Raw genomic sequence first — 57671 nt, 5'->3', positions numbered from 1 at the left:
CTTGGTCCGGGACCGCGGCGCCACCAGATGGGGAAAGCCAGTGACCATGAAACTTGTTTCGCCCGGCGAAGCCGCGGCCAATACCAATGACATGTCTGACAAAGCCGGTGAGGATCTTGTCCGCATCGGCGAGATGGCCAAGAAATACGGAGTAACGCTGCGCACGCTGCGTTTCTACGAGGACAAGGGCCTTCTCAATCCGCAGCGTGACGGCTCGACCCGTCTCTACACGCGCCGCGACAAGGCGCGGCTGAAGCTGATCCTGCTCGGCCGCAAGGTCGGGTTCTCACTGCGCGACGTCAAGCAGATGATGGACCTCTACGACCCGACCGGCTCCAACACCAAGCAGTTGCGGCTGGCGCTCGACAAGTCGGAGAAGCAGCTTGCCCGTCTGCAGAAGCAGCGGGCGCTGATCGATGATGCCATCAACGAGTTGAGCAACTCGATGGCGGCGGTGCGCCGGATGCTGAGCGAACGTTCGGCGCCGCAGGCCAGCGTCGCCGGGTAATTCGGCCTCACCGGCTTCCGGTGAGCCGCCCTTCTGAGAATGAAAGCCGCGTGGCCTTGGCCGCGCGGCTCTTTCCGTTGTCTTCCGGCTGCGGCGGGAAGAAGACATTTCAATCTGTTCCGCACTGGCTTCAACGGCATAGCGCCCCTAACCTCACCGGAGGGAAAATTTGTCGCATCAAAAAATTGACGTTTACGCAAACGTCAACTTTTGCTATCTCGATCTGAACATTGGTCCGCATCTGTCCCTGACTTCATTTTGGGGCTTGATTTCGGGACCAAGCCCGCATGGTGGAGGAAGAGCATGCCGATCTACAGGGCTCCGGTCCAGGACACGCTGTTTGTGCTGAACGAGGTACTGGGCTACCAACGCTATTCCAATCTTCCCGGATTTTCCGACGCGACGCCGGACGTGATCGAGGCCATCCTTGCCGAAGGCGCCAAGCTCGCCGAAAACGTCATGCAGCCGCTGAACCGCGTCGGCGACGTGGAAGGTTGCGTGCGCCATGACGATGGCTCGGTGACGACGCCGAAAGGCTTCAAGGAGGCCTTCGACCAGTATCGCGAAGGCGGCTGGATGGGGTTGGCGGCACCCGTCGAATTTGGCGGCCAGGGCCTGCCTTACGCGGTGCATACCGCTGTTTCCGAATACATGGTTTCGGCCAACATGTCGCTGATGATGTATCCCGGCCTGACGCAGGGCGCGATCGCGGCCATCATCACCCATGGCACCGACGAGCAGAAGGCGACATGGCTGCCGAAGCTGGTCGAGGGCACCTGGACCGGCACCATGAACCTGACCGAGCCGCATTGCGGCACCGATCTCGGCCTGCTGCGCACCAAGGCGGTTCCCAACAGCGACGGCACCTACAGGATTTCAGGCCAGAAGATATTCATCTCGGCCGGCGAGCACGACATGTCGGACAACATCGTCCACCTCGTGCTGGCCCGCATCGAGGGTGCGCCGGAAGGCGTGAAAGGCATTTCGCTGTTCATCGTGCCGAAGCTCAAGCTCGATGCATCAGGCAATCCGGGTGAGAAGAACACCGTCTCCTGCGGCTCAATCGAGGAGAAGATGGGCATTCATGGCAATTCGACCTGCGTCATGAACTATGACGAGGCGCAAGGCATGCTGCTCGGCGAGGCCAATGGCGGGCTGAAGGCTATGTTCACGATGATGAACGAGGCCCGGCTCGGCGTCGGCCTGCAAGGGCTTTCTCTGTCGGAGGTCGCCTACCAGAACGCTGTGTCCTATGCCAAGGATCGCCTGCAGGGCCGCTCGCTGTCCGGGCCGAAGGCGCCGGACAAGAAGGCCGACCCGATCATCGTCCATCCTGACATCCGCCGCAGCCTGATGACCATGAAAGCCTTCAACGAAGCCGGTCGCGCGCTGGCGCTGTGGACGGCGATCAAGTCGGACATCGCCCACCGCTCCGACGACGACAAGGACCGCCAGGCTGCCGACGACTATACCGGCCTGATGACGCCGGTGGTCAAGGGCGTGCTCACCGACAAGGGCTTCGACCACGCGGTGATGGCGCAGCAAGTGTTCGGCGGCCATGGCTATATCGAAGAGCACGGCATGAGCCAGTTCGTGCGCGATGCCCGCATCGCCATGATTTACGAGGGCGCCAACGGCATCCAGGCGCTCGATCTCGTCGGCCGCAAGCTGGCCTTGAATGGCGGCCGCGCGGTACAGGCCTTCTTCAAAGAGGTCGGCGAGTTCTGCGAGGAGAACCGCGCTGACGAGAAGATGGCGCCTTTCACCAAGGCGCTGAAGAAGGGCCACAACGATCTGCAGGCGGCGACGATGTGGCTGATGCAGAACGGCATGGCCAGGCCCGACGACGCCGGTGCCGCCTCGACCGACTACATGCATCTCTTCGGCCTCGTGGCGCTGGGCTACATGTGGGCGCAGATGGCGAAGGCCGCCGGCGCGAAGCTGGCGAACGGCGCCAACGGTGCTTTGTCTTTCTACGAGAGCAAGCTGGTGACGGCGCGCTTCTTCATGGAGCGGATCATGCCGGCGACGTCGGCGCACCTCGCTCGCATCTCCAGCGGCGCCGAGACATTGATGGCACTGCCGGCGGAAGCGTTCTAAGCTCGACAGCGTCGGCACAGCCGACCTTCAACCTGTCGATACGCGGAGGAAATCGTGGCGACAAATCCTGCCGAAATCCTCGGCCTCCCCAAACCCGCCTGGGCGGCGGATGAGGTCGGCATGCTCTACGACATGGCGCACCGTTTCATGTCGGAAGAGATCGCGCCGCGCTATGACGAGTTCGAGAAGAACGAGATGGTCGACCGCGAGTGCTGGCTGAAGGCAGGCGCGGCCGGTCTGCTCTGTGCCTCGATGCCGGAGGAATATGGCGGTTCAGGCGGGACATTCGCGCATGAGAGCGCCATCATCGAGGCGATCGGCCATGTCGGCGTCGACGGTTTCGGCATCGGCCTGCACAATTCGATCGTCGCCCCTTACATCCTCCACTACGGCTCGGAGGAGCAGAAGAAGAAGTGGCTGCCGAAACTGGCGACCGGCGAGTTGATCGGCGCCATCGCCATGACCGAGCCCGGCGCTGGCTCCGACCTGCAAGGCGTCAAGACGCGTGCCGAGAAGGATGGCAACCACTACAAGGTCAACGGCTCGAAGACCTTCATCACCAATGGCCAGCTCGCCAACTTTATCATCGTCGTCACCAAGACCGATCCGGAGAAGGGCGCTAAGGGCACTTCGCTGATCGTTGTCGAGACCGACGAGGTGGAAGGGTTCGAGCGCGGCCGCAACCTCGACAAGATCGGTTTGAAGGCCAACGACACGTCGGAACTGTTCTTCAACGATATGCGCGTGCCGACCTCCAATCTGCTCGGCCACGAGGAAGGCCAAGGCTTCGTCCAACTGATGCAGCAATTGCCGCAGGAGCGGCTGCAGATCGGCACCGGCGCCATCGCCATGGTCGAGCGGGCGCTGGCGCTGACAATCGACTACGTCAAGGAGCGCAAGGCCTTCGGCAAGGCGATCATCGATTTCCAGAACACCCAGTTCAAGCTGGCCGAACTGAAGACCGAGGCGACCATCGGCCGCGTCTTCTACAATGACTGCGTCGCTCGCCACATCAATGGCGGCCTCGACCCGGTGACGGCCTCAATGGCCAAATACTGGCTGTCCGACTTGCAAGGAAAAGTCGTCGACGAATGCCTTCAATTGCATGGCGGCTATGGCTACATGAACGAATACCCGATCGCCCGCATGTTCCGCGACGCCCGCGTTCAGCGCATCTACGGCGGCACCAACGAGATCATGAAATTGCTGATCGGGCGCTCTCTCTGAGCGACTTTTCAGCAAACCCAAGGAGCAGGAAAATGGCCGAAGCTTATGTCTATGACACCGTGCGCACGCCGCGCGGCAGGGGCAAGAAGGATGGCTCGCTGCACGAAGTGCCGGCGGTGCGGCTCGGCGCCAAGGTGCTCGAGGCGATCCGTGACCGCAATGGACTGGACACCGGCACCGTCGACGACATCATCTTCGGCTGCGTCGATCCGGTCGGCGAGGCGGGTTCTGTCATTCCGCGTGCCGCAGCCTTCGAAGCCGGCTATGCGACCACGGCGCCCGGCATGCAGATCTCGCGCTTCTGCGCCTCGGGCCTGGACGCCATCAACTTCGGCGCCGCCAAGATCGCACAAGGCGCCGATGAGATCGTCATCGCCGGCGGCGTCGAATCGATGTCGCGCGTCGGCATGGGCGCATCCGGCGGCGCCTGGTTCATGGACCCTTCGGTTGGCCTGCCGGGCTGGTTCGTTCCGCAAGGCATCTCGGCCGATCTGATCGCCACCAAATACGGCTTTTCGCGTGATGACGTCGACGCCTATGCGGTCGAGAGCCAGAAGCGTGCCGCCAAAGCCTGGGGCGAAGGCCGCTTCAAGAATTCGGTGATCTCGATCAAAGACCAGAACGGGCTGACCATCCTCGACCATGACGAGCATATGCGGCCTTCGACCGACATGCAGTCGCTGGCGGCACTCAACCCGTCCTTCGTCATGCCCGGCGAAATGGGCGGCTTCGATGCCGTCGCGGTGCAGAAGCATCCCGAGGTGGAAGAGGTCAACCACGTCCACCACGCCGGCAATTCGTCCGGCATCGTCGACGGCGCGGCGGCCGTTCTGCTCGGCTCGAAGAAGGCCGGAAAGACGCTCGGCCTGAAGCCGCGCGCACGCATTCGTGCATTCGCCAATATCGGCTCGGAACCGGTGCTGATGCTGACCGGTCCGGTCGACGTGACCGAAAAACTGCTGAAGCGCGCCAAAATGAAGCTGTCGGACATCGATCTGTTCGAGCTTAACGAGGCTTTCGCCTCAGTGGTGCTGCGCTACATGCAGGCGTTCGACATTTCGCACGACAGGATCAACGTCAATGGCGGCGCCATCGCCATGGGCCATCCGCTCGGCGCCACAGGCGCGATGATCTTCGGCACCGTACTGGACGAACTGGAGCGCCGGAACCTGAACACCGCGCTGGTGACGCTTTGCATCGGCGCAGGCATGGGCACCGCAACGATCATCGAACGCGTCTGACGGGAGAGACCGATGAGCTACACCAATTTCACCCTCGACATCGACGCAGACGGCATCGCGCTGATCACCTGGGATATGCCCGACCGCTCAATGAACGTCTTCACCGAAGAGGCGATGCTGGAACTGAACGCCATCGTCGACAAGGTGGCGAGCGATGCGGCGATAAAGGGGGCGGTCATCACCTCCGGCAAAGACACGTTTTCCGGCGGCGCCGATATCACCATGCTGCAGAAGATGCTGACGACCTTCGCCGCCGAAAAGGGCAAGGACGTCGAAAAGGCGACCAAGGCGCTGTTCGACAATGCCGGCTACATGACCGGCCTGTTCCGCAAGCTGGAGACTTCGGGCAAGCCGTGGGTTTCGGCGATCAACGGCACCTGCATGGGCGGCGCATTCGAATTGTCTCTCGCTTGCCATGGCCGTGTCGCGGCCGATTCCGACAAGGTGAGGATGGCGCTCCCCGAAGTGAAGATCGGCATCTTCCCGGGTGCCGGCGGCACCCAGCGCGTGCCGCGGCTGACCGACCAGCAGCAGGCGCTGCAGATGCTCACTTCCGGCCAGACGCTGTCGCCCCAGAAGGCCAAGTCGATGGGCCTGATCCACGAGATCGCCGAGCCGCAAAAGCTGGTTGAGACCGCCAAGGCCATGATCAAAAATGGCTTGAAGCCGGTGGCGCCGTGGGACGAGAAGGGCTTCAAGCTGCCTGGCGGCCCGATCTATTCGGTGGCTGGAGCCAATCTGTGGCCGCCGGCAATCGCCATCCTGCGTCGCGAGACCTATGGCAATTATCCTGCCGCCGCGGCCATTCTGAAATGTGTCTATGAAGGCCTGCTGGTGCCGTTCGACACCGCCTTGCGCATCGAGCAGCGCTATTTCACCGAGATCATGCAGACTAAGGAAGCTGCGGCGATGATCCGCTCGCTGTTCGTCTCGCTGCAGGAGCTGAACAAGGGTGCCCGCCGCCCGGCCGATGTGCCGGAAACCAAATTCAAGAAGATCGGCGTGCTCGGCGCTGGTTTCATGGGCGCCGGCATCGCCTATGTCACCGCCAAGGCCGGCATTCCGGTGGTGCTGCTCGACCGCGACATGGAAGCGGCCGCCAAGGGCAAGGCGCATTCAGACAGCCTGATCTCGGATCAGGTCAGGAAGGGCCGCGCCAAGCCAGAGGACAAGGACAGACTGCTGTCGCTGATCACGCCGACGGCGGATTATGCCGACCTCGCCGGCTGCGATCTGATCGTGGAAGCGGTGTTCGAGGATTCGGGCGTCAAGAAGGACGCCACCGAAAAGGCGGAGGCCGTGCTGAAGCCGTCGGCGGTCTTCGCGTCGAATACGTCCACCATCCCGATCACCTCGCTGGCGAAGAATTCGGCGCGGCCGAAGAATTTCATCGGCATCCATTTCTTCTCGCCGGTCGACAAGATGATGCTGGTCGAGATCATTTTGGGCAAGAGGACGGGCGACAAGGCACTGGCCACCGCGATCGACTTCGTCCGCGCCATCAAGAAGACGCCGATCGTCGTCAATGACACGCGCGGCTTCTACGTCAACCGCTGCGTGCTGCGCTATATGTCGGAAGCCTACAAGATGCTGATCGAAGGCGTCCCGGCGCCGATGATCGAGAATGCGGCGAAGGCCGCCGGCATGCCGGTCGGCCCTTTGGCGCTCACGGACGAAACGGCGATCGATCTCGCGCAGAAGATCATGAAGCAGACCATGCGCGATCTCGGCGAAAAGGCGGTCGATCCGAAGCAGATGGCGCTGATCAACACGCTGGTCGATACGCATGGCCGCTTCGGCCGCAAGAACGGCAAGGGTTTTTACGACTATCCGCAAAAGCCAGCCAAGAAGAAGCTGTGGCCTGGTCTCAGGGATCTCTACCCGCAGCTTGCGCCGGAAAAGGTCGACTATGAGGAGCTGAAGCAGCGGCTGCTGGTCACCATCGCGCTGGAAGCGGCACGGGTGATGGAGGAGGGCATCGTCACCGATCCGCGCGAAGCAGATGTCGGCTCGATCCTCGCCTTCGGCTTCGCGCCTTTCACCGGCGGCGTGCTGTCCTACATCGACGGCATCGGTGCCAAGAAATTCGTCAAGATCGCCAAGGGTCTGCAGAAGAAATACGGAGCCGAGTTCAAAGCGCCCAAGCTCCTGCTCGACATGGCGGAGAAGGGCGAGACCTTCTACCAGCGCTTCGATCCCTACGCGAAAGGCGAGGTGAAGAAGGCAGCCTGACGCCGCCTTCGGTGGTGGACAAAATCACGGCCACCGGTTAGAACGAGGAAGGTATTTTTTCCTGTTCTGAAGGAGAGCAAAACGTGCTCTCGCATGATCGCGTATGGGCCGCCATCGACGCTCTCGCCGAGCGCTATTCGCTTTCGGCCTCGGGGCTGGCGAAGCGCGCGGGCCTCGATTCGACCGCCTTCAACAAGTCGAAGCGGCTGTCCTCAGACGGGCGGCCGCGCTGGCCGTCGACCGAATCGCTGGCCAAGATCATCGAGGCGACGGGCGCCTCGCTCGACGAATTTACGGGACTGGTCGAAGGGCGGGACAAGCTCGGTCCCGGATCCCTGCCCGCGCAGAGGTCTTCCGTGCCGCTGCTCGGCTTCGCCCAGGCCGGCGCCGGCGGCTTCTTCGACGATGCCGGCTTTCCGGCGGGGCAGGGCTGGGACTTGATCGAGCTTCCGGCACAGGCGACCGAAACCTCCTATGCGCTGCAGGTTCAGGGCGATTCCATGCTGCCGCTCTACCGCAATGGCGACGTGCTGATCGTCGAGCCGGGCGCTGCCACCCGCAAGGGCGACCGGGTCGTCGTCAAGACCAATGCCGGCGAGGTGATGGCCAAGGTGCTGGACCGTCAGACGGCGAAGTCGATCATGCTGGTCTCGCTCAATCCCGATCACCCGGACCGCGACATCCCCATGCGCGATGTCGAATGGGTGGCGCGGATTGTCTGGGCAAGCCAGTAGGGGCCGCCGGTGCGTCCGCTTCATGCAGCCGCCGCGGTGTTGACGATTTTGGTGATGGGGGCCGCGATCGTCGCCGGCGGCCGCGCCGTGCTGCATGACGAAAGCGTCCGTGTCGCAGCTCGGGCGCAGGCCGGCATGGCGGCGCAATCCGAAGCGCCTGCTACATCAGCGATTCCGCGACCCAAGGTGGCAAGGCCGGAGGCGCATTCCAGGGCCATCGATCCCGAGGTCATCGCGCCGCCGCAGCTTCAGTCCGAAGAGCTTGAACGGGTCGAGCCGCGCGCGCCGTTGAGCGAGCTGGCGCTGGCCGGACCGCCCAAGCCGCCCAAAACGAAAATGCCCGACGACTGGAACGGGACAAAACTGTTCCAGCCGGTTGCGCCAGCCGCAGGGGTGATCGAGGCCAAGGGCTACTCGGTCGCGATTTCCGGTATCGACATCGTCAGGCAGGACGAAACTTGCACCGACGGCGGCAAGCCCTGGACGTGCGGCACCCGGGCGCGAACGGCGTTCCGTGCTTTCCTGCGCGGCCGGGCGGTGGTCTGCACGGTGCCGCCCGAGGGCGGCCGCGACCTGGTCGCCGCCGAATGCCGCGTCGGCAACCAGGATGTCGGCCAGTGGTTGATCGAAAACGGCTGGGCACGCGCCACCAAGAACGGCCCTTACGCCGAGGCCGGCGACAAGGCGCGTACGGCGAGAAAGGGCATTTTCGGGCCGGCGCCCAGTCTCTCCGGCCTGCCTCCGGCACCAGCCCCTGTCGCTGCCGCATCGCAACCGACACAGCCGATTCTCGATCCGTCGGCGACGGCTACGCCGCCAACCGAGACGACGGCTACGCCACCAACTGACCAGCCAACGCCTTCTGAATGAGCGCGCGGGTCTCTGCGATGCCATAGAGCGCGGCGAACGAACCGAAGCGCGGGCCGCGCTCCTGTCCGATCAGCACCTGGTAGATCATCTGGAAGAAGGCGACGGAGACGCCCGGCCCGCCTTCCGGACTCTGCTTCGAATGGTCCTGATAGCGCTCGACCCGGCGCGCGACGTTGAGGGCGGCATTCTGGATCACCTCGCCATCGGCGTCTGGCGGCAACGCGGCGAGCGCTTCGGAGAGTTTCGTCAGCGCCTCGCGCTCGACCCCGTCGGCGGCCCGGTACACCTTGGCCGGCTTCACGAAATCGTCGAAATAGCGGATCGCATATTCAGCCAGCCGGTCGAGCTCGGGATGGGTCGTCGGCGTCACACCCGATGTGTGGCGCGAAATGAACCCCCACAGCACGTCCCTGTTCTGGGCGTTCGAGGCGCTGACCAGATTCAGCAGCAACGCGAACGACACCGGCAGGTCGACGACAGGCGGGTTACCGTCATGCATATGCCAGACGGGATTTCCCAGCCGCTCCTTCCACTCCTGCCGGCGATAGGCGGACAGAAAGGCGTAATACTCATCCACCGCCTTCGGAATGACGTCGAAATAGAGCTTCTTGGCCTGCCGCGGCCGCTGGTACATGTACAGCCCGAGGCTTTCGGTCGGTGCATAGGTCAGCCATTCGTCTATGGTCAGTCCGTTGCCCTTCGACTTTGAAATTTTCTGGCCGTTCTCGTCCAGGAACAGTTCATAGACGAAATGCTCCGGCGCCCGCCCACCTAGGATGTTGCAGATACGGTCGTAGATCACCGCATTCGTCTGGTGGTCCTTGCCGAACATTTCGAAATCGACGCCGAGCGCCGCCCAACGCATGCCGAAATCGGGCTTCCATTGCAGCTTCACCTTGCCGCCAGTTATGGGAAGTGTTGTCTCGGTGCCGTCATCGTCGAAGGTGATGGTGCCGGCCTTGGCGTCGACATGCTTCATGGGAACGTAAAGCACGCGGCCGCTCTTGGGGGAAATCGGCAAGAACGGACTGTAGGTCGCCTGGCGCTCTTCGCCGAGCGTCGGCAGCATCACGTCCATAATTTTGTCAAAACGTTCGGCAGCGCGCAGCAGAACTTCGTCGAAACGGCCAGCCTTGTAGTATTCCGTCGCGCTGGCGAACTCGTAGTCGAAGCCGAACGTGTCCAGGAAGCGGCAAAGCATTGCGTTGTTGTGGTCTGCGAAGCTCGCATAGTCGCCGCCGAAAGGATTGGGGACGGACGACAGCGGCTTGTGCAGGTGCGGCTCGAGTGCGGCGCGATCCGGGACGTTGTCCGGAATCTTGCGCATACCGTCCATGTCGTCGGAAAAGCACAAGATCTTGGTCTTGACCGTGTCTCCGGTAAGCACACGGAAAGCGTGGCGCACCATCGAGGTGCGTGCGACCTCGCCGAAAGTGCCGATGTGGGGCAGCCCCGACGGACCGTAGCCGGTCTCAAACAGGACGGTCTCGGGAAAGTCAGTGCCTTTGTAGCGCTCGACGATCTTCCTGGCTTCCTCGAACGGCCAGGCCTTGCTTTCACCCGCCGCCGCAAGCACCTCGGGATTGAGATCGATGATGTTTGATCCCGCCATGTCACTGTTTTCCAAATCATTCGCCGGCATCGCCGCAGAAGGGGGCCGGAAGAGGTTTTTTCAACCGGTCTCTAGGCGTGCCTGCCGTGGGCGTCAACGATCGCGGCTCTTTTTCCTTGCGGCGTTGGTGCCTCGTTCCTAACTTCGGAGCCCGTTCGAGGAGTTTTCAAATGTCGTTGCCGCCGCATGAAGCCCTGATCTATCTGATGGTTATCACCTCCGCGTCCGATCGCGACATGACCGATGTCGAATTGGCGCGGATTGGCGACGTCGTCCGCTCGTGGCCGGTGTTCGAGGATTTCGACCACGACCGAGTCGTTGGCGTCGCCCAGGATTGCCAGAAGATGCTGCATGAAAAGGACGGGCTGGAAGGCGTCCTCGCGCGCGTCGCCGAGTCGCTGCCTGAGCGGCTCCACGATACCGCCTATGCCGCCGCTTTCGAGGTCGCGGCCGTCGATCTCGAAATGCGGATGGAAGAGGTGCGGGTGCTGCAGCTCATCCGCCGCCAGCTCGATCTCGATACGCTGACCGTCGCCGCGATCGCCCGTGCCGCCAAGGCCCGCCTTCGCACGCTAACCTGATCCAGGCACTGAAGGGTCAAAAGATGCTGATCGGACCGGATCAGAAAAAGCCGGGCCGGATCAGAAAAAAACTGACCGGGCCGGATCAGAAAAAACTGACCGGGCCGGATCAAAAAAAACTGACCGGGAAATAGCGCAGATAGAATTCGGCGAAGATGCCCTTCACCGAAATCTCCTGCAGCGCGTAGTCGAACGCTGCGGCGAGCGCCGGATCGTTGGCCCTGGTGGCGATGGCCATGCCCGAGCCCAGATATTCGGGTGCCAGATAGGGGCCGCCAGCAAAGCGGCAGCAGGCTGCTGCATCCGAACCGCCCAACCAGAAGGCGAAGCGCATGCCGTCGCCGAAGGCGGCGTCGACCTTGCCGGCCTTGAGGCCATCATAGAGTTCTTCCGGCCGGTCGAAGGGAACGACCTGAACGGTGCCGAAATAATCGCGCAACATCCGCTCATGCGCGGAACTGGCGACCACGCCGACGCGCTTGTCGCGCAGTCTGTCGAAGATCGGTTCCGTCAGCGCCTTTGTCTTCTGCATGATGAAGCGCGCCGGAAACTGCAGGTAGGAACGTGAGAAGGCATATTTCGACCGCGACTCCGGCGTGGCGGCGATGCCGGCAATGATCGCTTCGCCTTCGCCCTTCTGCAGCGCCCCTTCGAGCTCGGCCCAGGGCAGCGCCTGGATTTGGCATTTTTCCGCGATGCCGAGTTCGGCGCAGATGGCGCGCGCCAGATCGACGTGGAAGCCGGACAACCGGCCTGCTCCGTCGAGGAAATTGAAGGGCGGGAAATCGGTGGTGGTCAGGAATCTCAGACGCGGCAGTGCGGAAAGGTCCGGCTTTGGCAGCCGCTCCTTGGCATCCCACAGCACAGGCACTTGCGGCTCCGCGGCACGCGCATTCGTGAGCAACTGTGCCCCCGTCATTACCAGCATCAGGACGATGGATATCCACCGAATTGCCACGACCGGAGCTCCGCCCTGTTCTGTCCAGCTTGGCTTTTCGTACGAAAATGGTGCAGGCACAACGGTTTTTGATTTCATCACGCCGATTTAGGGATATGGTTTAGCGAGTTTGCAAACGTGTGCGGCGTCGGCTGGAGGGGAGCAAGGCGCTGCAAGCAGAGGAGAGCAGGTTTGTAATCCGGGGTCGATGGCAAAGTGCAGATCAGGCACTGGACGTTGATCTCAACGCGGAAGGCAACATGGGGTAGATGTTGCGATGGGCCACTTCGATCGCACACTGGAATTCATAGATCAGTTGCAGCACGCCGACACAGCGGCGGCGGTCTGCCAAAAACTGCTTGGCATAACCTCGGAGTTCGGCCTGACGGCGCTTATGGCCGGGACGGTTCCGCAGCCAGGCACCCCGCGAGGCCAGCAAAAGGACCATGTGCTGCTCTGTGATTGGCCGGGAGAATGGCTGGAGCGCTATGTGGCGCGCAACTATGTCGACCATGACCCCGTCGTCAGCCACATGAAGCAGCTGCAGGCGCCGTTCCAGTGGCGGGAAGCGTCTCAGGGCATTCGCATCGACAAGAGCAGTGGCGAGGTGATGGGCGACGCCAGCGAATTCAAACTGCGCGACGGCATGGCCTTCCCGCTGGTCACGCTCGACGGTCAGATCGTTATGGTGTCGCTCGGCGGCGAGGCCGTGGAACTGTCGGGAGCCGAGTTCGGGCAGGTATCGCTGGCAGCGACCTATGCGATCGGCCGCGCCATGCAACTCCACACGATGGCGGCCAAGACCATCGACCACGTCGAACTGACGCCGCGTGAGCGCGAATGCATGCAATGGGCCGCCGTCGGCAAGTCCGAATGGGAGATTTCACAGATTCTCGGCATTTCGGAACACACGTCAGAGAAACACCTTCTTAACGCCAAAAGCAAACTCGGTGCCGTCAACCGGGTGCAGGCGGTCGCGGAAGCGATAAGGCGCGGCTATATTAGCTAGCTCGGCCGTGCCGGCCTAGAAATTCTTGCCTACGTGATCGCGTAATTTTCTCGGGACAGCCCGGCCGTATCTTCCTATTGAACCTAGGAGACGGCAGATGCTTTTTTCCCTTACCACACAGGAACTTATGGAACGTCCCGACCTTTGGGAGGCCGTTCATCGCTTGCGCTACAAGATTTTCGTCGAGGAAATGGGGTGGACCGATCTGCAGCGCCCCGATGGGCTTGAGATCGATCAGTTCGACCACGACGAGGCGGTGCATCAGCTCGTCATCCGCAACGGCGAGCTTGCCGGTTATCAGCGGATGTTGCCGACAACGCGGGCGCATCTTCTGACCGAGGTGCTGGCGGACCTCTATGAAGGGACGCCACCGTCCGGGCCGAACGTTTGGGAGCTGACCCGCTATGCGGTGGCGCCGGGCTTTCGTGACGGCAAGCGCGGCGTATCGACGGTCGGCACCGAGCTCATTGCCGGCTTCGTCGAGTGGGGGCTGAAGCGGAACGTCAATCAGGTGATCATCGAGTTCGAGCCGATGTGGGTCCTGCGGGCGCTGCAATTGCACTTCCTGGCGAAGCCGCTTGGCTACCAGCGCACCTATGGCAACCAGCAGGTCGTCGCCACGCTGCTCACCTTCAACGAGCATACGCTTGAGGTGGTGCGTTCGCGTCGTAGCCATTTCGCGCCGGTGCTGGCCAGGGGATATCCCGACAGGCTCGGAATGAGGCAGGCCTCGTGAGATTGGAGACAACCATGAACGTCCACACGCAAACGGAGTTCCGCAACCATACGCTGATCGTCACGGTGTCGTCGGATGACGGCCGGCCGGTGCTGGACAGGCGAGCCTATGAAAGCCTGGCCAAGACCTTCCATGAAGCCGCCGTCGACGATGATGTGCGCGTCGTAGTGCTGCGCGGCCTCGCCGGCTGCTTCTGCCTCGGCGGCGACTTTTCCGAGTTCCTCGACGCCACCAAGCATCAACGATTGATCGCCGCCGTCACCGACATGTTCCGCACGCTGGCGACGTTTCCAAAACCGGTCCTTGCCTGTGTCGATGGCGGCGCCGTCGGCGTCGGCTGCACCATCCTGTTCCATTGCGACATGGTGATCGCATCTGATGAAAGCACGTTCCGGGTGCCGTTCGTCGATTTCGGCCTCGTGCCGGACGCGGCGACCAGCATCCTGGCGCCGCAGAAACTCGGTTATGCCGGCGCTTTCCGCTTCTTCTGCCTGGGCGACACGCTCAGTGCCGAGGACGCCAGGATGCTTGGCCTGGTCACGGAGATCGTGGCGGGCGATGTCGAGGAAGCCGCACTTGGCAGAGCCAGGCAACTCGCCAAAAAGCCGGTCGCCGCGCTGCTGCAGACGCGCGACCTGCTCAAGGGCGACACAGGCGCGCTCTGCGATCGCATCGACCAGGAGATTTCGCTGTTTCAGCAGGCTTTGCAGGACGATGCTACGCTGAAGCGACTGCAGCGGATTGCCCGGCTGGCGGCATGAGAAGTCACTCGGGAGAATGACAAGAATGTCCGGAATCGTGCCGCGCGTCTTTGGCGCGCGGCAGTGCTTCAGGCCCCTGTTCCCAGGAACGAAGGCCCTTCCCCGATGATTTTCTTGTCTTCCTTGCCGATGGTGTCGAGGTCGCGGCCCTCATAGGGAAGCGACAACAGGATACGCCGGATGACGGCAAGTCGCGCGCGCCGCTTGTCGTTGGCCCGCACGATGATCCAGGGCGCGAATTCCTCGCGCGTGCGTGCGAACATGAGATCGCGCGCCTTGGTGTAGTCGTCCCATTTGGTGATGCCGGCAATGTCGATCGGCGAGAATTTCCAGCTCTTCAAAGGACTCCAGCGGCGATCGTGAAACCGCTCAAGCTGTGTCTCCCGACCGATGTTCAGCCAGAATTTGAAAAAATGGATGCCCTCGTTGCAGATCATCCGTTCAAAATACGGCGTCTCGTCCAGGAATTTCTCATGCTGCTCCGGCGTGCAGAAGCCCATGACCGGCTCGACGCCGGCGCGATTGTACCAGGAGCGGTCGAAAGTGACGAACTCGCCGGACGTCGGAAAGTGCGCGACATAGCGCTGGAAATACCACTGTCCGAGCTCGGTCGGGGTCGGCTTGGTCAGCGCCACATTGCGTGCGGTTCGAGGATTCAGGTACTGGCGCAGCGCAAAGATCGTGCCGCCCTTGCCGGCGGCATCGCGTCCTTCGAACAGCGACATCACCCGCTTGCCGGTCGATTGCAGCCATGCCTGCGCCTTGACCAGCTCGATCTGCAGCCGCTCGAGCGTCTCGTCGTACTCGTCGCTTTTCATTTTCTTGTCGTAGGGGTAGCCGCCGGCGGTCAGCTTATTGTCCTCGACCCAATTGGGAAGCTTGGGATCCTCGATGTCAAACTCGAGCTCCTTGCCGTCGATCCGTATCTTCAGCGGGCCTGCAACGGGCGCGGTGGCATCTTCCTTGGAGTTTTTCATCGAGACGAACCTTTCCAGCTTCCGGACTCATGCTATTGGGAGCCTAACTGCATCGGCCCGAAAATCGGAATCGATTTTCGGAAAGAACGAGGCAGCAGATTAAAAGTGGCAGAGCGTCCTTTGTGCATCCAATTGGACGCACGGCGCGCGTGAATGGGTGACAATGGCTGACATCGGCACAGAACAGCGAAGCAAGGCGCAAGCCGTCGCCAGTCGGTTGTGGAACAGCCGCTGGCTGCTGGCGGCCGGCATCGTCGCGGTCCTGACGGTCTATGTTTTCGCGGCCGGCTATGTGGTGCTGCTGGCATGTGCGGTGCTGCTGTTTGCCGCCGCGATGCTGCCGGCCGGCGTTGCGCGCCAGTCCGCCGGGGATGCCGCGGCGATCGAGGCGAGCGGGCTGCAACACCTGTCGGGGGAATATCTGGCGGCGGCCGTTGCCGATCCGCTGATCATCTTCGATCGCACCGCCACGATCGTCCATGCCAACGCCGCCGCCTTCGCCGCCTTCGGCGGCATCGCACCGGGCATGTCGCTGTCGCTGAAATTCCGTGCGCCCGAGATGCAGGCCTTGCTGGACAGTATTTTGTCTGGGGCCGCCGCTTCGGATGTCGTCGACTATACCGAAAAGCTGCCGGTCGAACGGGCTTATCGGGTGAGTGCGTCTTCAGTCGGCCACGGCACCGACCTCTATGTGCTGGTTTTCAAGGACCAGAGCGAGGCGCGCCGGATCGACCGGATGCGCGCCGACTTCATCGCCAATGCCAGCCACGAACTGCGCACCCCGCTCGCCTCGATCTCCGGCTTCATCGAGACGCTGCGTGGCCCGGCCCGCAACGACCCGGCGGCGCGCGAGCAGTTCCTGCAGATCATGCAGAACCAGACCGGCCGCATGGCGCGCCTGATCGATGACCTGTTGTCGCTGTCGCGGCTGGAGATGAAACCCTATCTAAAGCCGGGAACCGAGGTCGATCTCCGCCAGACGCTCGACAGCGTCATCGATTCGCTCGGGCCGCTTGCCAGGGAAAACGGCGTTGCCATTGAGCGGGATTTCGAGAAAGGACCGCTCGTTGTGCCCGGGGATCGCGACGAACTTTTCCAGGTCTTCGAAAATCTGCTGGAAAACGCCTGCAAATACGGACAATCGGGTGGACGTGTCGTGGTGACGATTGCTCACAGCGATGACGGTCCCGAACCGGGCATCGACGTCACCATCCGGGACTTCGGTCCCGGCATTCCCGAGGAGCACATCCCGCGCATCACCGAGCGCTTCTACCGCGTCGATGTCGAAAACAGCCGGACCCAGAAAGGCACCGGCCTTGGCCTCTCGATCGTCAAACATATCCTGACGCGCCACAACGCCAGGCTCTCGATCAAGTCCGAGGTCGGCAAGGGCGCAGCCTTCTCGGTTCATTTGCCGGCGCATTAGCGCCGCACTACGTATTAACGGGCTTTTTCTTTTTTCTGTCATCCGGCTAGCGTATCAGCGGGGATTCGAGGAAACGACTCACTCTGGAAGGCATTTCCATGCAGTCCGTGCACATCGTAAGCGCCTATGACGAGGAGCTGAAATATCTGTCAAAGCGCATCGCCGCGATGGGCGGGCATGCCGAACGTATGGTCGAACAGGCGATTGCGGCGCTCGTCAACGCCGACCCCGGCCTTGCCCAGAAGGTCATCCGTGATGATCTCGTTCTGGACGAAGGGCAGCGCGAGATCGACGACAAGGCGATCGTCATCATTGCCAAGCGCCAGCCGATGGCGACGGATTTGCGCGAGATCGTCGGCGCGATCCGCATCTCGGCGGATCTCGAACGGGTAGGCGACCTCGGCAAGAATGTCGCCAAGCGCGTGGTTGCCGTCACAGAAGGACGCCAGCCGACCAGCCTGTTCCGCGGCATCGAGGCCTTGGCCGACCTAGCGTTGACGCAGCTCAAGGAAGTGCTCGACGTCTACGCGTCGCGCTCGGTGGAAAAGATCGTCTTCGTGCGTGATCGCGACGATCAGATCGACGCCGTGTACACCTCGCTGTTTCGCGAATTGCTGACCTACATGATGGAAGATCCGCGCAACATCACGCCTTGCACGCACCTGCTGTTTTGCGCCAAGAACATCGAGCGGATCGGCGACCACGCCACCAATATCGCCGAGACGATTTACTACATCGTCACCGGCGATCAGATGCCGGCCGAGCGGCCGAAGGGCGACAAGACAGACAAGATTGTTCTCCCGGGAGCGCTACCCGCGAAATGAACGGCCAAAGCGAGAAGATCCCGTCTGAACTCATCTCGCTCGGCCTCTCGAACGCTTTATGAAACTGCGCTAAACTATCCGGACGTTAAGCTTCTCAGTCCCTAGTGAAGGCCATCCTTTCAGGAGGCTGCGAATGGAATATGTTCGGGAGTTCATGCCTGCGCCGCCGACGTCCAGCATTATCGCTTCCGGCGTCTACACGGCCGGCCGGCGTATCGCCGACATTCCGATCGAGGAAGCTGGCGAATGGGCAAAGAAGCCAGGCCATGTCGTCTGGATCGGCCTGCTGGAGCCCGACCGCAACCTGTTGCTTCGCGTCCAGGCGCAATTCCATCTGCATGATCTGGCGATCGAGGACGCGGAGCATCCGCATCAGCGGCCCAAGATCGAGCAATATGGCGACGCCTTGTTCATCGTCGCCCGCACGGCTCAATTGATCGACGGTCGTGTCACCTTCGGCGAAACCCATCTGTTCGTCGGTGCCGGCTACATCGTCAGCGTCAGGCACGGTCCATCAACCTCTTATGCCGCCGTTCGTCAGCACTGGGAAAGCTGCCCGCATTCGCTGGCCAAGGGCGAGGATTTCGTCCTCTATGCCATTCTCGATTTCATCGTCGATAACTACATGCCGGTGCTCGAGCAGATCGAGGATGAGGTCGAGGCGATCGAGGACAAGGTTCTGCTGAAACCTATGGCCGGCTCCGACATAGAACGGCTTTACATGCTGCGCCGCGACCTGTTGCGCCTGCGCAATGCGGCACTGCCGCTGGTGGAAGTCTGCCGCCGGCTGACCAGCGCCGACCTGCCGCAGATCCATGCGGCCATGCACCCGCTGTTCCGCGACGTCACGGACCACATCCGCACCGTCCAGGAGAAGATCGACAGCTTGCGGGAGGTTCTCGCCTTTGCCTTCGAGGCGAGCCTTCTGGTTGGTCAGAGCCAGGAAACGGCGATCACCAAGAAGCTTGCCTCATGGGCTGCCATCCTGGCGGTGCCGACGGCGCTCGCCGGCATCTACGGCATGAATTTCAACGACATGCCGGAACTGAGGATGGAATATGGCTATCCGATCGTGCTGGGAGCGATTGTTTTGGTCTGCTCGGTTCTCTACTGGCGCTTCCGCAAGAGCGGCTGGCTGTGAAAGAGAGCGAATAGGAAATAGCGAGTAGCGAATAGGTGAAAATGAAGCTGCTTCCTCGCGGAGGCTCAATCCGTCTCTATTCGCTATTCGCTATTCGCTCAGCGACTGCGGCGCCGCTCCGAGGCCGGCTGGAACGCTATGCGGGAGTGATACTTGCAATAGGGTCCGGTTTCGGCCGCGTCGTTGCCGCAGAAATGGAATTCTTCCGAAAGCGGATCGCCATTCGGCCATTTGCATGTCCGCTCGGTCAACTCGACGAGTTGCAGATGCCGCGAGATCGGCACAACGACGTTCTCGACCGGACGGACGTAATGACGCGTCATCGGTACGGCGTCGAATTGCGCCTGCAGCGCGGTCGCGCCGATCGACGTGGTGATATGCCGCGCTGTGCTTGCCGCCCGCGACACCGATTTCTGGACGGTTGATCCCTGCACGCTCTTCTTCTGGCGTGCCGGCGTGGCGGTCGAGCGTCCGCGGCCCGACAGTTTCAGCCGATGCACCTTGCCGATGACAGCATTGCGGCTGACACCCCCGAGCTGTGCGGCGATCTGGCTGGCGCTCAGTCCCTCCGACCACAATTTTCTAAGAAGTTCGACCCGCTCGTCAGTCCAATTCATGAGACCGCGCTCCTGCTGAAATGTGCGGCGATCGGAATCCTTCCACGATCCGGCTTTCGCCGGGCAGACACCACATATATCGGGTGATTAGGTCCGCCGCACGAAATCTAGTTATTTCTCGACTACAATTACCTTATGCGCTGACTCGGTGACAAGAGTCCGAGGGCCAACACGAATCGGTTTTTTCGGTTTTCCCCAACTTGCCCGGTCGCTTATGAGCCGGCGCCTCGCTGGAGGGCCTTGCCGCGCGTCATTGCGCGACGTTTTCGTTGACTTCATGGCCGAAAAACACGATAAGCCGCAAAGGCCGCCGCTTTGGCGGCTTTTTTGATTTTCCGGTACCGGAGACGCATATAATGAGCGGTTCGGCGCTTTTCGAGACCTTTACCCGCGCACCCCTGGCCTTCGACCATGGGGAAGGCACCTGGCTGGTCACCGACAAGGGCGAGCGATATCTCGATTTTGGCGGCGGCGTCGCCGTGAATTCGCTTGGCCACAGCCATCCGCGTCTGGTCTCGGCACTCACCGAGCAGGCGGCCAAGGTCTGGCATGTCTCCAACCTTTACGAGATTCCGGGGCAGAGCCGTCTGGGCGAGCGGTTGGCCGACGCCACCTTCGCCGACAAGGTGTTCTTCACCAATTCCGGCGCCGAGGCGCTGGAATGCGCCATCAAGACGGCGCGGCGCTACCACTTCGTCAAGGGCCATCCCGAGCGCTTTCGCATCATCACCTTCGAAGGCGCCTTTCATGGCCGCACGCTGGCGACCATCGCCGCCGGCGGCCAGTATAAATACCTGGAAGGCTTCGGGCCCAAGGTCGAAGGCTTCGATCAGGTCGGCTTCGACGACATCGACGCCGCCGAAAAGGCGATCACTTCAGAGACCGCCGCAATACTGATCGAGCCAGTGCAGGGCGAGGGTGGCATCCGCCCGGTGCCGACGCAGTCGCTGAAGCGGTTGAGGCAGCTCTGCGAACAACATGGCCTGCTCCTGATCTTCGACGAGGTCCAGTGCGGCATCGGCCGCACCGGAAAACTGTTCGCGCATGAATGGGCTGGCGTCACCCCAGACATCATGGCGGTCGCCAAGGGCATCGGCGGCGGCTTCCCGATGGGCGCCTGCCTCGCCACCGACGAGGCGGCCGTCGGCATGACCGCTGGCGTGCACGGCACCACTTTCGGCGGCAACCCGCTGGCGATGGCGGTCGGCAACGCCGTGCTCGACGTGGTGCTGGAAGACGGCTTCCTGGAGGATGTCCAGCGCAAGGCGTTGCTGCTGAAGCAGGGGCTGGCGAGTGTCGCCGACGAATTTCCTGATATCATCGAAGACATCAGAGGCACCGGCCTGATGCTCGGCTTGAAATGCGCCGCACCCAACACCAAGGTGAACATGGCGTTGCGCGACCAGCATCTGCTGGCGGTTCCGGCCGGCGACAACGTCCTTCGCCTGCTGCCGCCGCTCACCGTCACCGATGCCGAGATCCACGAGGCGCTCGACCGCATCCGCGCCGGCGCCCGGGGCCTGGCCGACGCCATCGCCGCGGCTGCCGCGAAGTAACAGTCGAAAGACCCCAAATGAGCCTTCGCCATTTCACCGATCTTTCCGCCGTTTCTGAGGGCGATCTGCGCTTCATGCTGGACGATGCCGTCGTGCGAAAGGCAAGGCTCAAGGCCGGCGAGCGGACGAAACCGCTCGAAGGCAAGGTGCTGGCGATGATCTTCGACAAGCCGTCGACGCGCACGCGCGTGTCCTTCGACGTCGGCATGCGCCAGCTCGGCGGCGAGACCATCATGCTGACCGGCACCGAGATGCAGCTCGGCCGCTCCGAAACCATCGCCGACACGGCCAAGGTGCTGTCGCGCTATGTCGATGCGATCATGATCCGCACCACATCGCATGACCGGCTGCTGGAGCTGACCGAGAACGCCACCGTTCCCGTCATCAACGGGCTGACCGACGATACCCATCCCTGCCAGCTGATGGCCGACATCATGACCTTCGAGGAACATCGCGGTCCGGTCGCCGGCAAGACCATCGCGTGGACCGGAGACGGCAACAACGTGCTGCATTCGCTTCTGGAAGCCTCGGCGCGGTTCCGCTTCAACCTCAACGTTGCCGTGCCGGAAGGCAGCGAGCCGGCGCAGAAGCATGTCGACTGGTCGACGGCGCATGGCGGCAAGTTGAATTTCACCCGCTCGCCCGAGGAGGCGGTCCACGAGGCTGACTGCGTTGTCACCGACTGCTGGGTGTCGATGGGCCAGGAGCACCGTGCCCGCGGCCACAATGTCTTCTCACCCTATCAGGTCAACGCGGCGCTGATGGCGAAGGCAAAGCCCGACGCATTGTTCATGCACTGCCTGCCGGCGCATCGCGGCGAGGAGGTCACCGACGAGGTCATCGACGGGCCGCATTCGGTGGTGTTCGACGAGGCCGAGAACCGGCTCCACGCCCAGAAGGCGGTTCTGGCCTGGTGCCTCGGCGCTTGATCCGGGCCACCTTGATCCGGGCCACCTTGATCCGGCCCACCTTGATCCGGCAATGTGTGGTGCCTATCTCAGGCGCATCACGCAAATCGAGCGCGTTTCGACGCATGCGCCCCGGAGGGCGGCATGGCCGCGCCCCGGAGCTTTGTTATGTTGGAAACTCATCAATTGGCTGAACATCAACCCAAACTCGGCGAGTTCGGCTATGCCGGCGACGATCATGTCGTGCCCTTCGAGGTCGGCCCGCTCGACGTGCGTGGCCGCACCGTCCAGCTCGGGCCGATGCTCGACGCGATCCTCAGCCGTCATGACTATCCCGAGCCGGTCGCCCGCCTGCTGGCGGAAGCCTGCGTGCTGACGGTGCTGCTCGGCACCTCGCTCAAATTCGAGGGCAAGTTCATCCTGCAGACCCGCACCGACGGGCCGGTCGACATGCTGGTTGCGGATTTTTCCACGCCGCAGGCTCTGCGCGCCTATGCGCGCTTTGATGCCGACCGGCTGGAAGCGCTGACGTCTGCCGGCGAGACCTCGCAGCAGACGCTGCTCGGCAGCGGTGTCCTGGCCCTGACCATCGACCAGGGCGCCCACACGCAACGCTATCAGGGCATCGTCCAGCTCGACGGCGAGACGCTGGAAGAGGCCGCGCGCACCTATTTCCGTCAGTCGGAGCAGATCCCGACCGATCTCAGGCTCTCGGTGGCCAAGCTGTTGACGCCCGGCGTCGGCGGTGCCCGCGAGCAATGGCGTGCCGGTGGCATTCTGGCGCAATTCCTGCCGCAATCGCCCGAACGCATGCGCGTGCCCGACCTTCCGGGCGGCGACGGCGATCCGCGTGAGGAGATCCACGATCCGGCCGACAATTCCTGGCAGGAACTGCTGGCGTTGCTTGGAACGATCGAGCCGACGGAGATGATCGATCCGACGATCGGCGCCGAGCGCTTGCTTTACCGGCTGTTCCACGAGCACGGCGTCCATGTCTTCGGCGGCGTGCCGGTCGCCGACCAGTGCTCATGCTCCAAGGAGAAGATCCGCGGCATCCTCGAAGGCTTCTCCGCCGACGAGATCAGGGACAGCACCGAGGATGGCGGCATTCACGTCGCCTGCGAATTCTGCTCGAAGCAATATGACTTCGATCCGGCGGAGTTCGGCTCGGCACAGTAAAGTGGATAGCGTTGGCGCTGCCCCTCACCCTCACCCTCTCCCCATAAGGACGGGGAGAGGGGGGCGCTGGAGCTTGTCCCTTCTCCCCGTCCTTTACGGGGAGAAGGTGCCGGCAGGCGGATGAGGGGCGGCGCGAACGGCCGATGCTTTCTCTCTCAGTTCACCGTCCGCCGTGTGCCCGGCAAGTCGAGCGAAAAGGCGGGGATGGCGATATCAAACGTCTCGCCCCGCTTGTTGCGCATCGTGTAGTGGCCGACCATGATGCCGGACGGCGTCGAGAGCGGGCAGCCGGATGTATATTGATAACTGTCGCCGGGGTTGAGTTCGGGCTGGTCGCCGACAACACCGGCGCCGCGCACTTCCTCGACCCGGCCGGTGCCGTCGGTGATGTGCCAGTAGCGTGACAGAAGCTGCACGAATTCATCCGACTGATTGTCGATGGTGACCTGGTAGCCCCAGACATAGCGGTTCTCCGACGGATCGGAGCGATCCTCCAGATAGAACGGCCTGACCTGTACTTCGATGTTGCGCGTAACGGCGCTGTACATAGACTACTCCACAATATGTAGACGGAACTTTCGACGCTCTCCGTGGTTTGGTCAACCGGGTGCTTTCTGGCGTTGTCCGACTCCTTTGAGCGCAGCTGCCGAAGAACAATGTCATTTAAGTGACACATGACAATGATGGTGTGCAGGGCCGGGCGACTCAGCATTCTGTCGAACTGTTGAAAACGGCTTCCATGCGGCCGGTTTTTCTGGAGTGACCAGATATCGATGGAACTGACAGTCACAGCCGCCTTGCTTTCCACAGCTCTGCTCCTTGTCAATCTCGCCAGCATCCTGCTCGCTTCGTTGAAGCTGAAGCGGCCTGGCAGGATCGCGCCGCCAGCCGGTAAGGCGCCTGCGGTGTCGATCGTCGTGCCGTCGCGCGGCGTCGAGCCGTTTGCCGAGGAAACGCTCGAGCGCGTCTTCTCGCTCGACTGGCCGCGCTATGAGCTCATCTTCTGCGTCGCCCATGCCGACGACCCGGTGGTCAGGCCGATCACCGATGCGATCGCCCGCTTTCCGGCCGTGCCGGCCCGGCTGCTCGTCGGCGACGACCGCATCAGCGGCAATCCGAAACTCAACAATTGTGTGAAGGGCTGGGAGGCCGCGCGCCACCGCTGGGTCATCCTTGCCGATTCCAACGTCCTGATGCCGAGGGACTATGTCCAGCATCTGATGGCGACGTGGCGGCCCGACACCGGCCTTGTCTGCTCGACGCCGATCGGCTCGCGGCCGGACGGGTTCTGGGCGGAGGTCGAATGCGCATTCCTCAACACGCTACAGGCGCGCTGGCAATATGCCGGCGAGGCGATCGGCCTCGGTTTTGCCCAGGGCAAGAGCATGTTGTGGGACAAGCCCATGCTCGACGCCAATGGCGGCATCCGTGCGCTTGCCGCCGAGATCGCCGAGGACGCCGCCGCGACCAAGCTGGTCAACGGGCTCGGACTGCGCGTCAATCTCGTCGCCTCGCCCTTTGAGCAGCCGCTCGGTTTGCGCACTCTCGGCGAAATCTGGTCGCGCCAGGCCCGCTGGGCACGCCTGCGCCGCGTCACCTTCCCCCTGTTCTTCGCGCCCGAGATACTGATCGGCGCGGCGATGCCGCTGGCGCTTGCGCTGATTGCGGCGGCCAGCGCCGGCTTCAGCCTGTCGGCAACCGCCATCGCCGTGCTGGTAGTCGCGTATTTGCCGGAATGCGCTCTCGCCTCGGCTAAGGGCTGGCACCTGTCGCTGCGCATGGTCCCGGCGATGGTTGCGCGGGACGTGATGCTTCCCGCCATTTGGGCGCGAGGCTGGCTCAGCGGTGCCGTCGACTGGCGCGGCAACACGATGACCATCCACACCAGCGCCGCTGCGGAATTGGAAGAGACCCCGTCGGGCGCCTGACAGCGCCTGCTTTTGACGATGCGAGCAAAGCCGCTCCAGTGCGTATCCCTATCTGGCGGCTTTCAATGCCTGCTCGATGTCTTCGAGCAGGTCGTCGGCGTCCTCCAGGCCGACAGACAGCCTGAGCGTGCCTGGCCCGATGCCGAGTTCGGCGCGCGCCTCGTCGCTCAGATTCTTGTGCGTCGTCGTCGCCGGGTGAGTGATCAGGCTCTTGGCGTCGCCGAGATTGTTGGAGATCAGCACGATATCGAGCGCGTTCTGGAAGGCGAAGGCCGCCTGCTTGCCGCCCTTGACGTCGAGGCAGATCAGCGTCGAGCCGCCCGACATCTGCTTTTTGACGATCGCCGCCTGCGGGTGGTCGGCGCGGCCCGGATAAATGACACGGGCAATCTCTGATCGCTCGGCAAGGAAATCTGCGATCCGGCCGGCACTTTCCGTCTGCTGGCGCACGCGCAGCGGCAGCGTCTCCAGGCCCTTCAGCAGCGTCCAGGCGTTGAAGGGCGACAGGCTCGGACCGGTGTGGCGGAAATAGTCGTGCAGGTTCTCATCGATCCACTTCTTGTCCGACAGGATGACGCCGCCGAGGCAGCGGCCCTGGCCGTCGATGTGCTTGGTCGCCGAATAGACGACGATATGGGCGCCGAGCTGCAAGGGCTGCTGCTGCAACGGCGTGGCAAAGACATTGTCGACGATCAGCCGCGCGCCGATCGAATTGGCAAGCGAGGCAACGGCTGCGATGTCGACGACTTCCAGCGTCGGATTGGTTGGGCTTTCAAGAAAGAACAGCTTGGTGTTCGGCCTGACCGCCTTTTCCCAATTGGCGATTTCGGTGCCGTCGACCAGCGTCGCCTCGATGCCGTATTTCGGCGCCAGCGTCTCGACCACCCAGCGGCAGGAGCCGAACAGCGCGCGCGCCGCCACGATATGATCGCCGGCCTTGGCGCTGCACAAAAGTGCTGCGGTGACCGCCGCCATGCCGGATGCTGTGGCGCGTGCATCTTCGGCACCTTCCAGTGCGCACATGCGCTTCTCGAACATGTCGACCGTCGGGTTGGCATAGCGCGAATAGATGAAGCCCGGTTCCTCGCCCTTGAAGCGCGCTTCCGCCGCCTGCGCGGTGTCGTAGACATAGCCCTGGGTGAGGTACATCGCCTCGGAGGTCTCGCCGAAGCCGGAACGCAAGGTCCCGCTATGCACGAGTGCTGTCTGAGGTTTCCAGTTGCGCTTCTTGCTTGTCATCACTTTTGTTCCAGACACAAAAAAACCGGTCGCGAAAGTCGCAACCGGTCCATACGGCCTTGCGGCCCGACGGTCCTTTAGCGACTTGTTTAACGTGGCTGCAAGCCGACCGGCCAAATCACCACGGGATAACGACCCTTTAGACCCGCGCCGCGCTTGCGTCAATTGCCGGCATGATTAAGAGGTTTGTACCAGCAGGTTCCGCGGCAAGAACCTGCGGCAAACGATACGTTGCCCGGCCTTCGAGCGGAGCCAGACTTTGCGGCAGACAGGCATTCTTCCCGATCAGGATATTTCCGCGCTGTTCCAGTCGGGCGCGCTGACGTCGCTACGCGCGCTCGCTGCCGACCAGATCCAGCCGGCCAGTCTCGACCTCAGGCTTGGCGACAAGGCCTGGCGGGTGCGCGCCTCCTTCCTGCCCGGCCCGAACCATAGGGTCGACGAAAAACTCGACCGCCTGAAGCTCCACGAAATCAATCTCGCCGACGGCGCGGTGCTGGAGACGGGCTGCGTCTATATCGTGCCGCTGCTGGAGAGCCTGGCGCTTCCGGCAAACATTTCCGCCTCGGCCAACCCGAAGAGCTCGACCGGACGGCTCGACATCTTCACCCGCGTGATGACCGATCGCGGCCACGAGTTCGACAAGATCGCTGCCGGTTACAACGGCCCGCTCTATCTGGAAGTCAGCCCGCGCACCTTTCCGATCGTCGTCCGCACCGGCTCGCGGCTGTCGCAGATCAGGTTCCGCACCGGCAATGCGCTTTTGTCTGAAAGCGAGCTCAACGACTTGCACCGCGCCGAGACGCTCGTCGCCACCGAGCCACCGAACATTTCCGGCGGCGGCATCGCGCTGTCGATCGATCTCGATGGCGATAAGGATGGCCTGGTCGGTTACCGCGGCAAGCACCACACCGGCCTGGTCGATGTCGACAAGCGCGCCGCACAGGATGTTGTCGACTTCTGGGAGCCGCTCTACAAGAGCGGTGCCGGCGAATTGGTGCTCGATCCGGACGAATTCTATATCCTCGTCAGCCAGGAGGCGGTGCATGTGCCGCCGCTCTACGCCGCCGAGATGACGCCCTTCGATCCGCTGGTCGGCGAATTCCGTGTCCACTATGCCGGTTTCTTCGATCCGGGCTTTGGCCATTCGGCGGCCGGCGGCACCGGCAGCAGGGCGGTGCTCGAAGTGCGCAGCCACGAAGTGCCGTTCATCCTCGACCACGGTCAGATCGTCGGACGGCTGGTCTACGAGCACATGCTGAAGCGGCCGCAGGCGCTCTACGGCACAGATCTCGGCTCGAACTATCAGGCACAGGGCCTGAAACTGTCCAAGCATTTCCGCGCCGCGCGCTGATCGCCCATCACGATCAGACCGCGCTTGCCTGAACCCTGCGCGACGTGCTTGGCTGTGCCCAGCCGTCAGGGTGGCTCTGAACCAAGGGAACAAAAAAATGCAGATTTCAAGATGGATCGCATCGGCAGCAACAGCCGCCATGCTGGTGATATCAGCCGGGTCCTTTTCGGCGCAAGCGCAGGAAAAATTGAAGATCGCCACCGAAGGCGCCTATCCGCCGTTCAACACCATCACCGCGGATGGCAAGCTCGTCGGCTTCGATATCGACATCGCCGAGGCGCTTTGCGCTCAGATGAAGGTCGAATGCGAACTTGTCACGCAGGACTGGGACGGCATGATTCCGGCGCTCCAGGCCAGAAAGTTCGACGCCATCGTCGCGTCCATGAGCATCACCGAAGAGCGCAAGAAGCAGGTCTCCTTCACCAACAAATACTATACGACGCCGCTTTCGCTGGTGGCCTTGAAAGACAGCGATATTGCCTCGACCGAACCCGCCGCACTCGCCGGCAAGACGGTCGGCGCCCAGGCTTCGACCACCCAGGCCGACTATGCCCAGGATGTCTATGGCAAGGCCGGTGCCGAGGCGAAGCTCTATCCGACCCAGGAGGAGGCGGTTGCCGACCTGATGAACGGCCGCCTCGATGCCGTCCTTTCAGACAAGTTCGTGCTGATGGACTGGATGAAGAAGTCGAGCGACGGCTGCTGCAAGATGGTCGGCGACGTCAAGGGCACTGAGACGGAAGCGGGCATCGCCGTGCGCCAGGAAGACAATGCGCTGCGCGAAAAGCTCAACGCCGCGATCGATGCAATCGTCGCCGACGGCACCTACAAGAAGATCCAGGCCAAATATTTCGACTTCGATATTTACTGAGGTAGGAACTGCCAATCTCCCCCCTTGAGGGGGAGATGGCCGGCAGGCCAGAGGGGGTCGGTCCGGCCGGGCTCGGCTCTTTATCGCAGACGCAGGGGGCTGGCGCTCTACGCGAGACGACCCCCTCTGTCGCCTTCGGCGACATCTCCCCCTCAAGGGGGGAGATCCCGCTACAGCGCCTTCACCGACACCTTCACCGGCTGCTCGATTTCAAGCGGGTTGCGCAGCGGCAGGCCAAAATCCTTGGCCTCGATCTCGAACACGTCGCCGGCCTCGGTCCTGACGCCGTCGGCGAAGGACAGCGTCGCGGTGCCGAACATGTGCACATGAACGTCGCCCGGCTGGCGGAAAGCCGAATATTTGAAGTGGTGATGTTCGAGATTGGCGATGGTGTGCGACATGTTCGCCTCGCCTGACAGGAACGGCTTTTCCCACAGCAGCTTGCCGTCGCGGACAATGCGTGAGGAACCCCTGATGTCGGACGGCAGGTCGCCGATCAGGATCTCCGGCCCGAACGAGGCGTTGCGCAGCTTGGAATGCGCGAGGAAAAGATAGTTCACACGCTCGGTGACGTGGTCGGAAAACTCGTTTGACAGCGTGAAGCCGACGCGGAACGGGGCACCGTCGTCGCCGATGACATAAATGCCGGCGATTTCCGGCTCCTCGCCGGCATCCTGGGCGAAGGCGGGCGACAGAAGTGCCGCGCCGGGCGCCACCGCCATGGTGCCGTTGCCCTTGTAGAACCATTCCGGCTGCACGCCCGTCTGGCCGTTGGTCGGCTTGCCGCCCTCCAACCCCATGCGGAACATCTTCATGGAATCGGTGAGCTGCTCTTCGCCGCCGGTGCTGAGCTTCTTGTGCATGGCATCGCGGGTCGCGGCGGAGCCGAGATGCGTCAGCCCGGTGCCGGTGAGATGAAGATGCGCCGGATCCGGATGGTTGATCGGCGACAACAGCCGTCCCTTCTTGTAGGCGGCATCGAGGTCGACCGCTTCACCGAACCCCTTGCGCTCGATGAGGGCGGCGAGCCCGGTGCCGGTGCGCGCGGCCTCCATCGCCAGCGAATAGACGCTGCGGGCGCCGTTGATGATCCTGGTCTTGCCGCCGTTGCGGGCGACAACGCGAATGGTCTCCGCGTCGTCGAGGATCTGGGAAATCAGCATGACGTACCCTCTCTCAATTGCCTCGGCCGACTGCCGGTCTGGCAAGCCCTGCCTGGCGCAGCTCGGACGGTATCCGTGCCACGGGTGAAATTCTTCGTCCGGATTGCGCTCGCGGGCCAACGGAGGCGCGCTTCAATCCTTGCTTCTGTGCACGGCGTTGCCCCAAAACCGCTGCGCACCCCCGGGTCAGGCCCGAGGGCAGGCTTTGGGCGACATGCATTCGTTTCCTCGCCCTCAAGCCTTGTTCTTGTTGTAGACGTCGAAAACCACGGCGCCGAGCAGCACCAGGCCTTTCACCACCTGCTGCCAATCGACATTGACGCCCATGATCGACATGCCGTTGTTCATCACGCCCATGATGAAGCCGCCGACCACCGCGCCGATAACCTGGCCGACGCCGCCCATCGCCGAAGCGCCGCCGATGAACACGGCGGCGATCACGTCGAGCTCGCTGCCGAGGCCCGCCGCCGGCACCGCCTGGCCAAGGCGCGCCGCAATGATCAGCCCGCCGAGCGCCGAGAGCACGCCCATATTGATGAACACCATCAGGGTCAGCCGCTCGGTCTTGATACCCGATAGCTGCGCCGCCTTGGCATTGCCGCCCATTGCGTAGATACGACGGCCGACCGTCATGCGTTTGGTGACGAAGACGAACAGCGCGATCAGCACGCCCATCACCACGAGAACGATTGGCAGACCTCTGTAGGTGGCGAATTGGTAGACCAGGAACAGCGTCAGGGCGCTGATCACCAGGGTCTTGACGACAAACAGCGGGAAGGGTTCGGCTTCATAGCCATGCCGCTCTCGGCTGCGCCGCGCCCTGAGCCCGAGATAGGCATAGGCGAGCACAGCGACGAGGCCGATCACGATCGTCGTCATGTGCAGCGTCAGCCCGCTGCCGACGATGGTCTTGCCAGCGGCGTTCACGACCGGCGGGATCAGCGTCAACGAGCCGATCACGTCCGGAATGAAGCCGGAACTTAGCGCCTTGAAGCCGACCGGAAGCGGCCCCACGGAAGACCCGCCACCCAGCAGCGCCTGGCAGATGCCGCGGAAGATCAGCATCCCCGCCAGGGTGACGATGAAGCTTGGTATTCGGTGATAGGCAATCCAGTAGCCTTGTGCCGCGCCGATTGCGCCACCGACGATCAGGCAGATGATCGACACCACCAGCGGATTGCTGAAAGGGCCGAGAGGCCAGATGACCATCATCATCGCTGCCAGCGCGCCGATGAAACCGGCGACGGAACCGACGCTGAGATCGATATGGCCGGAGACGATCACCAGCAGCATGCCCAGCGCCATCACGATGATGAAGCTGTTCTGCTGCACCAGGTTACTCAGGTTCACCGGTTTGAACAGCGTTCCGGACGTCGTGAACTGGAAGAACACCATGATGAGGATCAGCGCCAGGATCAGGCCGTATTCGCGCAGGTTGGTGACCAGCGCCGAGACGGCAACGCGCGGCCCCTGCTGCACATCTTCGGCGACGCCGCTTTTCGGCACGGGAGCGCTTTCGGTGCTCATGATGCTTTTCCTTCTCCGCGAACGATGGCGCGCATGATCTTTTCCTGGCTGGCATCGCTCGCCGCCATTTCGCCGACGATACGCCCTTCGTTCATGACATAGATGCGGTCGGTGATGCCGAGCAGTTCGGGCATTTCCGACGAGATGACGATGATCGCCTTACCCTCCGAGGCGAGACGCGCGATGATCGTATAGATTTCATACTTGGCGCCAACGTCGATGCCGCGCGTCGGCTCGTCGAGGATCAGCACTTCCGGATTGGCGAACAGCCACTTCGACAGCACCACCTTCTGTTGATTGCCGCCCGACAGGTTGCCGGTCATCTGATAGACGCTGGACGAGCGGATGTTGGTCTTGGCCTTGTAGTCGTTGGCTACCGCAAGCTCGCGCATATCGTCGATCACGCTATGGCGCGACACGCCGGGAAGATTGGCCAGCGTGATGTTGTGCTTGATATGATCGATTAGGTTGAGACCGTAGGTCTTGCGATCCTCGGTGACGTAAGCAATGCCATGTTCCACCGCCTTGCTGACAGAGGAGACATCGATGGGCTTGCCCTTGAGCAGCACTTCGCCCGTGATGCGGCGGCCATAGGAGCGGCCGAACAGGCTCATCGCGAATTCGGTACGTCCAGCACCCATCAGCCCGGCGATACCCACCACCTCGCCCCTGCGGACGTTGATATCGATGCCCTTGATCACCTGCCGCTCGGCATGGATCGGGTGATAGACCGACCAGTTCTTCACCTCGAGCACGGTCTCGCCAATCTCTGGCTCTCGCGGCGGGAACCGGTCGTCCAGCGAACGGCCGACCATCGAGGTGATGATGCGGTCTTCCGAGATGTCTTTCTTGGGCAGCGTCTCGATGGTGCGCCCGTCGCGGATGATCGTGACCTTGTCGGCGACCCGATTGATCTCGTTGAGCTTGTGCGAGATCAGGATCGAGGTGATGCCTTGCCGCTTGAATTCGAGGAGCAGATCGAGCAGCGCCTGGCTGTCCTTTTCGCTGAGCGATGCCGTCGGCTCGTCGAGAATGAGCAGCTTCACTTCCTTGCTGAGCGCCTTGGCGATCTCGACCAGCTGCTGCTTGCCGACGCCGATATTGGTAATCAGCGTCTTTGGGTCTTCCTTGAGGCCTACCTTCTTGAGCAGAGCGCCGGTGCGCGTCTCGTTGGCGTTCCAGTCGATGATGCCGAATCTGGCCTGCTCGTTGCCGAGAAAGATGTTTTCGGCGATCGACAGCATCGGCACCAGCGCGAGTTCTTGGTGGATGATGACGATGCCGCGGCGCTCGCTGTCGTGGATGCCTTTGAAATGGCACTCATCGCCGCGATAGATGATTTCGCCGTCATAGGTGCCGGATGGGTACACGCCCGAAAGCACCTTCATCAGCGTCGATTTGCCGGCGCCGTTCTCGCCGACCACGGCATGGATCTCGCCTTCCTCAACGCTGAGGTTGACATTCGACAGCGCCTTGACGCCGGGAAACGTCTTGGTGATGTCACGCATCTCCAAAATCGTCGAGGTCATCAGGAATTAAGCTCCTCCGAGATCGGCAAACATACCGGCCTCGCTGGTTAACGAAAAGGGGCCCTGCGTTGCGCAGGACCCCAGACTTTGCAACTGCGGTTACTTCAGCTCTTCGGCCTTGATGTAGCCGGAGTCGACCACGAGGGCCTGGTAGTTCGACTTGTCGACCTCATGCGGCGTCAGCAGGATCGAGGGGACGACCTTGACGTCGTTGTTGTAGGTCGTGGTGTCGAGGCCTTCCGGCTTGCCGCCCGAGAGCACCTTGTCGACGAGCTCGACCGTCGCCTTGGCGAGTTCGCGGGTATCCTTGAACACGGTCGAGTACTGCTCGCCGGCGATGATCGCCTTGACCGAAGCGGTCTCGGCGTCCTGGCCGGTGACGATTGGCCAGGGCTGGTCGGCCGTGCCGTAACCAACGGCGCGCAGCGAGGCGATGATGCCGCGCGACAGGCCGTCATACGGCGAGAGCACGCCATCGACGCGGCTGCCATCCGAGTAGTTGGCGGAGAGCAGATTGTCCATGCGGGCCTGGGCGGTCGCTGCCAGCCAGCGCAGCGTGCCGACCTTGTCCATGCCCATCTGGCCGGACTTCACGACGAGGGTCTTGTCGTCGATCAGCGGCTGCAGCACCGACATGGCGCCGTTGTAGAAGAAGAAGGCGTTGTTGTCGTCCGGCGAACCGCCGAACAGCTCGACGTTGAACGGACCCTTGTTTTCGGGATAGCCGAGGCCCTTGAGCAGCGATTTGGCCTGGATGACGCCGACGCCGAAATTGTCGAAGGTGGTGTAGTAGTCGACATTCGCGGTCTTCTTGATCAGGCGGTCATAGGCGACGACGACGACGCCGGCGTCAGCCGCCTTCTGCAGCGCGTCCGACATCGTGGTGCCGTCGATCGAGGCGATGATCAGCGCCTTCGGGCCTTTGGTGATTTCGTTTTCCAGCTGGCTGAGCTGATTGGGGATATCGTCCTGCGCATATTGCAGGTCGACAGTGTAGCCCAGAGCCTCGAGCTGGGACTTGACGGCGTCGCCGTCGTTGATCCAGCGCTGCGAGGTCTTTGTGGGCATCAGCACGCCGACGAGGCCTTCGCCTGCCTGCGCCGGGACCGTCATGGCCGCGATGCCAAGGGCCGCGACGGCGGCCAGTGTCTTGATGATCTTCACATTAACTCTCCCTGTTTGATGGACGCGCACCCTGGGTTTCGTGGGCCGCGCGATCGTGCAGGAGCGCCAAACGCGCCGCTGCCGTCATATCGATCTCCGGTATCCTCCCAATCGGCCCTGAGACTCTGGTTCCAGTCGATGCGATTTTTCTCGCTGGCGACGGTCAAGCTTCAGGACGCGCAAAGGGTGTGGCTCTTTGCCATAACTGTCAAATGCGATCTTTGATGGTTGCTATACCGAAACTGATATATTGAAAGCCGACGAAGACCTGGCCGGATTGCCGGTGGCCACGAGCGGGACAGAAAAAGACGATGGCGGCGCTGCGGAATCCTGATGGACTTTCAGCCGGTTACGAAGAACCCCCCGGCGACGGAGAGATCCTGCTGCGCAGCGGCCTCAGCCTGCGCCACATGCGCATGATCGCAGCCCTCGACGACCATGGCCGGGTCAGCGCGGCAGCCCAGGTCATGAACATTTCGCAGCCCGCCGCCTCACGGATGATCGCCGAGATGGAGGCAGTGCTCGACGTCAAGCTGTGCGAAAGGCTGCCGCGCGGCATCACGCTGACGCCCTATGGCAAGGCATTGGCGAGGCGCGCGCGCTCGATCCTGCTCGAGATGCGTGAGGTCGACCGCGAGATATCCGAGCTCAAGGCGGGCAAGGGCGGCTCGGTGTTCCTGGGCGCGGTGACGGCCCCTGCGATCGAGCTCGCCGTGCCGGCGATCCGCGAAATCCGGCGCATCTATCCGCGTATCGAGATCACCATGCAGGTCGAGACCTCCAATGTGCTGGCGCGCGAGCTGATCGCCACGCGTCACGATTTCATCATCGCGCGCATCCCCGACGACCTCAATCCACGGCTGTTCGAGGCCCGCGTCATCGGTGTTGAAAAAGCCTGCCTGATCGTGCGCCGCGGCCACCCGCTCGCCAAGGGCAAGGCGGTGCGGCTGGAGGAGACCGCTGCCTACGACTGGGTTTTCCAGTCGGGCGGCTCGCCACTGCGCCAAGCGATGGAAAGCAATTTCCTGAACCGCAACATCGCGCTGCCGGACCGCATCCTCAACACCAGTTCGCTGCTTCTGACCCTGGTCATGGTCGCGCAGTCGGACGCCATCGCGCCGGTGTCGATTCAGGTGGCGAAATTCATCCAGAATCCCGAGGGGCTGGCCGGCGCCATCGACGTCGTCCAGACCGAGTTCGACATCGAGGTCAGGCCCTACAGCCTGATCACCGTGAAGAATCGCGTGCTGTCGCCGGCAGCCAAGATGCTGCACGACTTTATCTTGAGGGAGGTGGGTTGAGAGAGAGGTGGGCTGACGGCTGGAGCGGGTAGCGGGAATCGAACCCGCGCGTTCAGCTTGGGAAGCTGACAAGCTACCATTACATCATACCCGCGCAGCAGCCTCGTTACCACGCAATCCGGCGTTCGGGCAATCGTTAAGCGCGCATTCGAGCTTTGCCCGCCGCCCGCCGCTACTTCGTCGTGGCAAGGGCATCGTCTACCGCAAACACCGGCCAGTATTTCGCAATGGCCCGCGTGGCCCCTATCGAGGAGAAATGGCCATAGTCGAAATAGAGAAACTGGCCTGCGTCGGCGTAGGAGCAGCGTCCTGCGCTACAGAGGAATTCGAGCGGATCGATGAAGGTGGCGCCTTTGGTAAATGAGCGCACGCGGTTGTTGATGTCGGGATCCATGGCCATCGGCCAGGACGTATCACTGAGATTTCCGCGCTTTGCGAAGAATGCGATTTTCCGAACGTCGGTTATGAACTGCGGAGACTGGCCGATGACAAACACGCGCACACCCAGGCCATGAAGCGTATCGATCGTTTGCTGGAGACCGTCGAAACTCCTGGCCTCATAGTCGGTCCACCGGCCGCTGAGTACAACCGTCTTGATGCCGGCGTCCTGGATGACTTTCAGGGCCTGCTGATTGAACCGCATGCAATCCGGGCGTGCATAGGAGAAGTAAGAGAGGATTGGTGGACAGCCTGCGTATGTGTATTCGACGACGTTGGCCTGAAGCTGATTTATGTTGGCCTCCAGGCCCGAAACATAGTGGGCGGCAAACGAGTCGCCCCACAACAAAACGGTTGTAGGGAAGCCGCGAGTGCGTGTGCAGTCCTTGATGTTCCAGCTTTCGATCCGGCTGGAGCCCTCGTTGAAACAGGTGCCCTTGAGCCAGTCCCCGACAGGGATCCGCTGTTGGGCATAGTCCGGAAACCGTTGCGGAAAACCGTTGCCGAGCGCCCCGGTCGCCCCGCCAACGCAAAGAAGAGCGATCGCGCCGGCTGAAAAGGCGAAGATGGGCATCGGGGCGGTGAAGCTCCTTTTCTGCCGAAACGGCTGCTCGATATACTTCCAGGAGAATGCAGCCAATGCGAAGCTTGCGACCGTCATCGCAACGGTCATCGACGGGTCGAGTTTTTGCAATGAAAGATAGTGCGCGAACGCATTGATCGGCCAGTGAACAAGATACAGCGAATACGAGATGAGACCGATCCAGACCAGCGGTCGGACTTCGAGTATGCGGCTAGCGATCGTCGAGGGGCTGTTTTGGCCGACATAGATGAGGAGTGCCGTTCCGAGGCACGGATACAAAGCGTTGTAGCCCGGGAACGGGTCGCTCTCCGAAATCGCGAAGAACCCGATGGCGAGAAGGCCAAATCCGGCCAGCCCCACCAGTTCCATAAGAAATCGATTGCTCAACGGCGGGGGCCGTTTCAGCATGAGCACAGCGCCCAGCATGAGTTCCCAGACCCGTGTCGGCAGCAGGTAGAATCCCGCGCTTGGCGCCAGCCATGTCGCCATCACCGCCAGCACGAAGCTGCCGAGAATGATCGGCAGGAGTGCTGTCAGCCAGCGCTTCGCAAAATAGCGATAGATCAGGAACATCAGGATTGGGGCAAAGATATAGTACTGCTCCTCGACCGAAAGCGACCACGTATGCAGCAGCGGTCGGAGCTCGGCATCGATGGAGAAGTAATTTGACGTTTTCCAAAAATAGATGTTCGACCAGAAAGTCGAGGCCGCTATGACGCTGAGACTGAATTCATGCAGATCTGACGGCAGAAGAATGAACAATGCCGCAATACAGGTGAGAAGCGTGACAAAGATCAGAGCCGGCAGAATGCGCCGGGCACGGCGCCAGTAGAAGCTGACGATCGAAAATTGGCCGCGTTCAAGGTCGTCCAGAAGACTTCCGGTGATCAGGTAGCCGGATATGACGAAGAAGATATCGACGCCGGTAAAGCCGCCTGGAATTGCCGAGATTCCGAAATGGAAGAGTACAACCGGCAGCACCGCAACAGCCCTAAGGCCATCGATATCGCGCCTGTACTTCATTCAAGAAGCCCTGTGTTCGCAGGTCACGGCGAGACGGCGCAGTCCGTCCATAGTCGGGCGATGAGTCTGGCAGATCAATATCAACGGATTACCCTCTGTCCTCCAATTTTGCTGCGCTGCAACATAAGTGTCAAGGTCGGCGAGCAGACAATCCGCAAACCGCCGTGCGGAGCAACTGGATTCAGCGACCACCTTGATGCCAGCGCGGCAAGTGCGTATTTCTGAACCTGTACCCGAATCGGGTTAACCGAATCTGGAGACACGCCTTGTCCGCACTGACGCGCTTTCTCGGCGATACGCCGCTCCGGGTGCTTCTGAAGCTGCTGGTGGTATCGTTCCTCGTCGGCCTTGTCATGAACGCTTTCGGCTGGTCGCCGGTGGATGTGCTCTACGGCATCCGGAATTTCTTCGTCGATCTCTGGAATCTGGGCTTCCGCGCCATTGACCGTTTCCTCGGCTACATCCTGCTGGGCGCGGCGATCGTCATTCCGGCCTTCCTCCTGCTCAGGATCGCCAACTACCGGAAATAGGTATGGCCCCGAACCTGCGGTTCGGCAAGGATCATGCTCAATCGGTCAGGCCTCACGCGAAGCCTGATGCCACTTCGAACAGGATGGCATGGCGCGCGGCAAGCGCCGCCACGTCAGTCGAATAGCCGCCGCCGATAACGCCGCAGACCGGGATGCGGAGCGCGCGGAAATGACGGATCACCATGTCGTCACGGGCGCGCAGCCCCTCGTTCGACAGCGATAACCTGCCAAGCCGGTCATCGGCATGGACGTCGACCCCGGCATTGTAGAAAACGATGTCCCAGGGCGCTCTGGCGGTGAGTTCCGGCAGAATGCCGCCCAACCTTTCGAGATAGGCCGCATCGCCGGTGCCGTCGGGCAGGGCGACGTCGAGGTCGGAAGCGATCTTGCGCGCCGGATAGTTACGGTCGCCATGCATGGAAAAGGTGAACACGCGCCGTTCATCGCCCAGAATGTCCGCCGTGCCGTCGCCCTGATGGACGTCGAGATCGACGATCAGGATGTTGCGGGCGGCAGCTTCGGCGAGCAGCACCAGCGAAGCCACGGCAACATCGTTGAAGGTGCAGAAGCCGGCGCCTTGCGCGCGCCGCGCATGATGGCTGCCGCCGGCGGTGTTGCAGGCGATGCCGTTCAGCAACGCCAGCCGCGCCGCCAGCACCGTGCCGCCCGTTGCGAGCTGCGCCCTGAGCGAGACCCGCGGACTCACCGGAAAGCCGATCTCGCGCTCGATCTTTTCAGGCACTTCGCAGGCCAGCACCTGATCGACATACGAGGCGGCATGAGCAAGCTTCAGCCATGATGCCGGCGCCGGCCTAGGCATGCTGAGCGCCTCGGGCCCGGCAAGTCCGCGCGCTCTCAGGGCTTCCATCAGCAATGGGTATTTGCTCATCGGGAAGCGATGGTTGACGGCAAAACTGGCGTCGTAATCGGGATGATGAACGATCTGCAGTGGCATGAGCGGTCGGTGCGCCAGAAGCGGGTTTCGGTTGACCATGACGCGATGAAAGATTGCGCGGCGTCGGGAAACTGGGGCACATCGGCCATTCGAGCAAGCCGCAATGAGGGTCGGGTCCTGGATCAGGTGTCAGCAACGGCCAACAGACGGTCCTTTGTCGTCACCAACCGCTCGGTGCTCGCCATCGCGGTGCCGATGACGCTGGCCTATCTGACGACGCCGCTGCTCGGCATCGTCGACACCGCGGTGATCGGCCAGTTTGGCGACGCTGCCCTTCTCGGTGGCCTGGCGGCGGGTGCCCTGGTCTTCGACGTCGTCTTCACCTCGTTCAATTTCCTGCGCTCCGGCACCACGGGCCTCGTCGCCCAGGCTCTCGGCCGTGGCGACGAACTGGAGGAACAGGCGGTGTTCTGGCGTGCCGTGCTGATCGCGATCGTTGCCGGCATCGTGCTTGCCGCCCTTGCGCCACTGTTCGCCACCGCCGGACAGTGGTTCATGGATGCCGAGCCGCGCGTCAGCGAAGCGATGGCCGTCTATATCCGCATCAGGCTGCTCGCGGCACCGTTCTCGCTGATCAACTACGCCATCCTCGGCTATGTACTGGGGCGCGGCGAGGGCGGGCTGGGACTGATGCTGCAATTGGTGCTGAACGGCATCAACATCGCGCTCTGCATCCTGCTGGGGCTGGAGCTCGGCTGGGGCGTCGCCGGCGTCGCCTGGGCGACCGTCACCGGTGAATTCGTCGCCATGCTGCTCGGCCTGGCAATCGTCATCAGGCGTTTCTGGGCGGCACCCCGGCTGCCGCGCCATCGCGTCTTCGATCTGCCGGCATTCTTGCGTATGGCGTCGCTCAACCGTGACATCATGATCCGGTCGTTCTCGCTGCTCGCCGCCTTCGCGCTGTTCACCCGCCAGGGCGCACAATTCGGCACGGTGACACTGGCCGCCAATGCGGTGCTGATGAACTTCTTCCTTATCGCCGGCTATTTCCTCGACGGTTTCGCCACGGCAGCCGAACAGCTCGCCGGGCGGGCCATCGGCGCGCGTGCCGCCATGCAATTCCGGCAGGCGGTGCGGCTGACCCTGTTCTGGGGTTTCGGGCTGGCGGCCACGGCGACGCTTGTCCTTTTGCTGGGCGGTACCGATCTGATCGCACTGATCACGACGTCACAAGATGTTCGCGCCGTTGCCGACATCTATTTGCCTTGGGCGGCATTCACCGCGCTCAGCGGCGTGCTGGCGTTTCAGATGGATGGGGTCTTCATCGGTGCGACCTGGTCGCGCGATATGCGCAACATGATGCTCTTGTCGTTCCTCGTCTTCAGCGCCGCCCTGCTCATCCTGGCGCCGGCCTTTGGCAATCACGGCCTGTGGGCGGCGCTGCATGTCTTCCTGCTGGTGCGCGGCTTCAGCCTGCTTGCCATTTTGCGCTTGCGGCTGCGGACGGCGTTTTAGTCAGTGTCCTAGGTCAACTTTCGCGCAGGGTGGAAAGCGATCCTATTTTCCATAAGTTCTGGCGTCAGCGGATCGCTTGCACTTCCAGTCGATTTCGTTACGTTTTTTCGGCAGCTTGATGCAGCAATCGTTCTGGGGAAGCTTGTGCGAAGTTACCTGCCATATGTCTTAGGCGCAGCGCTGGGGCTGCTCGCTGCGTTCATTCTCTCCGCAATTTTTGGCGTCGGCGGAACTGCCCAGTTGCTTCTTTTTGGGTTGTTGCCTGCTATCGGCGGCGCCACCTGCGAGCGGATCGTCAGTCGCAATTGACCCTGGACGAATGAGCCAAAGGGGTCGTGAGCGGATGCATCTCGAACTATGACACTACGCTTTTTAGAGCATTTACAGTTGCTTCGACGCCCAGAAGTCGAGGCGGCTGTCACGCAGATCACGGACAGATTTGAGCCGCTCTTTTTTCACGAAGCGGACCATTCCGGAAAGAATGCGGCCCGGCAGTGCGGGCCCGGCATAGATCATGCCGGTATAGAGCTGGACGAGATCGGCGCCGGCGCGGATCTTTTCCAGCGCCGTCTCACTGGAATCGATACCGCCGACACCGATGATGGCGCGGTCCGGGCCAAGCAGTTTGCGCATCTTGGCCAATACGATGGTCGAGCGTTCGAATAACGGCTTTCCGGAAAGTCCTCCGGGCTCACCGGCAAGGCCGGCGCTGCGCAGGCCAAGCCGCGCAATCGTGGTGTTGGAGACGATGACGCCGTCAATTCGCTTCTCCGTGACCTCGGCGGCGATGTCCTCGAGCTCGGCCTCGACCAGGTCCGGCGCGATCTTGAGGAAGACCGGCGGCTGCGCGGCCGCTGCCGCCCGTGCGGCCATGACGCGCGACAAGAGCTCGCCGAGCTGCTGGCGCGCCTGCATGTTGCGCAGGCCGGGCGTGTTCGGCGAGGAGATGTTGACCGTCAGATAGGTCGCGTATGGCGCAAACCTGATAACGCCGCGTTCATAGTCACCGACGCGGTCGGCGCTGTCCTTGTTGGCGCCGATATTGACGCCGACGATGCCGGCACGGCCCTTGCGGGCGGCAAGCCGTTTCTCGGCGGCTTCGTGACCCTCATTGTTGAAGCCCAGCCGATTGATCACCGCTTCGTCCGATGTCAGCCGGAAAATGCGCGGCTTCGGGTTGCCGGCCTGCGGCAGCGGCGTGATCGTGCCGACCTCGGCAAAGCCGAAGCCGAGGCCAAGCAGGGCATCGGCAACCTCGGCGTTCTTGTCGTAGCCGGCAGCCATGCCGAGCGGATTGGGGAAATCGATGCCGCAGACGCTGACTTTCAGCCTGTCGTCGCGCACCGGTCGCCCGGCCACCGGCAGCCCGCATTTCAGCGCGGCGATCGACAGGCCGTGGGCGGCTTCCGGATCGAATGCGAACAGGAGCCTCTGGCCGAGCCGGTCGAGCACGCTCATTCGGCCTCCAGCGCCGGGAATTGGTGGAGGCCGTCGGTGCCCAGCGGCAATGGTTGCACCCAGGCGACGGCCTTCAGGTCGAGCGGGCCGTAAAGATGAGGGAACAGCGCACCGCCGCGCGAGACTTCGTATTTCAGCGCATCACCCAGTTTGGCTCCATCGATGGCGACCAGCAGCAGCCCCGTCTGGCCGGCGAAGTGTTTTGCAGCTGTTTCCCTCGCCTGCCCGGCGGTGGAAAAATGGATGAAGCCGTCGGCGACGTCGATCGGCGCACCGGTGAAGCGGCCATTTCTTTCGGCCTCGCGCCACAGCGGTTCGGGTACTATCTTGTAGATAATCTGAGACATGATTGCGCTATAGTCCGAACCAACCATGCGGGGAAGGGTGCGCCAGAGTTCTTCCCCATTTCCGGCGCAAACATGCGATAAATTGCGCTACTGGCCCATGGAGGACAATATGCGTCCGCAGCACGTCTTAATCCCCGCAGCGCTCGTCTCGCTCGTCGCGGCGTCGGCCTTTTCCGAGGAAGCGAACCGCTACCGGCTGGAAAAATCGGCCACCGGCTATGTCCGCATGGACACGCAGACCGGTGCGATGTCGATCTGCGAGGAGCGGGCCGGCCAGCTCGTCTGCAAGATGGCGGCCGATGAACGCGCCGCCTTCCAGGACGAGGTCGACCGGCTGCAAAATTCGGTGAAGGCGCTCGACGAGCGCGTCGTCAAGCTCGAGAACTCGCTGGCCGCCCGGTTTGAGTCGACGTTGCCCAGCGAAGAGGATTTCAACAAGACGATGAGCTACATGGAGCGCTTCCTGCGCGGCTTCATGGGTATCGTCAAGGACATGGAAAAGGACAGCGGCGAAGATGGCGCCAAACCCAATTCGCAAAAAACCTGAGCACCGGTCACCGGAAGAAACCCGGCGCATAGTCTTGCCGCTTGAAAATGGCTGATATCGCCGCATAATCGTCGACTGATCCCGTAAGAAGCAGACAATCATCAATGGGATTCGGGGAGGGCCATGTGCCGTCAGGTTACACTTTCGTCATCGCCGACGACCATCCGCTTTTTCGCGGCGCGCTGAGAGAGGCGCTTGCCGGCATCGGCAACGTCGCCGGCATTCACGAGGCCGGCGATTTCGAAAGCGCCAAGGCGCTGGTCGTAACCAATGAGGACGTCGATCTGGTGCTGCTCGACCTGTCGATGCCGGGCGCGAGCGGCCTTTCCGGTCTGATCTCGCTGCGCGGCATCCATCCGACGGTGCCGCTGGTGGTGGTATCGGCGCATGACGACCCGGTGACCATCAGGCGCGCGCTCGATCTCGGCGCTTCGGGGTTCATCTCCAAATCGGCTAGCATGGAGGAGATCCGCAGCGCTGTGCAGTCGGTGCTTGCCGGCGACATCGCCGCACCCACGGGCATCGATCTCGGTGTCGAGCGCGATCCCGAGATATCCGATCTGATCAAGCGGCTGCAAACGCTGACGCCGCAGCAGACGCGCGTGCTCGGCATGCTGGCCGAAGGACTGCTCAACAAGCAGATCGCTTACGAACTCGGTGTCTCCGAAGCGACGATAAAGGCGCATGTATCGGCCATTCTGCAGAAGCTTGGCGTCGACAGCCGCACCCAGGCGGTGATCCTGCTGTCCAAGATCGGCAGCGACCCGCTACCGGCAGCCATCTGACCTCGGCACCCGGGGGGTCAACAGAAAGCTGTGACCGTTACTCGGCCGCCGACGCCAGTGGCCTGACCCTGGCCATCATCGAGCGCAGCACCGCCGGTTTGAGCGGCTTGTTGATCACCGGCACGTCGAGCCTGGCGGCGCTGGCGCGCACCTCGCTGGAGCGGTCGGCGGTGACCAGCACCGCCGGCATGTCCTGGCCGTGGATCGCGCGCAGCTTAGCGATCATTTCGAGACCGGTCTCGCCGTCGAGATGGTAGTCGGCAAGCACGATGTCGGGGCGTTGCTTGACCGATCCCTTGAGATCCCCCGAGCCGGAAAATGTGTCGACGCTGCAGCCCCAGCCTTCGAGCAGCAGCCGCATGCCGTCGAGGATGCGGGCGTCGTTGTCGATGCAGAGCACGCGGAGCCCGGCAAGCGAAGCCGCGGTGCGGACCGGCGCTTTCGCCGCGATCTCGCGGCGTGGCTCCTGCGCTGCCGCGACCGGCAGGATGACGGAAAAGCGCGTGCCTTTGCCCGGGTTCGAAAAGATCCGGATTTCGAGGCGCAAGACGCGAGCGATGCGGTCGACGATGGAGAGGCCGAGGCCGAGGCCTTCGGCCTCGCGCGCACCCTCGTCGAGCCGGGTGAACTCGCGAAAGACCGTGTTCAGCTTGTCGCCGGCAATGCCAATGCCGGTATCGATCACCTGTATCTCGACCAGTTCGCCGCGCCGCCGCACCCCGACCAGGACGTGGCCGCGGCGCGTGTATTTGACGGCGTTGGATACGAGGTTCTGGATCAGGCGGCGTAGGAGATTGCGATCCGTCATCACGCTGAGCGACGACGGCACGATCGTCAGGCCGAGCTTCCTCCCGGCGGCAAGCGGCTGGAAGTCGTTGCCGATCTGTCGCAGCAGCTCGTCCAGGCTGAAGACGGTGTCGTCCGGTTTCATCGCGCCGGCATCGAGACGCGAGATATCGAGCACCGCGCCGAGAATGGTCTCGACCGATTCCAGCGAGGATTCGATGTTGATCGCCGCCTTCCCGGCCCGCCCCTTGCCGGCCTTTTCGATCAGCGACGAGCAATAGAGGCGGGCGGCGTTCAGGGGCTGCAGGATGTCGTGGCCGGCGGCGGCAAGGAAGCGCGTCTTGCCGAGATTGGCCTCCTCGGCCAGCATCTGCGCCTGTGCCAGCTCCTCGTTGACGCGGGTCAGTTCGACGGTGCGATCCTTGACGCGCTGTTCCAGCGATTCATTGGCGCGCTTGAGCGCCAGATCCTGCTCGACGCGTCCGGAGATGTCGGCATAGGTGGCGACGATGCCGCCGTCCGGCATCGGATTGGAACGCAACTCCAGGATGCGGCCGCTGGTCTTCAGCTCCATCTGCCAGGGGCTGACGAAACTGGTGAGGCGGTTGAGCATCGCCACCCTCTGGTCGGCCGGAATGTCGCCGCGCTCGGCAAGGTAGCGCAGGATGCGATCGAGCGAGACGCCGACTTGGCCCATCTCGTCGGGCAGGTCGAACAGCGCCCGATACTGGCGGTTCCAGCAGATCAGCCGAAAATCCCTGTCGAAGACGGTGATGCCCTGTTCCATCTGGTCGAGCGCGATCTGCAACAGGTCACGATTGTGCTGCAGCGCTTCGGTGGCGTCGTCGAGCAGGCGGAAGGCATCCTTGGATTCGCGGTCGTTGCGGCGTAGCAGCAGCGACAGGATCAGCCGCGCCGAGGAGGAGCCGACCGCACTCGCCAGAAGCTGCTCGGAGAAACGGATGACGTCCATGCTGGCCTGCTCGTTGCCGTGCAACGAAACGCCATTGCTCTCTTCAAACGTCTGAAAGGACCGCTCGGTACGTTCGACGCCAAGATAACGCGCGATCGTGTCCTTGAGGCCATTGACGGTGACGGTGGTGCGGAAGCGGCGCAGGCTGGGCATCGGGCTCGCCTCGCGCGGCACGAAGATCGACGCCTGGATGCGTTCCAGCGGCACCGACGCGCGCGACAGCGAGCCGAGCACGAAGAACAGGGTGTTGATCGACAGGCTCCACAAGACGCCATGGTTCAGCGGCTCGGCGACGGTGCCGAACAGTGCCTGCGGCCGCAACGCCTCGAAACCGAACAGGCCGTGCACGACGATGCCGGTATCGGACGCGACGAGCGACGGAAGCAGCAGCGTGTAGCCCCAGACGACGATGCCGGCGACCATGCCGAGTGCGGCACCCCTGCCGTTGGCGCCGCGCCAGATCAAACCGCCGATCAACGCCGGCGCGAACTGCGCGATCGCGGCGAAGGACATCAGGCCGATCGAGGAGAGCCGCGCGCTGTCGGTGCTCTCGCGATAGTAGAGGAAGGCGATGAACAGCATGATGAAGATCGCCGCCCGCCGCACGTTGAGGATGAGCGCCGACCAGTCCTCGTTCTCGGAAGTCGTGGTCCTAAGCAGGCGGCGCACGAACAGCGGAATGACGAGGTCGTTGGAGATCATGATCGACAGCGCGACGCTTTCGACGATCACCATTGCGGTCGCCGCCGACAGGCCGCCGATGAAGGCCGCCATCGCCAGCAAATCGTGGCCGCTGAGCAGCGGCAGCGACAAGACGTAGAGGTCGCTGCTGGTCCTGGTGCCGACCAGCGCCAGGCCGGCGAGCGCGATCGGCAGCACAAAAAGGTTGATCGCCACCAGATAGAGCGGAAACACCCATGTCGCGGTGCGCAGCTCGGCCTCGCTGCGGTTTTCGACGATGGTGACGTAGAACTGGCGCGGCAGCATGATGATGGCGAAGCCGCTCAAACATGTCAGCACCAGCCAGGTTGCGAGCGACGTCCTGTAGCCCATCGCTTGCTGAACTTGCGAATTCTCCGCGAGCTTGTCGACCATATCGCCTGGACCGCCAAAGATCAGGAAGATCACCAGCAGGCCGATCGCCAGGAAAGCGGCCAGCTTGACCACGGTTTCGACCGCCACCGCCAGCACCAGCCCGTCCTGGTGCTCGGTGGCGTCGGCGTGGCGCGTGCCGAACAGCACTGCAAACAGCGCAAGCAGCATGGCAACGACCAGCGAGATGTCACTGACGAACGGATCGAAAGAGGGTGGCGAGCCGGTATAATGCTCGACCATCAGACTGACCGAGCCGGAAATCGCCTTCAACTGCAGCGCCATATAGGGCACCGCGCCGATCGTCGCGATCAGCGTGGCGATTGCCGCAACGGTAAAGCTCTTGCCGTAGCGGGCACCGAGGAAGTCGGCGATCGAGGTGATCTTCTCGGTCTTGGCCAACCTGACGATGCGATGAAGCAGCGGAAAGCCGAACACGAACACCAGCACCGGTCCGGTATAGATGCCGAGGAACTCGAGGCCGCGCTCGGAGGAAAGGCCGACCGAACCGAAGAAGGTCCAGGAGGTGCAGTAGATCGCCAGGCTGAGCGCATAGATGAAGGGGCGGGCCTGGCCAGGCCCGGATGCCGCCGAGCGCCGGTCGCCGAGGCTGGCGATGACGAACAGCAACGTCACATAGGCTATCGCGATGATGACGATGAACCAGCCCTGCACGGCTTGATAATCCTCCCTTGCCGGTTTTGCATCCGGCCTGGCTGAGACGCAATCACAGCTTGGCGATCAAGTCCATCGCGGCTTTCGGCGCAGCATGGTTGCGGCTTCGGGAATTTGGCCGGTGGAAACCGGTCATTTGCCCATGCTGCAACCGCAGGTTTTTGCTATCTTGCCTGTGGGCCGGTGCCGAAAGGCGCGGGTAGAGCGGCAGCACGGCCCCGTCATGACAAGGAGGGTCGAATGCTGAAAGAATTCCAGGAGTTCATTTCCAGGGGCAACGTGATGGACCTGGCCGTTGGGGTCATCATCGGCGCTGCCTTCGGCAGAATCGTCGATTCGCTGGTCAACGACATCATCATGCCGATCGTGGGCGCAATTTTGGGCGGACTGGACTTCAACAATTACTTCTTCGCCCTGTCCTCTGCCGTCAATGCCACGTCGCTGGCGGATGCCAAGAAACAGGGCGCCGTTTTCGCTTATGGCAGCTTTATCACCGTGGTGCTGAACTTCATTATTCTCGCCTTCATCATCTTCTTGATGGTCAAGGCGGTGAATAATCTGCGCAGGCGGCTAGAAGCTGAAAAGCCCGCCACCCCTGCCGCGCCGCCGGCCGATGTTGCGCTCCTCACCGAAATTCGCGATCTCCTCGCCAGGAAATAGCGCAGGGGCAAGATCTCTGGACCAAAACCCCGGTCGTTTTCGGCCGGGGTTTTCTATTTTCGCCTGTCGTAAAACACGCTAGCAGTCCAGAAGACGAAAACGGATCTATCCATGACCCTGATCGAGAATTTGCGCGCCGAGGCCCGGGCAGCGCCGGAAAGCGGCATTGTCGCCGTCATGAACCGCGGCCGCGACCGCGACGGCATGATTCCGCTCTGGGCCGGCGAGGGTGACCTGCCGACGCCCACCTTCATCACCGATGCCGCTGCCCGGGCGCTTGCCGGCGGCGAGACCTTCTATACCTGGCAAAAAGGCATCCCCGAGCTGAGGCAGGCGCTTGCTCGCTATTACGTCAGGCATTTCGGCAAGAGTTTCGCCGAGGAAGAATTCATCGTAACCGGTTCGGGCATGCATGCCATCCAGCTGGCGCTCGACGCCGTCGCCGGCAACGGCGACGAGGTCGTCTATCTGTCGCCGGCCTGGCCGAACTTCGCCGCTGCCGCCAGCCTGGCGGGCGCCATCCCGGTCGCTGTCACGCTCGACCAGTCCGGCAATGGCTGGTCCTGCGACGTCGGCAAGATCGAGGCGGCGATCACGCCAAGGACAAAGGCGCTGTTCGTCAACACGCCGTCCAACCCGACCGGCTGGACCGCCGACAGGGAGACGCTGCAGGCGATCCTCGACCTTGCCCGCGAAAGGGGTCTGTGGATCATCGCCGACGAGATCTATTCGCTGTTCCACTACGGCGACCGTCGCGCGCCGTCCTTCATCGACATCATGGCCGACGAGGATCGCATTCTGTTCGTCAACAGTTTTTCCAAGAACTGGGCGATGACCGGCTGGCGCGTCGGCTGGATCAAGACCCATCCTGCTTTGCAGCAGGTATTCGAGAACCTGGTCCAGTATTCGACCTCTGGCGTCGCCCAGTTCATGCAGCGCGGCGCCGTCGTCGCCCTCGACGAAGGCGACGCCTTCATCGTCGAGCAGGTGGAGCGGGCGAGGGCGGCGCGCGACCTGGTCTGCGGCATCCTGGCTGCGACCGGCCGGGCACGCTTCACCGTGCCGCAAGGCGCGTTCTATCTGTTCTTCGCGATCGACGGCATCACCGATTCACGCGCCGCCGCCTTCGACATCGTCGATCGCGCCAGTGTCGGCCTGGCGCCCGGAACCGCCTTCGGCCCCGGCGGCGAGGCCTTCCTCAGGCTGTGCTTCCACCGCCGCCTCGACCAGCTCGAGGAAGCCGCGCACCGGCTGGCGAAGTGGATGAAGACTGCTTGAGGTTTGTTGAGGTTCGCGCCAGGTCGGACAGCGCGAACCGTTGCACTCCTTGGCCAACGCAACGGCATGGATCCTAGGGTCTGCGCCGCGTCGCTTCGCTCCTTGCTACGCCTAGGATGACGAAGGGTGTGTCGCTTTTCGCCAATCTCCGAAGTCGCGATTGCCGTCAGCCACAACGCTTCTCGGTATTCGCTGTGCCAGTCGCCGCTGGTCTCCAACGTTTCGCGATTAGCCGCTGGCCACCATGCCTTCGTCATCCTAGGGCGTAGCAGTCGCGAAGCGACGTCGCGCAGACCCTAGGATCCATGCCGCGACCACTGAGCGTCGCAACACTGAAGAATAAGGCGGCACCGATGGGCAGCTACCACAATGATGCCCACGGCGGCGGAGGTCACCCGCCGGACTTCGGCACCAGCAACGGAATGACGCGGTCGCTTTCCCTCACGGCCGGCCGGCCCGCCGAGCCATAGGGTATGCCCAAAGCGTCCCAGGTCTCGACGAGAGCATCCTGAAGCTCCGCGATCAGGTGATCCGAATGGAACGGGGTCGGCGTGATGCGCAGCCGTTCGGTGCCGCGCGGCACGGTCGGGTAGTTGATCGGCTGGATGTAGATGCCGTGGACGCCGAGCAGGCGGTCGCTGGCCATCTTGCAGAGCTCGGGATCGCCGACGAGCAGCGGCACGATGTGGGTGGCGGAGTCCATCACCGGCAGGCCGGCGGCGGTAAGAACCTGCTTGGTCCGCGTCGCCTGACGCAGTTGCGCGTCGCGTTCGGCCTGCGAGCGCTTCAGATGGCGGATCGAAGTGGTCGCCGCGGCGGCGATGGCCGGCGGCAGCGCCGTGGTGAAGATGAAGCCCGGCGCGTAGGAGCGCACGGCATCGATCACGGCACTTGTGCCGGTGATATAGCCGCCGAGCGTGCCGAACGCCTTGGCCAGCGTGCCTTCGATGATGTCGATACGGTCGGCCAGCCCTTCACGCTCGGTGATGCCGCCGCCGCGCGGTCCGTACATGCCAACGGCATGGACCTCGTCGATATAGGTCATGGCGTTGTAGCGCTCTGCGAGATCGACGATCTGCCTGATCGGCGCGATGTCGCCATCCATCGAATAGACGCTCTCGAAGACGATCAGCTTGGCGCGCTCGCGGCCCGCCGCCTGCAGCAGGCTTTCGAGATGGGCAACATCATTGTGGCGGAAGATCTTCTTCTCGGCGCCCGAACGTCGCACGCCCTCGATCATCGAGGCGTGGTTGAGTTCGTCCGAGACGATTAGGCAGTTGGGCAGGAGCCGCGCAATGGTCGAGATCGAGGCTTCGTTGGAGACAAAGCCGGAGGTGAAGACGAGTGCGGCTTCCTTGTCGTGCAGGTCGGCCAGTTCCAGTTCAAGCTCGACCAGCGGGTTGCTGGTGCCGGAAATGTTGCGGGTGCCACCGGCGCCAGATCCCATCTTGCCGGCGGCGTTCTGCATCGCCGCGATGACGTCCGGATGCTGGCCCATGCCGAGATAATCGTTGGAGCACCAGACGGTGATTTCCTGGGCGCGGCCGTTGGCGCGCCAGATGGCGCGCGGGAATTTCCCCACAATGCGCTCGAGGTCGGCGAAGATGCGGTAGCGACGCTCTGCATGGAGCTGGTCGATCGCGTCTTCGAAGAAACGCTGATAGTTCATTTCGGCTTCCCAATTTTTGCGTGGGATCATAATCATTGCCCTATTCGACGTCCACTTGGCCTTTTTGGTCAAAATGCCACGCCCCAAGCCTGTTCCTAACGACCACGGATCATGGCCTATTCCCTTGATGTGCATCAATTTTGTTTCAGGACGATGCCACGCGTCGATGAGGCTGGTCACCACAGACACTAATGGTACTAATGGCCTAGTGGCAGCCTTTCCAGTAAGGCGGGTGTTGAGACAGTTTCCGATAAATCTTGAGCAGCGAGGACGCGGATGACGGTTTTGGTGACAGGTGGCGCCGGCTATATCGGCAGCCATATGGTCTGGGAGCTGCTGGATGCCGGCGAAAGCGTCGTCGTCCTCGACCGGCTTTCGACCGGCTTTGAATGGGCGGTGTCGCCAGAGGCAAAGCTCGTCGTCGGCGATGTCGCCGACAAGGATCTGGTCGGCGGGATCATTCGCGACAACAAGGTCGACGCGATCATCCATTTCGCCGGCTCCATCGTGGTTCCCGAATCGGTCGCCGACCCGCTCGGCTATTACGAGAACAACACCTGCAAGACCCGCACGCTGATCGAGACCGCGGTGCGCGAAGGCGTGCCCAATTTCATTTTTTCCTCGACCGCCGCCGTCTATGGCGGCGCCGGGCTGGAACCGGTGCGCGAGGATGCCCGACTTGCGCCGGAATCACCCTACGGCCTGTCCAAGCTGATGAGCGAATGGATGCTGCGTGACGCCGCAATCGCCCATGGCTTGCGCTATACGGCGTTGCGCTATTTCAACGTCGCCGGCGCCGATCCGAAGGGCCGCACCGGCCAGTCGACGCCGGGCGCCACGCATCTGATCAAGGTCGCCGCCGAGACGGCGCTCGGCAAGCGTCCCTTCATGCAGGTGTTCGGCACCGACTATCCGACACCGGACGGCACCTGCATGCGCGACTACATCCATGTCAGCGATCTGGCGGCCGCGCATCGGCTGGCGCTGGAGCGGCTGCGCGCCGGCGGGACGAGCCTCGTCGCCAATTGCGGCTACAGCCACGGCTATTCGGTGCTTGAGGTGATCGACAGCGTGCGCCGCGTCTTTGGTCGTGATTTCGAGGTGCGGATGGGCGAGCGCCGCCCGGGCGACGCCGCTGCGGTGGTTGCCAATTCGGAGTTGGCGCGCCGCGAGCTCGGCTGGACCCCGCAGCGCGACGACCTCGACCGGATCGTCGCCGACGCGCTGGCCTGGGAGCGCATTCTGACCAGCAAGAATTCGTCGCGGGGCTGAGACCGGGTTCTTAGGCTCGAAGCGTGGGCGCATTTGGCCGCGTGAGACTTTTGGGGGCGGCATGAGAATATTGGTGCTCGGAGCTGGCGTCGTCGGCACGGCGGCCGCCTACTATCTGGCGAGCGACGGCCACGAGGTGACCGTGATCGAGCGCCACCCTGCGGCGGCGCGCGGCACCAGCCAATCGAATGCCGGGCTGGTGTCGCCAGGCGACGCCACCGCCTGGGCCTCGCCCGCTGCGCTGAAGACGTTCCTGCGCGCGCTTTACAACCATGATCTCGGCATCAAGGTGCGGCTGCGCTTCGATCCCTATTTCTTTGCCTGGAGTCTGCGCTTCCTGCGCCAGTGCACGCAAGCGCGCTTGCGCGCCAACACCGACATCAAGCTGCGCCTTGCGCTCTATTCGCGCGACTGCATCAACGCCATCTCGGCCGACACCGGCATTCACTATGACGAGCGCAAGAAGGGCATTCTCTATTTCTTCCGCTCGCAGCAGAGTTTTGATAGCGGCACCGACAATTACCGCTATCTCGCCCAACACGGTCTGCCGATCGAGATCGTCGGCCGCGATCGGCTGGTCGAACTCGAGCCCGGCCTTGCCGGGGCCAAGGACAGAATAGCCGGCGGCGTCTATTCGCCGATCGACCAGACCGGCGATTCCAGCCAATTCACCCAAAACCTCGCTGCCTATGCCGCCGAGAAACTCGGCGTTCAATTTCTCTACGGCACGTCAGTCGAAGGCCTCGACATCGAAGGCGATCGGATACGTGCGGTGATGACCTCGACCGGCCCGGTCGCCGGCGACGCCGTGGTCATATCGATGGGACCGGAAAGCGGGCTGCTCGGTCGCCGTTACGGCATCGATCTGCCGGTCTATCCGGTCAAGGGTTACACCGCGACCGTGCCGCTGGAGGACGAGAGCAAGGGGCCGACCATGGGCGGCGCCGATGAGGATCAGCTCATTGGCTATTCGCGGCTGGGCAATCGGCTGCGGCTTGCTTCGACCGCCGAATTCACCGGCTTCGACCGCACCCATAAGCCGAGCGATTTCGCCGCCATGTTCAGGACCGGCAAGGAGCTTTTCCCGGGTGCCTTCGATGAGAAAAAGGCCGAGCTCTGGGCCGGCTTGCGACCGATGATGCCGAACTCGGTGCCGGTCATCGGCCGGGCGCGCTACAGCAACCTCTACCTCGATACCGGCCACGGCCATGTCGGCTGGACCATGGCCTGCGGCTCCGGAAAATTCCTCGCCGATCTGGTCGCCGGCCGTAACCCGGAGATCGACCCGCAAGGGCTGGTCTACAGGGGCTAAAATGTCGGGACCGCAAGTCGCCATCGACCTTGGCCGCATCGAGCGCAATGCGCGCACCATCGTCGACCGCTGCGCCCTGTCCGGCATCAAGGTCTTCGGCGTCACCAAGGGCACTTGCGGTATGCCGCAGGTAGCTCGCGCCATGCTGCGCGGCGGCGTCGCCGGCATCGCCGAATCGCGCTTCGAAAACATCCGCCGGCTGCGCGACAGCGGCATCAATGCGCCGATCATGCTGCTGCGCAGCCCGCCGATGGCGCGCATCGAGGAGGTGGTGCGCACCGTCGATATCAGCCTGCAGTCTGAACTCGCCACCATCCGCGAGCTATCGCGCATCGCCGAGCGCATGGGCCGCGTTCACGACATCTTGCTGATGATCGATCTCGGCGATCTCAGGGAAGGCATCTGGCCGAACGATCTCGTGCCCACTGTCGAGCAGATACTAGCGCTCAGGGGCGTGCGTATCGCCGGCATCGGCACCAATCTTGGCTGCTTCGGCGCCATCATGCCGACCGAGGAAAATCTCGGGCAACTCGTCGCCCACGCCTACAAGACCGAGCGGCTGTCCAGTACAAGGCTCGACTGGATTTCCGGCGGAGCGTCATCGTCGCTGAAGCTGCTGCTGGAAGGCAAGCTGCCCGCCGGCATCAACAATCTGCGCGTCGGCGAGGCGATATTGCAAGGCGGCGTCGAAACCTTCCGCGAGACGCCGTGGGCCGAACTCGAACCCGATGCCTGCCGCCTGACCAGCGACATCATCGAGGTCAAGCTAAAGCCGTCGCGGCCGATCGGCCAATCCGGCTACGACGCTTTCGGCAACCAGCCAGTGTTTCCCGACGAGGGCGACAGGTTGCGTGCCATCGCCAATATCGGCCGCGAGGACGTGTTGATCGAAGGGCTCACCCCGATCGCCAAGGGTGTGCGGGTGCTCGGCGCCTCCAGTGACCATCTGCTGCTCGACGTGACCGACGCCGAGCCGCCACCCGCCGTCGGCGACCGTGTCGCCTTCCGTATGAGCTATGGCGCCATGCTGCTGGCGATGACCTCGGAATATGTCGAAAAGGCCCCGATGCACGACGTCGAGGATTTTTCCGGCCGCAAGATGGTGTCGATATCAGCCGAACCGGCTGCCGCCGGCATACTGGCCCGGGAAGCGACCGGCGCCCGGCTGGAGGCAATGAATTTCGATGTGGTCGAACTGGCCGATATCGAGCGGCCACCGTCCGGCCTGATCCGGCTCACCGCCGGCAGTGATCGGCGCGTCGCCCACAGAGCGCTGACGACGACCGCGCGGGCGACACACTCCTTCGGTTTGATCTGGATCGACTCCATCGCCGCCTTGATGCCCGAGGACGAGGACGGCATCGACCTGCCGGAAGGTTCGGTGCTGGCGCGGGCGCTCGGCCTCGATCACAAGCCCGGCGCGCTGCAGCCGCAGCTGTCGCCGGAAAATGTCGTCATAGTCGGTTTGCGCCATGCCGATCCGGCCGAGGCTCGGGTACTGAAGGATTCGCGCGTCTCTGCCTTCACCATGACGGATATCGACGCCATGGGCATGCGCGACCTGATGCACGAGGCGATCCGCATCGCCACCTCCGGCACGCAGGGCTTCCATGTCAGCTATTCGCCTGAGGTGACCGAATTCGCCGGTTGGGCGGCTGGCTCCGGCGGCATCACTGTGCGCGAAACGCATCAGGCGATGGAGGCGATCGCGCTGTCCGGCGGGCTGTTGTCGATGGATGTTTCCGGCCTGACCGCCGATTTGGAATCGCGGATTGCGACAGACACCGTCAACTTCGTCATGTCGGCTTTCGGCAAGCGGATTTTGTGATCAGCCTCGCGCCTCGACCGCCGCACGCCACGAGCGCGCATAGTTTGCCCAGGCTGGACCGGCTGGCGGTTCGATCCTTTCGCCTTTGCCTTGGACCGTTCTTTGGTCGGACGCCAGCAAGGCAGCGCCGATGCTGGTGCCGGTCGCTGCCTCGGACGCAATGACGGCACGCGCCGTTGCTGCCGCCAGCATGCTGACAAAAAGCCGGTTGCGGGCGAATGGGCCTTCGACGATAGCAGGGCCGTCGGCGCCGATCAGATCGAGGCACGTCGCGGTCATCAGCGCCAGGTAGAAAGAGATGGCGGCAAAGCGCTGGCCGCTGTTGATGCCGTCGGCGTTGAGCCATGCGGCAGTGTGGTGCGGAAACGGCCCCGAACCCTGTTGCGTTGCCGGCAGCAGCAGAGCTGTCCTGGCGAACACCGCCTCAACATCCTCTTCGCTCCAGTCTTCCGGTTGGCCTTCGGTCAGCAGCGAAAACTCGCGGCCGCCCATGAAGCGCGCCGACGGCACCGGATCGCCGAGCGCGTTGACGTTGACCAATGTGTCACGCGCCGGGTCGAGCGTGACTTTGTTGCCGCCGACGGCCATCGACACCACCCAAGTGCCGGTCGAGACGACGGAGAAAGGCGGTCTATCCGACAGGAGATGCGGCAGCAGCGATGCGTTGGAATCGTGCAGGCCGCAAAACACCGGCGTTTGCGCGTCGAGCCCGGCTAGCTTGGCAAGCGCGGGCAGGATCGGGCCGAGCCAATCCTTCGCCGGCCGCACCGGCGCCATCAGCCGGCGCCATTCCATCCGGTCAACCAGCGATGAAAAATCCGCTTTCCACGGGCTCCACAGATCGGTGTGGCAGCCGAGCGAGGTCACCTCGTTGGCAGCGACACCGGTCAGGCGCAACGCCCAATATTGCGGATACATCAGCATCGCGGCGGTCTTGGCGAACTCCGCGGGGAAGCGCTTCTGCTGCCAGAAGAATTGCGCGCCGAGATTGAGGCCGACCGGCAGGCGCGGCGTGCCCGTCTCAGTGAAGGCGGGACGGACCGCGTCATAGTCCTCGGCGAGGGTGTCTGGTCCGGCGAATTCATAGTCGAGCACCGGCAGCGCCAGCTCACCGGCAGCGTCCACCAGCACGCCCGTCGCGCCATGGGTGGTGATCGATATCGCGTCGATGCGCTGTTCGCGATTAATCCCGGCGAGGCTGTCGAGGATGAACGACCACAGCAGCGCGACATCGTGGTGCGGGTAGGGACCGTCAGTGACGGGCGCGTTCGCCATGCGGCGCAGCGCGACTTCGCGCATGTCGGCGAGATCGACCAGCGCCACCTTGGCGTTGGTCTTGCCGATGTCGATGACGGCGACGTGGCGGGTCATTCCATATGGAACATTGTTTCCAGCGGCACCGCCACCGGCTCGTTATCAGGCTTGGTCTCCATGATGTCGGCCATCTCCGCCCACCAGCGTTGCATCACCGGGTGCTTCGGCAATTCGTCCATGCCGTGGGCGTCGAGCCGCCACAGCACGCCGAATAAGGTGTTGGTTTCTTCGTCGAGATGGATCGAGTAGTCGGAAACGCCGGCCTGTTTGAGCAGGGCGACCAGCGACGGCCAGATGTCGTCGTGGCGCCTTTTGTACTCGGCCTTCATGCCGGGATTGAGCTTCATCTTGAACGCGTATTTCTCGGGCATCAGGTGAAGCGCTCCCGCCGCACGCGCCGCCAGACGATCGGCAGCGCGATGACGATGATCAGCAGCAGGCCGATGAAGATCGACATGACGATGCCGGGCACGTTGAGCAGGCCGAGGCCGAAGGTGACCAGCCCCATGATGAAGGCGGCCAGCACCACGCCCACTATACTGCCGGCGCCGCCCAGGATGCTGACGCCGCCGAGCACCACCATGGTGATGACCTCCAGTTCGTAGCCTTGCGCGATCGACGGCCGGGTCGAGCCGAGGCGCGAGGTGATCAGCACCGAGGCGATGCCCGCCATCAGGCCGGTCAGGCAAAACAGGATGAATTTGATGCGGCCGACGCGCACGCCGGAAAACTGCGCCGCAACCGGGTTGTTGCCGATGGCGAAGACGCGGCGGCCGAAGCTCGTCCGGTGCAGCAGGAACCAGTAGATGACGGCCGCGACGAGGAAGAGCGTCAGTTCGAACGACACCACCCACCAGACATAGCCCTGGCCGAAAAAGGCGAAGCTCGAGGGATAGCCCTTGTAGGCCTGGTCGCCGAGGACGATGAAGGCGACGCCGCGAAACAGGCTCATCGTGCCGATGGTGACGACGATCGACGGCAAACCCAGCCTTGTGACGAGCAGCCCGTTGAAGGCGCCGCAGCCGAGCCCGACCAGGATGCCGATCGCCACCAGCACCGGCGTGCCGGCGCCGGCCTGCACCGCGATGCCCATCATCGTCGAAGCCAATGCAATGATGGCGGCGACCGATAGGTCGATCTCGCCGGAAATGATCAGCAACGCCATGGCGAGCGCGATCAGCGCCTTTTCGGTGAAATTGAAGGTCAGGTCCGACAGCGACCACGCGTCGAGGAAATAGGGCGAGGCAAAGCTGTTGACGGCAAAGATGGCGACCGCCACGGCAACCAGCAGCGCCTCCCAGGAGAAGATCGCCGAAGTGAATGGCTTGTCGAGCCGGTCGGGAATGTGGCGTGGAGCAGGAGTGTCGGTCATGCCGCTTCCGCCTTCTTGAGGATGATGCGGCCTTGCCGGCGTTCGCCGCGCGCGTTGAGCACCACGG

Annotated in this window: 51 protein-coding genes, 1 tRNA gene and 1 riboswitch (1 of these 53 cut by a window edge); of the genes, 31 read left to right on the top strand and 21 right to left on the bottom strand. The window is 62.7% G+C overall.

The window, feature by feature from the left end; genetic code table 11:
- Positions 1-46: 46 nt before the first annotated feature.
- The 7 genes from EN885_RS16900 (at position 47) to EN885_RS16870 (ending at position 8912) form a co-directional block, all read left to right on the top strand.
- Positions 47-508: a MerR family DNA-binding transcriptional regulator gene (locus tag EN885_RS16900; protein WP_126103715.1), complete on the top strand. Its 462-nt coding sequence runs from the start codon at positions 47-49 to the stop codon at positions 506-508.
- A gap of 303 nt (positions 509-811) precedes the next feature.
- The gene (locus tag EN885_RS16895) at positions 812-2608 is read left to right on the top strand and encodes an acyl-CoA dehydrogenase (RefSeq protein ID WP_128242860.1); all 1797 of its coding nucleotides are present in this window, start codon (positions 812-814) and stop codon (positions 2606-2608) included.
- A 54-nt stretch (positions 2609-2662) separates the two neighbouring features.
- A complete protein-coding gene (locus EN885_RS16890) occupies positions 2663-3835 on the top strand; it encodes an acyl-CoA dehydrogenase family protein (RefSeq protein WP_128242859.1) in 1173 nt (390 codons plus the stop codon).
- Positions 3836-3867: 32 nt separating this feature from the next.
- Positions 3868-5076, top strand: a complete 1209-nt coding sequence (locus tag EN885_RS16885; protein ID WP_128242858.1) for an acetyl-CoA C-acetyltransferase — start codon at positions 3868-3870, stop codon at positions 5074-5076.
- 12 nt (positions 5077-5088) lie between these two features.
- Positions 5089-7308 carry a 3-hydroxyacyl-CoA dehydrogenase NAD-binding domain-containing protein gene (locus tag EN885_RS16880; protein ID WP_128242857.1) on the top strand — a complete coding sequence of 740 codons (2220 nt, stop codon included), beginning with the start codon at positions 5089-5091 and terminating at the stop codon, positions 7306-7308.
- 83 nt (positions 7309-7391) lie between these two features.
- A complete protein-coding gene (locus EN885_RS16875; RefSeq protein WP_126103710.1) occupies positions 7392-8042 on the top strand; it encodes a helix-turn-helix transcriptional regulator in 651 nt (216 codons plus the stop codon).
- Between the two features lie 9 nt (positions 8043-8051).
- Positions 8052-8912: a thermonuclease family protein gene (locus EN885_RS16870; RefSeq protein ID WP_128242856.1), complete on the top strand. Its 861-nt coding sequence runs from the start codon at positions 8052-8054 to the stop codon at positions 8910-8912.
- Here EN885_RS16870 and EN885_RS16865 read toward each other — a convergent pair.
- The gene (locus EN885_RS16865) at positions 8875-10524 is read right to left on the bottom strand and encodes a lysine--tRNA ligase (protein ID WP_128242855.1); all 1650 of its coding nucleotides are present in this window, start codon (positions 10522-10524) and stop codon (positions 8875-8877) included. The two genes, EN885_RS16870 and EN885_RS16865, sit on opposite strands and share 38 nt — an antisense overlap.
- 170 nt (positions 10525-10694) lie before the next feature.
- Here EN885_RS16865 and EN885_RS16860 point away from each other — a divergent pair, with 170 nt between their 5' ends.
- Positions 10695-11105 carry a tellurite resistance TerB family protein gene (locus EN885_RS16860; protein ID WP_126103707.1) on the top strand — a complete coding sequence of 137 codons (411 nt, stop codon included), beginning with the start codon at positions 10695-10697 and terminating at the stop codon, positions 11103-11105.
- 109 nt (positions 11106-11214) lie between these two features.
- Here EN885_RS16860 and EN885_RS16855 read toward each other — a convergent pair whose 3' ends face one another.
- Entirely contained in the window at positions 11215-12033 is an 819-nt protein-coding gene (locus EN885_RS16855) for a transporter substrate-binding domain-containing protein (RefSeq protein ID WP_127203601.1), read from the bottom strand.
- Between the two features lie 286 nt (positions 12034-12319).
- Here EN885_RS16855 and EN885_RS16850 point away from each other — a divergent pair, with 286 nt between their 5' ends.
- The 3 genes from EN885_RS16850 to EN885_RS16840 all read left to right on the top strand — a co-directional run bounded on the left by EN885_RS16850 (position 12320) and on the right by EN885_RS16840 (position 14548).
- Positions 12320-13051, top strand: coding sequence for a LuxR family transcriptional regulator (locus tag EN885_RS16850; protein ID WP_095487979.1), 732 nt, complete (start codon positions 12320-12322; stop codon positions 13049-13051).
- Between the two features lie 97 nt (positions 13052-13148).
- Positions 13149-13787: an acyl-homoserine-lactone synthase gene (locus tag EN885_RS16845; protein WP_077377404.1), complete on the top strand. Its 639-nt coding sequence runs from the start codon at positions 13149-13151 to the stop codon at positions 13785-13787.
- Positions 13788-13801: 14 nt separating this feature from the next.
- Positions 13802-14548 carry an enoyl-CoA hydratase-related protein gene (locus EN885_RS16840; RefSeq protein WP_126103706.1) on the top strand — a complete coding sequence of 249 codons (747 nt, stop codon included), beginning with the start codon at positions 13802-13804 and terminating at the stop codon, positions 14546-14548.
- 68 nt (positions 14549-14616) lie between these two features.
- Here EN885_RS16840 and ppk2 read toward each other — a convergent pair whose 3' ends face one another.
- Positions 14617-15525, bottom strand: a complete 909-nt coding sequence (gene ppk2 / locus EN885_RS16835) for a polyphosphate kinase 2 (protein ID WP_128242854.1) — start codon at positions 15523-15525, stop codon at positions 14617-14619.
- 163 nt (positions 15526-15688) lie between these two features.
- On the opposite strand from ppk2, the gene EN885_RS16830 reads away from it, so the two are divergent.
- The 3 genes from EN885_RS16830 (at position 15689) to EN885_RS16820 (ending at position 18916) form a co-directional block, all read left to right on the top strand.
- A complete protein-coding gene (locus EN885_RS16830; protein ID WP_127203568.1) occupies positions 15689-16951 on the top strand; it encodes an ATP-binding protein in 1263 nt (420 codons plus the stop codon).
- 98 nt (positions 16952-17049) lie between these two features.
- On the top strand, positions 17050-17775 hold the full coding sequence (gene phoU, locus EN885_RS16825; protein ID WP_095487987.1) for a phosphate signaling complex protein PhoU: 726 nt from the start codon (positions 17050-17052) through the stop codon (positions 17773-17775).
- Positions 17776-17908: 133 nt separating this feature from the next.
- Positions 17909-18916 carry a magnesium and cobalt transport protein CorA gene (locus EN885_RS16820; protein ID WP_095487989.1) on the top strand — a complete coding sequence of 336 codons (1008 nt, stop codon included), beginning with the start codon at positions 17909-17911 and terminating at the stop codon, positions 18914-18916.
- A 98-nt stretch (positions 18917-19014) separates the two neighbouring features.
- On the opposite strand, the gene EN885_RS16815 is transcribed toward EN885_RS16820, so the two are convergent.
- A complete protein-coding gene (locus EN885_RS16815) occupies positions 19015-19533 on the bottom strand; it encodes a GcrA family cell cycle regulator (RefSeq protein ID WP_095487991.1) in 519 nt (172 codons plus the stop codon).
- A gap of 356 nt (positions 19534-19889) precedes the next feature.
- Between EN885_RS16815 and EN885_RS16810 the strand changes: the two genes are divergently transcribed.
- The 3 genes from EN885_RS16810 to EN885_RS16800 all read left to right on the top strand — a co-directional run bounded on the left by EN885_RS16810 (position 19890) and on the right by EN885_RS16800 (position 23176).
- On the top strand, positions 19890-21089 hold the full coding sequence (locus EN885_RS16810) for an aspartate aminotransferase family protein (protein ID WP_095488084.1): 1200 nt from the start codon (positions 19890-19892) through the stop codon (positions 21087-21089).
- Positions 21090-21106: 17 nt separating this feature from the next.
- Positions 21107-22018: an ornithine carbamoyltransferase gene (gene argF, locus EN885_RS16805; RefSeq protein ID WP_095487993.1), complete on the top strand. Its 912-nt coding sequence runs from the start codon at positions 21107-21109 to the stop codon at positions 22016-22018.
- 123 nt (positions 22019-22141) lie between these two features.
- Positions 22142-23176: an Hsp33 family molecular chaperone gene (locus EN885_RS16800; RefSeq protein ID WP_095487995.1), complete on the top strand. Its 1035-nt coding sequence runs from the start codon at positions 22142-22144 to the stop codon at positions 23174-23176.
- A gap of 155 nt (positions 23177-23331) precedes the next feature.
- Here the strand turns inward: EN885_RS16800 and apaG are convergent, their stop codons facing one another.
- Positions 23332-23724 (bottom strand): Co2+/Mg2+ efflux protein ApaG, encoded by a 393-nt coding sequence (apaG, locus tag EN885_RS16795; protein WP_095487997.1) that lies wholly within the window; start codon positions 23722-23724, stop codon positions 23332-23334.
- Positions 23725-23949: 225 nt separating this feature from the next.
- Here apaG and EN885_RS16790 point away from each other — a divergent pair, with 225 nt between their 5' ends.
- The gene (locus EN885_RS16790; RefSeq protein WP_128242853.1) at positions 23950-25104 is read left to right on the top strand and encodes a ceramide glucosyltransferase; all 1155 of its coding nucleotides are present in this window, start codon (positions 23950-23952) and stop codon (positions 25102-25104) included.
- A 48-nt stretch (positions 25105-25152) separates the two neighbouring features.
- On the opposite strand, the gene EN885_RS16785 is transcribed toward EN885_RS16790, so the two are convergent.
- A complete protein-coding gene (locus tag EN885_RS16785; RefSeq protein WP_128242852.1) occupies positions 25153-26343 on the bottom strand; it encodes an O-succinylhomoserine sulfhydrylase in 1191 nt (396 codons plus the stop codon).
- Between the two features lie 57 nt (positions 26344-26400).
- A riboswitch (SAM riboswitch) is annotated at positions 26401-26478 on the bottom strand.
- Positions 26479-26602: 124 nt separating this feature from the next.
- Between EN885_RS16785 and EN885_RS16780 the strand changes: the two genes are divergently transcribed.
- Both EN885_RS16780 and EN885_RS16775 read left to right on the top strand, forming a co-directional pair.
- Positions 26603-27697 (top strand): 2'-deoxycytidine 5'-triphosphate deaminase, encoded by a 1095-nt coding sequence (locus tag EN885_RS16780; RefSeq protein ID WP_128242851.1) that lies wholly within the window; start codon positions 26603-26605, stop codon positions 27695-27697.
- Between the two features lie 97 nt (positions 27698-27794).
- Entirely contained in the window at positions 27795-28568 is a 774-nt protein-coding gene (locus EN885_RS16775) for an ABC transporter substrate-binding protein (protein ID WP_128242850.1), read from the top strand.
- Between the two features lie 170 nt (positions 28569-28738).
- Here EN885_RS16775 and araD1 read toward each other — a convergent pair whose 3' ends face one another.
- The 4 genes from araD1 to chvE all read right to left on the bottom strand — a co-directional run bounded on the left by araD1 (position 28739) and on the right by chvE (position 33951).
- Positions 28739-29731 (bottom strand): AraD1 family protein, encoded by a 993-nt coding sequence (gene araD1 / locus EN885_RS16770; RefSeq protein WP_095488007.1) that lies wholly within the window; start codon positions 29729-29731, stop codon positions 28739-28741.
- A gap of 234 nt (positions 29732-29965) precedes the next feature.
- A complete protein-coding gene (gene mmsB / locus EN885_RS16765; RefSeq protein ID WP_095488009.1) occupies positions 29966-31258 on the bottom strand; it encodes a multiple monosaccharide ABC transporter permease in 1293 nt (430 codons plus the stop codon).
- The gene (gene mmsA, locus EN885_RS16760; protein ID WP_095488011.1) at positions 31255-32787 is read right to left on the bottom strand and encodes a multiple monosaccharide ABC transporter ATP-binding protein; all 1533 of its coding nucleotides are present in this window, start codon (positions 32785-32787) and stop codon (positions 31255-31257) included. Before mmsA ends, mmsB begins: the two co-directional genes overlap by 4 nt.
- 99 nt (positions 32788-32886) lie before the next feature.
- Positions 32887-33951 carry a multiple monosaccharide ABC transporter substrate-binding protein gene (chvE, locus tag EN885_RS16755; protein ID WP_095488013.1) on the bottom strand — a complete coding sequence of 355 codons (1065 nt, stop codon included), beginning with the start codon at positions 33949-33951 and terminating at the stop codon, positions 32887-32889.
- 311 nt (positions 33952-34262) lie between these two features.
- On the opposite strand from chvE, the gene EN885_RS16750 reads away from it, so the two are divergent.
- Positions 34263-35252 (top strand): LysR family transcriptional regulator, encoded by a 990-nt coding sequence (locus EN885_RS16750; protein ID WP_095488015.1) that lies wholly within the window; start codon positions 34263-34265, stop codon positions 35250-35252.
- Positions 35253-35272: 20 nt separating this feature from the next.
- On the opposite strand, the gene EN885_RS16745 is transcribed toward EN885_RS16750, so the two are convergent.
- Positions 35273-35346 (bottom strand) — tRNA-Gly (locus EN885_RS16745).
- A gap of 78 nt (positions 35347-35424) precedes the next feature.
- Positions 35425-37224 (bottom strand): acyltransferase family protein, encoded by a 1800-nt coding sequence (locus EN885_RS16740; protein ID WP_245461340.1) that lies wholly within the window; start codon positions 37222-37224, stop codon positions 35425-35427.
- On the opposite strand from EN885_RS16740, the gene EN885_RS34260 reads away from it, so the two are divergent.
- Together EN885_RS34260 and EN885_RS16735 are read left to right on the top strand one after the other, a co-directional pair.
- On the top strand, positions 37123-37521 hold the full coding sequence (locus EN885_RS34260; RefSeq protein WP_245329995.1) for a hypothetical protein: 399 nt from the start codon (positions 37123-37125) through the stop codon (positions 37519-37521). The genes EN885_RS16740 and EN885_RS34260 overlap by 102 nt on opposite strands.
- Positions 37522-37562: 41 nt before the next feature.
- Positions 37563-37826 carry a DUF6460 domain-containing protein gene (locus EN885_RS16735; protein WP_095488019.1) on the top strand — a complete coding sequence of 88 codons (264 nt, stop codon included), beginning with the start codon at positions 37563-37565 and terminating at the stop codon, positions 37824-37826.
- Between the two features lie 52 nt (positions 37827-37878).
- Here the strand turns inward: EN885_RS16735 and EN885_RS16730 are convergent, their stop codons facing one another.
- The gene (locus EN885_RS16730; protein WP_126103695.1) at positions 37879-38781 is read right to left on the bottom strand and encodes a histone deacetylase; all 903 of its coding nucleotides are present in this window, start codon (positions 38779-38781) and stop codon (positions 37879-37881) included.
- A 117-nt stretch (positions 38782-38898) separates the two neighbouring features.
- On the opposite strand from EN885_RS16730, the gene EN885_RS16725 reads away from it, so the two are divergent.
- On the top strand, positions 38899-40236 hold the full coding sequence (locus EN885_RS16725) for an MATE family efflux transporter (RefSeq protein WP_126107249.1): 1338 nt from the start codon (positions 38899-38901) through the stop codon (positions 40234-40236).
- A 381-nt stretch (positions 40237-40617) separates the two neighbouring features.
- On the opposite strand, the gene EN885_RS16720 is transcribed toward EN885_RS16725, so the two are convergent.
- Positions 40618-41694 carry a quinone-dependent dihydroorotate dehydrogenase gene (locus EN885_RS16720; RefSeq protein ID WP_128242849.1) on the bottom strand — a complete coding sequence of 359 codons (1077 nt, stop codon included), beginning with the start codon at positions 41692-41694 and terminating at the stop codon, positions 40618-40620.
- Complete coding sequence (locus EN885_RS16715) at positions 41691-42041, bottom strand: DUF952 domain-containing protein (protein ID WP_164547042.1); 351 nt, start codon at positions 42039-42041, stop codon at positions 41691-41693. The genes EN885_RS16720 and EN885_RS16715 overlap by 4 nt, the downstream gene beginning before the upstream one ends.
- Before the next feature lie 109 nt (positions 42042-42150).
- Here EN885_RS16715 and EN885_RS16710 point away from each other — a divergent pair, with 109 nt between their 5' ends.
- Both EN885_RS16710 and EN885_RS16705 read left to right on the top strand, forming a co-directional pair.
- Positions 42151-42588, top strand: a complete 438-nt coding sequence (locus EN885_RS16710) for a hypothetical protein (RefSeq protein ID WP_126103692.1) — start codon at positions 42151-42153, stop codon at positions 42586-42588.
- A 125-nt stretch (positions 42589-42713) separates the two neighbouring features.
- Positions 42714-43373 carry a response regulator transcription factor gene (locus EN885_RS16705; protein WP_126103691.1) on the top strand — a complete coding sequence of 220 codons (660 nt, stop codon included), beginning with the start codon at positions 42714-42716 and terminating at the stop codon, positions 43371-43373.
- A 37-nt stretch (positions 43374-43410) separates the two neighbouring features.
- On the opposite strand, the gene EN885_RS16700 is transcribed toward EN885_RS16705, so the two are convergent.
- A complete protein-coding gene (locus tag EN885_RS16700) occupies positions 43411-46899 on the bottom strand; it encodes a NahK/ErcS family hybrid sensor histidine kinase/response regulator (RefSeq protein WP_128242848.1) in 3489 nt (1162 codons plus the stop codon).
- A 240-nt stretch (positions 46900-47139) separates the two neighbouring features.
- Here EN885_RS16700 and mscL point away from each other — a divergent pair, with 240 nt between their 5' ends.
- Together mscL and EN885_RS16690 are read left to right on the top strand one after the other, a co-directional pair.
- Positions 47140-47559, top strand: coding sequence for a large conductance mechanosensitive channel protein MscL (mscL, locus tag EN885_RS16695; protein ID WP_095488029.1), 420 nt, complete (start codon positions 47140-47142; stop codon positions 47557-47559).
- Positions 47560-47670: 111 nt separating this feature from the next.
- Positions 47671-48837: a pyridoxal phosphate-dependent aminotransferase gene (locus EN885_RS16690; RefSeq protein WP_128242847.1), complete on the top strand. Its 1167-nt coding sequence runs from the start codon at positions 47671-47673 to the stop codon at positions 48835-48837.
- Positions 48838-49228: 391 nt separating this feature from the next.
- On the opposite strand, the gene hemA is transcribed toward EN885_RS16690, so the two are convergent.
- The gene (gene hemA / locus EN885_RS16685) at positions 49229-50506 is read right to left on the bottom strand and encodes a 5-aminolevulinate synthase (RefSeq protein WP_095488094.1); all 1278 of its coding nucleotides are present in this window, start codon (positions 50504-50506) and stop codon (positions 49229-49231) included.
- A gap of 276 nt (positions 50507-50782) precedes the next feature.
- Between hemA and galE the strand changes: the two genes are divergently transcribed.
- The 3 genes from galE to EN885_RS16670 all read left to right on the top strand — a co-directional run bounded on the left by galE (position 50783) and on the right by EN885_RS16670 (position 54918).
- A complete protein-coding gene (galE, locus tag EN885_RS16680) occupies positions 50783-51778 on the top strand; it encodes a UDP-glucose 4-epimerase GalE (RefSeq protein ID WP_128242846.1) in 996 nt (331 codons plus the stop codon).
- A gap of 61 nt (positions 51779-51839) precedes the next feature.
- Entirely contained in the window at positions 51840-53090 is a 1251-nt protein-coding gene (locus EN885_RS16675; RefSeq protein ID WP_095488035.1) for a D-amino acid dehydrogenase, read from the top strand.
- A gap of 1 nt (position 53091) precedes the next feature.
- The gene (locus EN885_RS16670) at positions 53092-54918 is read left to right on the top strand and encodes an alanine racemase (protein WP_127290357.1); all 1827 of its coding nucleotides are present in this window, start codon (positions 53092-53094) and stop codon (positions 54916-54918) included.
- On the opposite strand, the gene EN885_RS16665 is transcribed toward EN885_RS16670, so the two are convergent.
- The 4 genes in view from EN885_RS16665 to EN885_RS16650 are tightly spaced (each overlapping or abutting the next) and all read right to left on the bottom strand, a layout consistent with a single transcriptional unit that may run on beyond the window.
- On the bottom strand, positions 54919-56289 hold the full coding sequence (locus EN885_RS16665) for an FGGY-family carbohydrate kinase (protein ID WP_127290359.1): 1371 nt from the start codon (positions 56287-56289) through the stop codon (positions 54919-54921).
- Positions 56286-56603 carry an L-rhamnose mutarotase gene (rhaM, locus tag EN885_RS16660; protein WP_127290361.1) on the bottom strand — a complete coding sequence of 106 codons (318 nt, stop codon included), beginning with the start codon at positions 56601-56603 and terminating at the stop codon, positions 56286-56288. Before rhaM ends, EN885_RS16665 begins: the two co-directional genes overlap by 4 nt.
- Positions 56603-57604: an ABC transporter permease gene (locus EN885_RS16655; RefSeq protein WP_128242845.1), complete on the bottom strand. Its 1002-nt coding sequence runs from the start codon at positions 57602-57604 to the stop codon at positions 56603-56605. The genes rhaM and EN885_RS16655 overlap by 1 nt, the downstream gene beginning before the upstream one ends.
- On the bottom strand, positions 57601-57671 hold the 3' end of the coding sequence (locus EN885_RS16650) for an ABC transporter permease (protein WP_128242844.1). 907 nt of this gene lie beyond the right edge of the window; 71 of the gene's 978 nt are visible here — the last part of the coding sequence; the start codon falls outside the window, past its right edge; the stop codon is at positions 57601-57603. The genes EN885_RS16655 and EN885_RS16650 overlap by 4 nt, the downstream gene beginning before the upstream one ends.

The organism is Mesorhizobium sp. M6A.T.Cr.TU.014.01.1.1 (assembly GCF_004022765.1).
GTDB classification, from domain to species: Bacteria; Pseudomonadota; Alphaproteobacteria; order Rhizobiales; family Rhizobiaceae; genus Mesorhizobium; species Mesorhizobium mediterraneum.
This window is presented reverse-complemented; position numbering and strand designations above follow the sequence as displayed.

Bases quoted from the DNA above. Each gene is read 5' to 3' on its own strand.
- EN885_RS16775 (WP_128242850.1), top strand. From the start codon at position 27,795: ATGCAGATTTCAAGATGGATCGCATCGGCAGCAACAGCCGCCATGCTG.
- EN885_RS16850 (WP_095487979.1), top strand. From the start codon at position 12,320: ATGGGCCACTTCGATCGCACACTGGAATTCATAGATCAGTTGCAGCAC.
- rhaM (WP_127290361.1), bottom strand. From the start codon at position 56,603: ATGCCCGAGAAATACGCGTTCAAGATGAAGCTCAATCCCGGCATGAAG.
- EN885_RS16820 (WP_095487989.1), top strand. From the start codon at position 17,909: ATGGAATATGTTCGGGAGTTCATGCCTGCGCCGCCGACGTCCAGCATT.
- EN885_RS16715 (WP_164547042.1), bottom strand. From the start codon at position 42,041: ATGTCTCAGATTATCTACAAGATAGTACCCGAACCGCTGTGGCGCGAG.
- EN885_RS16810 (WP_095488084.1), top strand. From the start codon at position 19,890: ATGAGCGGTTCGGCGCTTTTCGAGACCTTTACCCGCGCACCCCTGGCC.
- EN885_RS16690 (WP_128242847.1), top strand. From the start codon at position 47,671: ATGACCCTGATCGAGAATTTGCGCGCCGAGGCCCGGGCAGCGCCGGAA.
- EN885_RS16840 (WP_126103706.1), top strand. From the start codon at position 13,802: ATGAACGTCCACACGCAAACGGAGTTCCGCAACCATACGCTGATCGTC.
- EN885_RS16900 (WP_126103715.1), top strand. From the start codon at position 47: ATGAAACTTGTTTCGCCCGGCGAAGCCGCGGCCAATACCAATGACATG.
- hemA (WP_095488094.1), bottom strand. From the start codon at position 50,506: ATGAACTATCAGCGTTTCTTCGAAGACGCGATCGACCAGCTCCATGCA.
- EN885_RS16730 (WP_126103695.1), bottom strand. From the start codon at position 38,781: ATGCCACTGCAGATCGTTCATCATCCCGATTACGACGCCAGTTTTGCC.
- ppk2 (WP_128242854.1), bottom strand. From the start codon at position 15,525: ATGAAAAACTCCAAGGAAGATGCCACCGCGCCCGTTGCAGGCCCGCTG.
- EN885_RS16855 (WP_127203601.1), bottom strand. From the start codon at position 12,033: ATGCTGGTAATGACGGGGGCACAGTTGCTCACGAATGCGCGTGCCGCG.
- EN885_RS16860 (WP_126103707.1), top strand. From the start codon at position 10,695: ATGTCGTTGCCGCCGCATGAAGCCCTGATCTATCTGATGGTTATCACC.
- apaG (WP_095487997.1), bottom strand. From the start codon at position 23,724: ATGTACAGCGCCGTTACGCGCAACATCGAAGTACAGGTCAGGCCGTTC.
- EN885_RS16665 (WP_127290359.1), bottom strand. From the start codon at position 56,289: ATGACCCGCCACGTCGCCGTCATCGACATCGGCAAGACCAACGCCAAG.
- EN885_RS16800 (WP_095487995.1), top strand. From the start codon at position 22,142: ATGGCCGCGCCCCGGAGCTTTGTTATGTTGGAAACTCATCAATTGGCT.
- EN885_RS16865 (WP_128242855.1), bottom strand. From the start codon at position 10,524: ATGGCGGGATCAAACATCATCGATCTCAATCCCGAGGTGCTTGCGGCG.
- mmsA (WP_095488011.1), bottom strand. From the start codon at position 32,787: ATGACCTCGACGATTTTGGAGATGCGTGACATCACCAAGACGTTTCCC.
- mscL (WP_095488029.1), top strand. From the start codon at position 47,140: ATGCTGAAAGAATTCCAGGAGTTCATTTCCAGGGGCAACGTGATGGAC.
- EN885_RS16670 (WP_127290357.1), top strand. From the start codon at position 53,092: ATGTCGGGACCGCAAGTCGCCATCGACCTTGGCCGCATCGAGCGCAAT.
- galE (WP_128242846.1), top strand. From the start codon at position 50,783: ATGACGGTTTTGGTGACAGGTGGCGCCGGCTATATCGGCAGCCATATG.
- EN885_RS16720 (WP_128242849.1), bottom strand. From the start codon at position 41,694: ATGAGCGTGCTCGACCGGCTCGGCCAGAGGCTCCTGTTCGCATTCGAT.
- EN885_RS16815 (WP_095487991.1), bottom strand. From the start codon at position 19,533: ATGAATTGGACTGACGAGCGGGTCGAACTTCTTAGAAAATTGTGGTCG.
- EN885_RS16885 (WP_128242858.1), top strand. From the start codon at position 3,868: ATGGCCGAAGCTTATGTCTATGACACCGTGCGCACGCCGCGCGGCAGG.
- EN885_RS16830 (WP_127203568.1), top strand. From the start codon at position 15,689: ATGGCTGACATCGGCACAGAACAGCGAAGCAAGGCGCAAGCCGTCGCC.
- EN885_RS16785 (WP_128242852.1), bottom strand. From the start codon at position 26,343: ATGACAAGCAAGAAGCGCAACTGGAAACCTCAGACAGCACTCGTGCAT.
- EN885_RS16710 (WP_126103692.1), top strand. From the start codon at position 42,151: ATGCGTCCGCAGCACGTCTTAATCCCCGCAGCGCTCGTCTCGCTCGTC.
- EN885_RS16845 (WP_077377404.1), top strand. From the start codon at position 13,149: ATGCTTTTTTCCCTTACCACACAGGAACTTATGGAACGTCCCGACCTT.
- EN885_RS16750 (WP_095488015.1), top strand. From the start codon at position 34,263: ATGGCGGCGCTGCGGAATCCTGATGGACTTTCAGCCGGTTACGAAGAA.
- EN885_RS16895 (WP_128242860.1), top strand. From the start codon at position 812: ATGCCGATCTACAGGGCTCCGGTCCAGGACACGCTGTTTGTGCTGAAC.
- argF (WP_095487993.1), top strand. From the start codon at position 21,107: ATGAGCCTTCGCCATTTCACCGATCTTTCCGCCGTTTCTGAGGGCGAT.
- EN885_RS16880 (WP_128242857.1), top strand. From the start codon at position 5,089: ATGAGCTACACCAATTTCACCCTCGACATCGACGCAGACGGCATCGCG.
- mmsB (WP_095488009.1), bottom strand. From the start codon at position 31,258: ATGAGCACCGAAAGCGCTCCCGTGCCGAAAAGCGGCGTCGCCGAAGAT.
- araD1 (WP_095488007.1), bottom strand. From the start codon at position 29,731: ATGCTGATTTCCCAGATCCTCGACGACGCGGAGACCATTCGCGTTGTC.
- EN885_RS16790 (WP_128242853.1), top strand. From the start codon at position 23,950: ATGGAACTGACAGTCACAGCCGCCTTGCTTTCCACAGCTCTGCTCCTT.
- EN885_RS16655 (WP_128242845.1), bottom strand. From the start codon at position 57,604: ATGACCGACACTCCTGCTCCACGCCACATTCCCGACCGGCTCGACAAG.
- EN885_RS16675 (WP_095488035.1), top strand. From the start codon at position 51,840: ATGAGAATATTGGTGCTCGGAGCTGGCGTCGTCGGCACGGCGGCCGCC.
- phoU (WP_095487987.1), top strand. From the start codon at position 17,050: ATGCAGTCCGTGCACATCGTAAGCGCCTATGACGAGGAGCTGAAATAT.